Below are 43870 nucleotides of genomic sequence, written 5' to 3' on the forward strand. Positions count from 1 at the left end.
CGGCATCAGGTGCAGGTAGTTCAGGCCGATCTCGCGGAAGTACGGGATCTCGGCGCGCAGCCCCTCGAGGTCGCCCGCGTAGCGGTCGACGTAGCAGACCCCGCCCAGAGCCTTGTTCGAGAGGAACCAGGTCGGGTGCTGCTCGCGGGCGCGGTCGAGCGCGCGGAGCTCCTCGGGCCGCTCCTCCCAGGAGGCGGCGGCGAGCTCGACGATCGCGACGAGCTGGTCCTCGAGGTCGTCGCGGCCGGCGTACACCGTGGCGAGCAGATCGACCAGGCGCGGGAGGTGCTCGTCGAGGCGGCCGGAGAACTCGTCGTCGACGGCGCCGAGGCGCTCGCGAACCGCCAAGAGGAGGTCCGGTCCGGCAGGGGTCGTCTCCGCCTCGGCGCGCTCGGGCGGGGAGAGCTGGGTCGAATCGAACACCGTCGTCCTTTCGGGGGCCCCGGCGGGGGCGGATTCCCCGATGCTAGACGATCGGCGGACGCCCGGCGAACGCCATCCGGAGCACCGTGCGGGCCGAGAGGACGCGCCGGCCGCCCGGATCCGAGCGCCATCCCTCCCGCCAGCCGGCGAACCAGGCGCGCAGGGCGGCCGGGTCGCGACGCCAGCGGAGGCACTGGATCGCGGTCCAGGACCCCACGTAGACGAGCGCCAGAGGTGCGGCGAGGTTGCGGCGGGCGAGCCAGACGCGGTTGCGCGCGTTCAGCCGGTAGTAGTCGGCGTGCCGGGTCGGCTGGATGACCGGGTGCTGGGCGACGAGCTCTCCCGCGTACCAGGCGGTGCGACCCGTGTCCCAGACCCGCCAGGCCAGCTCGATGCCCTCGTGGGCGTAGAAGAACGGACCCGCCCAGCCGCCCGTCCGGGCGAACACGTCGCGCCGCAGCACGACCGCTCCCTCCCAGACCGAGAAGACGGGGCCGGAGCGGCGGGGGTCGCCCTTGAGGATCCGCGGGATCCAGCGCCGCGGGCTCGGCGTGCCGTCCGTGCTGTCGACGCGGGGCTGCACCAGGCCGATGCGGCGGTTCGAGGCGAGCAGCGCGATCGCGTCGACGAGGAAGCGGGGAGACGGGATCCGGGCGTCGTCGTCGAGGAAGAAGAGGTACTCCCCCGCGACGGCGTCGACTCCGGCGTTCCGGCCCGCGGGGATGCCGAGGTTCTCGGGCAGCGCCAGGGCGCGCACTCCCTCGGGCAGGCCGTCGGGCTCCCAGCCGTTGCCGACGCAGACGACGTCCAGCTCGACGCCCTCCTGCGCGAGGACGCCGGCCAGCCCCGCGGCGAGGTCGTCGGGCCGGGTCCCCTGCGTCAGGACGACGACGCCGACCCGCGGCTCAGGAGCGGACACGCTTGGACGCCATGATCGCGACGAAGTGGCCGACCAGGGCGAGGAGGGCGAGCGGCAGCAGCGCCCCGACGAGGACCCGGTCGGCCGTGCCAGCTCCGACGACGAGGCCCACGAGGGCGGTCGCGAAGGCCAGCATCGTCAGCTCGACGGAGTGGTAGAGGCGGTGGAAGGGCAGGAAGCGGGCCGCGCGGCGAAGCCTCGCCAGTCCGGACGAGGACGGCACCGCCTCGCCCTTCGTGTCCGCCAGCTTCGTGAGACCGGCGTTCGCGCGCGCCACGTGCACCATGTCGTTGAGCGCCTTGTTGAGGACGATCACCAGGGCCAGGGCGAAGCCGATCGTGGTCCAGAGGAAGTCCGCCGGCGCCTCGAACGGGACGCCCGCCGCCCGCAGCCCGAGCGCGATCGGGATCAGCGCCTCGGTCGTGTAGTGCCCGACCTTGTCGAGGAACACGCCCGCCGGCGAGGACGTGCGGCGCCAGCGCGCGACCTCGCCGTCGCAGCAGTCCACCAGCATCTGCAGCTGGCCGAGGAGCAGCGCCAGCGCCGCTCCGGCGATCCCCGGGATCAGGAGGGCTGCCGCCGCGCTCCAGCCGACCAGGATCATCAGCCCGGTGACGCCGTTCGCCGAGATCGAGGTCTTCAGCAGCAGCCAGGTCAGGTAGGGCGAGAAGCGGCGCAGGTAGAGCGACGCCGTCCAGTGCTCGGCGTTGCGGCGCCCGCGCACCTCCGGGGGCTGCGCGACGGCGCGCAGCTCGGCGATGGAGCGGGGTCTCGTCGTCGAGGTCATGCGCCCCTCGGCGAGTCGGACCGCGGCTGGTGGCGGTGGGCGGAGATGTTGCTGGTCAGCCCGGCGAAGCCGAGCACGAAGCCGGTCCCCCAGGCCACGTGGACCGCCGGGATGACCACGGCGAACCACAGCATCGCACGCGCGCCGTCCGGCCGCGCGACCACGAGAGTGGCCGCCGCCACCAGGAGGAGGTAGGCGGCGGGCACCGCGAACCCGAGCAGGAGCCAGGGCGCGGCTCCGGCGAGCGCCTGGACGACTCCCGCCAGCCCGACGAGCAGCCCGATCGCGAGCATCGCGACGAGGACGGGCGGAGCGAAGTAGCGCAGCGACCGCGAGGCCGGGAACATCCGGGTGAGCTCGCCCCGCCACATCCCGGTCGAGAGGAACTGCCGGAGCAGCGCGCGCATCGAGGGCCGCGGCCGGTAGGTGACGGTGAGGCGCGGAGTGAACCAGACGACCTCGCCGCGCTCGCGCAGCCGCCGGTTCAGCTCCCAGTCCTGCCCGCGCTTGAAGCGCTCGTCGAACAGGCCGGCGCGCTCGAGGGCGGAGCGGCGGAAGACGCCGAGGTACACCGTGTCGGCCGGGCCCTCCTCGCCTCCCACGTGGTGGGGCGTGCCGCCCAGCCCGATGCGGGAGCCGTAGGCCCGGGCGACCGCGCGCTGGAACGGGGTGAGGCCCTCCGCCGCCATCACTCCGCCGACGTTCGCCGCTCCGGAGCGCTGCAGCGCCTCGACCGCCGTGCGCGCGTACTCGGGCGGCAGGACGGAGTGCGCGTCGACCCGGACGACGACTGGGTGGCGCGAGGCGCGGATCGCGGCGTTGAGGCCCGCAGGAGTGGAGCCGACCTCGTTCGGCACGACGCGGATCCGCGGGTCGGCCGCGCTCAGCTCGGCGACGAGCTGCTCCGTGCCGTCGATGCTCGGGGCGACGGCGAGGACGACGTCGAAGGGGCCGGTGTAGTCCTGGTGCAGCAGCGAGTCGACCGCGGCGCGCACGTGGGCGACCTCGTTGAGGACGGGCATGACGTAGGAGACGCCGGGCAGGTCGGAGAGGTCGTCTTCCGGGATCTCGTGCTGCATGGGTCCAGTTCGTGCGGGAGGAGCGCGGGCGCAGGGATCCACCACCCTACCAGCGGGGAGCGCCGCGCCCCGGGCCGGGCCCGGACGCGGAAAAGCCCCCCGGGGACGGATCCTCGAGGGGCTGTGCGCGGCGGCGGCGCACAGCCCCCCGGGGACGGATCCTCGAGGGGCTGTGCGCGGCGGCGGAGGGTCAGCCGGCGGCCATCTGGCCGAGCGTCGCCTTCGCCTGGTAGCTCTGGCCGTTGCGAACGTAGGTCAGCTCGACCGCGGCGTTCGCGGCCTGCGCGCGGACCTGCGCGGTGAGGTCGGACGCGCTCGTGATCGGAGTGCTGTCGATCGCGGTGATGATGTCGCCCTTGGCGAGACCGGCCGCCTGCGCGGCACCGCCTCCGGAGACCTCCTCGATGCGGGCGCCGAGGACGTCCGCGGTCGAGTCGGAGACGCTCGCGCCGAGCAGGCCGTGCGAGGCGGAGCCGTTCGCGATGATCTCCTTCGCGATGCGCTCGGCGATCGCGCTGGGGATCGCGAATCCGACTCCGATGTTGCCGGACTGGCCGCTCGAGGAGGACTGGCCGGCGCTCGCGATCGCGACGTTCACGCCGATCAGCTCGCCGTCGCTGTCGAGCAGCGCGCCGCCGGAGTTGCCCGGGTTGATCGCCGCGTCGGTCTGGATGACGGGCAGCGAGATGGTGCTCTTCGCCTGGGTCGGCGCCTGCTGGCCCGGGATGTCGAAGTTGAACGGGCTCTCGGTGCCGCCGCTCGAGCTGTCGCCCGAGTCGTCCGGAGCCGCCGAGGAGGCGACCTGGATGCTGCGGTTGAGCGCGCTGACGATGCCGTCGGTCACGGTTCCGGAGAGGCCGAGCGGGGCGCCGATGGCGACCGCCGTGTCGCCGACGTTGATCTTGGTGGAGTCCGCGAACGTCATCGGGCTGAGGTCGGTCGCGCCGGTCAGCTTGATGACGGCGAGGTCGAGGGTCGGGTCGGTGCCGACGACGGTCGCGTCGAAGATCCGGCCGTCGCTGGTCGTGACCGAGACGGTGCCGTTCGCGATCTCGCCGTCGAGGGTGACCACGTGGGTGTTGGTCAGGACGTAGCCGTCCTTCGAGAGCACGATGCCGGAGCCGGTGCCGGCGGACGAGCTGCCGCTCACCGCGATGGTGACGACGCTCGGAGTGGCCTTGGCGGCGACCGCGGTGGCGGTCGTGGCGTCCTCGGCGTTGTTGACCGTGATCGTCTGCGAGCCGCCGGCGGAGACCACGCGGGTCCCGCCGCCGTTGGAGGCGGACCAGAGGCCGAACACGCCCGCTCCCGCGACTCCGCCCACGACCGCGCCGATGGCGAGCGCCGCGACGACGCCCACTCCGGCGCGGCGCTTCGTGGCGGTGGGGGCGGGGGTGTACTCGGCGTCCGGGCCGAAGGGGCTCGAGGAGGGCGGCTCCTCGGAGCCGTGCAGGGTGTTCGCCGCGGGCGGCGCGTACTGCCCGTAGCGGGCCGGCTGGGAGACGGGCTGCGCCTCGTTGCCGGCCGTCGCGTTCGGCGTGTACGGCGGCTGGGTGGCCGAGGAGGAGGGGTAGGGGACGGTCGGGTTCTCGCTCTCGCGGTGCGCTCCGCCCCGGTGGATCGGCTCGGTGGGCCCGGTGGTCGAGGACGACTCTCCGGAGCTCTCGCCGGGGGTGCGCTCGGTCGCCTCTCGGGCGCCGGACTCCGTCGGCGTGGTGGGTTCCTCCGGCTGACGAGGACCCTCGTGACTCTCGGTCATGGGTGCTGCTCCTTCCAAGCGGGGATAGCTTGGCGATCGTACCTGGGGGTTTCTTATGACGGGCCTGCGAGCGGGAAATGAAACCGGCCGGACTGCTCGAGCGGGCACACTGGGCACGTGAGCATTCCCGGATCCTGGTCCCGCGCCGCGGCGGGCGCCGGCCTCCTCGGCCCCGGTGGCGAGGTCGCCGCCACCGTCTTCAGCGAGATGAGCGCGCTCGCCCTGCGCACCGGAGCGGTGAACCTCGGCCAGGGCTTCCCGGACGAGGACGGCCCGCGCGAGATCCTCGACGCCGCGCGCGACGCCATCGCGTCCGGGCTCAACCAGTACCCGCCGGGTCCCGGCTTCCCCGTCCTGCGCGAGGCGATCGCCGCGCACCGGCTGCGCTTCTCCGGGATCTCCCTCGACCCCGACGGCGAGGTCCTCGTCACCACGGGCGCCACCGAGGCCCTGGCCGCGGCTCTGCTGGCCCTGCTCGAGCCGGGCGACGAGGTCGTCACCTTCACTCCCCACTACGACGCCTACGGAGCCCTGATCGCCCTGGCAGGAGGGGTGCATCGCACCGTGCTCCTGCGCGGCCCCTCCTTCGCGGTCGACCACGACGAGCTGACCGCCGCAGTGAGCGACCGCACGCGCGTCATCCTGGTGAACGACCCGCACAACCCGACCGGTGCCGTCCTCCCGGCCGAGACCCGCGAGCTGATCGTGCGGCTCGCCGAGCGGCACGACGCCGTGATCCTGACGGACGAGGTCTACGAGCACCTGCGCTTCGACACCCCGCACGTCCCGCTGGCCTCCCTTCCCGGAGCCTTCGAGCGGACGCTGTCCGTCTCCTCGGCGGGCAAGACCTTCAGCACCACGGGCTGGAAGATCGGCTGGGTGACGGGCCCGCGCGAGCTGATCACGGCCGTCCTCGCCGTGAAGCAGTTCCTCACCTACGTCAGCGGCTCGCCGTTCCAGGGGGCCGTCGCCCTCGGGCTCGGGCTCCCGGACGCCTTCTTCACCGGCGCGGCGCAGACTCTTGCGGCCAAGAAGGACCTGCTGTCGGCGGGCCTGGCTGCTGCGGGCTTCGGCGTCGCGCCCTCCTCGGGCGGCTACTTCGTCGTCGCGGACGCGGCACCGCTCGGCTACGACGACGGGGTCGCGCTCTGCCGGGCGCTCCCGGATCTCGCGGGAGTGGTGGCGGTGCCCGTGTCGGCGTTCTGCCGCCCCGAGGACGCCGCTCCCTACCGCTCGCTCGTCCGCTTCGCCTTCTGCAAGCGGTTCGAGGTGCTGGAGACCGCGGTCGCGGGCCTCGCCCGCATGGCGCGCTGAGGAGCCGGCCTCAGCGGATTCGGTCGGATGCCCGGCGCCGTCGGGCCGGGGGCGGCGGTCAGAGCGGCAGCACCCGGAAGCGCCGCAGCGCCAGAGCGGGGTTCTTCGCGCGCGCCGCGTCGATCCGCTCGCGCGAGACCCAGGCGACGGCGACATCCTCGACCTCGCCGAGGGTGACGGTCTCGACGCCCATCGGATCGACGATCATGCTCGTGCCGACCCCGATCGGCGGGGTCTGGTCGGCTGCGACGAGGTACACCGTGTTCTCGAGCGCGCGGGCGGTGACCAGCGTCCGCCAGTGCGCCTCCTTGAGCGGGCCGCGCACCCACTCGGCCGGTGCCGCGATGACGTCGACCCCGGCGTCGACCAGCCAGCGGCTGACCTCCGGGAAGCGCAGGTCGTAGCAGGTCTGCAGCCCGACGACGAGGCCGCCGACCTCGAACGTCTCGGGTGCGGCGATCTCCCCCGCGGCGACCCACTCCGACTCGGTCTGGCCGAAGGCGTCGTACAGGTGCAGCTTGCGGTAGCGGGCCACGAGCGCGCCCCCGGGGTCGAGCGCGACGAGCGTGTTCGCGATGCGGCGCCCGTCCACCGCCTCGACCATGCCCGCCACGAGGTGGATCCGGAGCTCGCGCGCGAGGGCCGCGAGAGCCGTGACGAACGGGCCGCCGAGCGCCTCGCCCGCCGCGACCAGCTCGGGCCCGAGCGGATCGGTGAAGGCGGAGCTGTACTCCGGCAGCACCACCAGGCTCGCGCCGCGCTCGGCGGCGATCCGGGCCAGGCGCCCGATCGTCGCGATGTTCGCCTCCCGGTCCGTCGAGGGGGCGAACTGCGCCACGGCCATGCCGACGGCGCCGGTCATCAGCTCGGCGGGTAGAGGAAGAGGGCGACCTGGGAGGCCGGGATGGTGCGCTTGTGGTACGCGTGGTCGTTGCCCCAGTTGTACTCCTCGAGCGAGACCGTGCCGTCGGAGTTGACGGCCTGCACGTACGCGACGTGGTTGCCGGTGAACCAGGCGACCGCGCCGGGGACGGGCGTGCTGCTGGTCACCCAGCCGTGGGAGGCCCACTGGCCGGCCCACGCGTAGGCGCTGCCCCCGCCCGGGGTCATGTTGCCCCAGGTCCACTTGAAGGGTGCGCTCGTCGAGCCCTGGTCGCGGTTGATCCGCCAGGCGACGAAGTCGACGCACTCGCGGTAGTAGTACCGCAGCGGCGAGAGGCCGCCGCCCTGGTCGTCGGTGAGCTGGTCGCGCCAGGGGTAGTCGTCGCCCTCCTCGCGGGGCGTGACCGAGGTGCTGGTGCCGCCGCTGCCCGCGGCGGCGCCGTCCGCGCCGGTCGTGCCTGCCGCGGCCTGCGCCTCCTGGGCGAGGCGGGCGGTCTCGGCGTCGCGGGCGGCCTGCTCGGCGGCGGCGAGCGCGCGCGCCTGGGCGGCCGCCTCGTCGAGCTGGGCCTGGGTCGGTGCGGTGAAGGAGTCGCGGACGACCTGCTCCTGGACCGCGGTCGGCGCGACGGTGAGCTTCTGGTTGCCGAGCGCCTGCACGCGGGCGGCGGCCTCGACGGCGGCCTGCGAATCGGGTGCCGGGTCGAAGGAGTAGGCGGGGAGCGCGGAGACCGCCACGAGGCCCGCGATGGCGGCGAGGGCGACCGTGCTGACGGTCGCACGGAAGACACGGCCCCGGCGGCGCCGCACGGGGCGGACGGGCGTGAGGACCGGAGTGGCGACGCGTGCCGCGGGCAGCGCGTGCGGCGCCTGCCGCGGGCTCCGCCGGGTCGGGCGGTCGCCGAGCCCCTCGTTCGAGCCGTCGTCTCCGCGTTCGTCCCTCACAGCAGCACCCCTCGCATCGGGGTCGAGCCTAACGTGCGGGCCGGTCCGGCACACGCGTCGGCGCGGAGCGTCGGGAGGCCGGTCCGCGGATGCGGGTCGCGCGAGACCGGCTCGCGGTCGGCGGCGCCGCGGGCGGATCCGACGGTGACGCGGACGGGCGACCGGAGTAGCGTCCGGAGCGGAGCGGGCGCGACGGTGCGGCCGCGGGACGGAGGACGGCGATGATCCGGAGCGAGAGGGCCTTCAGCGGCTTCAGCGTGGACGACGTGGAGGCGGCGCGGGCCTTCTACGGCGGAGTGCTCGGGCTCGAGGTCGAGCTGAACGCGATGGGGATCCTCGACATCCGGCTGCCGGGCGGAGGCCGCGCGATCGCGTACCCGAAGCCGGACCACGAGCCGGCGTCGTTCACGATCCTGAACTTCTCGGTGGAGGACGTCGACGTGGCGGTCGCCGAGCTGCACGCGGCAGGCGTCACCACGGCGATCTACGACGACCCGTCGCTGCCGACCGATGCGGACGGAGTGATGCGCGGCCACGGGCCGACGATCTGCTGGTTCCGCGATCCGGCGGGCAACGTGCTGAGCGTGATCGAGGGCGACTGAGGTCTCGGCCCGCGCACTGTCAGCCGCGGGAAGCACGTCCGCGACCCGTGTTAACGACGAAAGCCGGCCCTTCTCAGGACCGGCTTTCGCTTTCTTGTTGCGGGGGCAGGATTTGAACCTACGACCTCTGGGTTATGAGCCCAGCGAGCTACCGAACTGCTCCACCCCGCGGCACAAGAAGAGACATTACACGCGTTCCGGCGCCGGTGCAAATCGACGCGGCGGTGGGAGCGGGCTCCGGTCTCAGGCGGGCTTGGCGGCGCGCAGCACGGCGCTCCCGTCCACGCTCAGCCCGACCGCCGTCAGGGCGGCTGCGAGCTCGGACGAGGTGCGCGACCAGGTGCGGACGTCGGCGTCGATGAGAGCGGACGACGACGGGGCGACGAGCACCGCGCCGCCGGGGGCGACGAACCACTCCACCAGCCGCGCCCACTCCTCCAGGTCGGGGAGCCACGAGACGACGCCGGCGCTGCAGAGCACGACGTCGAACGAGTCGGGCTCCGGCAGCATGTGCCGCAGCTCGTAGAGGTTCGCGCAGACGAAGCGGGCGGAGCCGGCGAGGTCCCTGTCCGCGGCGGCGGCGCGTGCTCGGCGCACCGCGGGCATCGAGAAGTCGACGCCCACCACGCGGGCGCCGCGCTCGGCGAGCTCGAGCGCGTCGAGCCCGTCGCCCGAGCCGAGCTGGAGGATCCTCGGCCCGGGGTCGAGGAGCGCCGCGGTGACGAGCTCCGGGTGGAGCGCACCCTCGCCGGTGCGCTCCTCCCAGTACGTGCGGTTCAGCTCGAGCCACTCCCCCGAGCGGAGGTGCTCGCCGCGGTCGACCTGCACCATGCGGGCTACTGGCCGCCCTCGGCCTGCAGCGCCCGCGAGAGCGCCTCGGTCAGCTGCTCGTCCGCCGCCGCGAAGGCGGTGAGGTCGCCCGCCTTGAGGGCGTTCTCGCGAGCCGTGAGTGCGTCCCGCGCGTCGTTCAGCGCCTGCTGCAGCGCTGTCTGGTCGCCCGTGGCCGGCGTGGAGCCGGTACCGCCGGTCGTGCCGCCCGCGTCGCCTCCGGTGTCGCCGCCCGAGGTGCCGGTGCCGGCGTCCGGAGTCGTCGGCGTGCCGGTGTCGCCCGCGTCGGCTCCCGAGTCGCCGCCGAAGAGGCTGTCGAGGGCCGCGTCGAGGGTGTCCTCGAAGGCGATGTCGTCACCGAACGCGACCAGCACCTTCTGCAGGAGCGGGAAGCTCGTGTCTCCGTTGGAGCGCACGTAGATCGGCTGGACGTAGAGCAGGCCGCCGCCGACCGGCAGCGTGAGCAGGTTGCCCCTCGTGACGGTGGTGTCGCCGCGGGAGAGGATGTTCAGCTCGTTCGCGACCGTCGGGTCGGTGGTGAACGCGTTCTGCACCTGGCCGGGGCCGGGCACCGTGTCGTCCTTCGGCAGCTCGAGCAGGCGGAGTGTGCCGTAGCCGTCGGCCACGGAGCCCGCCGTCGAGCCGGCGTCGGAGTCGGCCACGAGGTAGCCGGTCAGCACGTTGCGGCTGGCCTGCGCGCCCTGGACGCTCGCCGGGATGTACGTCGAGTAGAGCGAGTACGACGGCACGTCCTGATCCGGCGTCTGCAGCGTCAGGTAGTACGGAGGCTGCAGGCTGGTGCCGGTCGCGGCGGCCGTGGTCGCGGCTCCGCTCGTCGGGTCGTTCGGCGTCGCCCAGGCGTCCTCGCGGGAGTAGAAGGAGCCCGCGTCGGTGACGTGGTAGGTGCCGAGGACCGCGCGCTGGACCTTGAAGAGGTCCTCCGGGTACCGGACGTGGCTGAGCAGCTCGCCCGACATGTCGCTCACGGGCTTCACCGTGGTCGGGAAGATCTTCTGCCAGGTCTGCAGGATCGGGTCCTCGGTGTCCCACGCGTAGAGCGTGACGCTGCCGTCGTACGCGTCGACGGTCGCCTTCACCGAGTTGCGGATGTAGTTGACGTCGTCGGTCGGGAACTGCTGCTGCGTGTTCGTGTCGGCGATCGCCTGCGAGAGGCTCTGCACCTCCGAGTACGGGTAGTCGGCCGAGGTGGTGTACCCGTCGACGACCCACTTCACGCGGCCGTCGACGACGGTCGGGTAGGCGTCGGAGTCGAGCTTGAGGTACGGCGCGACCTTCTGGACGCGCTGCACGGGATCGCGGTCGTAGAGGATCTGCGAGTCGTCGTTCACGCCGTCCGAGAGGAAGATCTGCTCGGACTGGAACTTGATCGCGTAGACGAGCTTCTTGAAGACGTTGTCGAGAGCGGGGCCGCCCTCGCCGTCGAAGGTCGTGTAGGTCTGCTGCGCGCCGTCGGTGCCCGAGGGGTAGTCGAGCTCGATGTCGCGCGAGTCGTTGCCGCCCACGATCGAGTACGGCGGGGAGTTCTCGCCGAAGTAGATCCGCGGCTCGTAGTCGCCGAGGTCGCCCGTCGTCGGGACACCGGACTCGATGAACACCGGCTCTCCGTCGGCCGAGCGCTGGTTGCCGTACGCGGCGACCAGGCCGTAGCCGTGTGTGTAGACCAGCGTCTGGTTGTACCAGGTCTGGTTGGTGCCGAGGCCGTTGAGGTTCAGCTCGCGGACGCCGACCACGGCGTCCTGCGTCGATCCGTCGATGGAGTAGCGGTCGACGTCGAGCGCGTTCTGCGTGTCGCCGAACTTGTAGTACTGGCGGAACTGCTGCAGCTGCGAGAACGCGTCGGTGACGACGGCGGGGTCGAGGATGCGGATGTTCGCGGTGGTCTCGGCGTCCGAGCGCAGGGCGCCCGGCTCCGCGTCGGTGGTCGCGTCGTAGGGGATGACGTCGACGTCGCTGACGCCGTAGGCCTGGCGCGTCATGTCGATGTTGTTCTGGATGAAGGGCTGCTCGAGCGTGCGCTCGTTGGGCTCGACCTGGAACTTCTGCACGATCCACGGGTAGAGGGAGCCGACGAGCAGGCTCGACACGATCAGCAGCGCGGTGCCGATGACCGGGAAGCGCCAGCGGCCGATGAAGGCGGTGACGACGAAGAGGATCGCGACCAGCGCCGCGATGCCGGCCAGGATCTGCAGGCCCGGGATCGTCGCGTTGACGGTGGAGTAGGTGGCGCCGGTGATGCGGGGCCCCTGCTGCGCGAGCGTCGCGTACTGGTCGAGCCAGAGGCTGACCGCCTGCACGGCGAGGTAGAGGGCGGCGATGACCGCCAGCTGGATGCGCGAGGCCTTCGAGATGCGGATCTCGCGGCCGTTCACCCGGATCGCTCCGTAGAGGTAGCCGGTGGCGAGGGTCGCGAACGCCGAGATCAGCAGGACCGCCGACGCGAAGCCGACGATGCTCTGGTAGAAGGGCAGCTCGAAGAGGTAGAACGACGTGTCGAGGCCGAACTGCGGATCCGTGGTGCCCGAGGGCGTGCGGTTCCAGAAGGTGAGGCTCGTCTGCCAGCGGGTGGCGGAGGAGACGCCGGCGAAGAGGCCGAGCACCGCGGGGATCCCGAAGGTGGCCAGGCGCCGCAGCGGCTCCACGACCTGCTGGTAGCGGTCGATCTGCGAGTTGAGCTTCGCGTAGACCGGCCGGAGGCGGTACGCCAGCATCAGGCTGATGAACACCGGCACCGCCATGGCGACGAAGCCGATGACGAAGAGACCGCCCGCCGCCGCCCACTGCGTCGTGAGCACGGAGAGGAAACCGAGCTGGTCGTACCAGAGGATGTCGGTGTACAGACCGGCGAAGACGAAGAACGCCACCACCAGGACGGCCACCACCACGACAGTGACGGCGAGGACGCTCCGTCTCTTCCGCGGCGGGGTTTCGGTTGCTGTGGAACTCACGTGAGGGCCTCTTGCTGTCGAGATGTGAGGGGAGGCCACCCATGCTATGCGACGGCTGTCCGGCTCACCTGGGCGTCGACCCGGGGTCGGCGGGCGGGATCAGTCGAGGGGAGCGGCGGTGCTGCAGTCCGGCAGCCCGGAGGTGTCGCCCGCGGCGATGCCCTTCAGTGCGGCGAGGGCGTCGTCGAGGGTCGAGACCGCGAGCACGTCGAGCCCGTCGGGGACGTGGCCGACGACCTCGTTGCAGTTGGTCGCGGGGGCGAGGAAGTACTCGGCTCCGGCGCCCTCCGCCCCGTAGAGCTTCTGGCGGATCCCGCCGATGGCGCCGACCTCGCCGGCCGCGTCGATCGTGCCGGTCCCGGCGACGCTCCGCCCGCCGTTGAGCTCGCCCTCGGTGAGCTTGTCGATGATCCCGAGGGCGAACATCATGCCCGCGCTCGGCCCGCCCACGTCGTCCAGCTGGATGTCGACCTCGAACGGGAAGTCGAAGGCCGCTCCGGGGAGGACGCCGATGACGGCGGCGCCGTTCGAGTCGCGCGGCGTGACCTCCACCTCCTGCCGGGCGCCCTCGCGCTCGATGCTGACCTGCACCGGGGAGCCGGTGCCCAGGGTCTGCAGGGTCGCGCGCAGGGCGGTCGCGTCGGCGACGGGGGTGCCCGCGACCGCGAGGATCTCGTCCCCCGCCTCCAGGACGCCCTCGGCCGGGGAGCCCTCGGGCACCTGCACGACCGAGACGCGCTGCTCGACGGGGTAGCCGAGCTCGGTGAGCGCGGCGGCGATCGCCTCCTGCTGGGAGTCGGTCATCTCGGCCTGGTTGGCCTCGTCGCGCTCCTCGACCGTGGAGGAGGGAGGGAAGATCGCGTCGACCGGGACGACCGCCTTGGTCCTGTCGAACCAGGCGCTCGCGACCTCGACCCAGGTGGGCAGGCTCTGCGGGTTGCCGACGACCGACACGGTGAGCATGTCGAGCGTGCCGGCCGTGGGGTAGGTGGTGCGGTCCGGGATCGAGATGAGGGGCACGTCCTTGCTGCTGCCCAGGGTGTCGAACACGGGGCCGGGCTGCTCGATCACGTAGGGGGCGGGCGCGACGCCCAGACCGACCACGACGGCGACACCCGAGAGGAGGACGACCGGTCCGACCCACGGGCGGCGCGGGGAGGAGGAGGGGCGCGGGTCGTCGGAGAACAGCGACACGGGGGCCTTTCTGGCAACGGGTGGAGCGGCTCCGCCGGGATGTTCGCGGCGGGCGGAAGCGGGCTGGGCCCGAGCGGTGCTCTGCACGCCGAGGCCCCGGGCGCTCGGGCTAACGTAGCTTGCACGACTGGGAGTCGCGCCGGAACCGGCGCCCTGTGCAGGGCCGCGGAGGCGGTGCGGCGACCGGATTCAGGTGAGCGACGGAGGGCTGATCCCGATGGCCGATGGCGACAGTGCGGACCGAGCGGGCGGCGGCTCCGAGGACGAGTTCCGGGAGATGCTGCGGCAGTTCCTCTCGGGGAACGGCCCGGTCGACCCCTCGCAGCTCGCCGGAGCGGCAGGCCTGCCGAACGACCCGGTGGCCCTGCAGAACCTGCTCTCGCAGCTGCAGAGCGCGATGCAGCAGAACGGCGACGGCAGCGTCAACTGGACGCTCTCGCTCGAGCAGGCGAAGCAGCTCGCGCGCGCCGAGTCCGCGCCGGTGTCCGACTCCGTGCGGGCTCCGATCGACGCGGCCTTCGGCGTCGCCGCGCTCTGGCTCGACGAGGTCGCGTACGTCTCCGAGCTGAGCCGCACGCCGCGCTCGATCAGCCGCCTCGAGTGGATCTCCCTGACGATGCCGGTCTGGACCCAGCTCGCCGAGCCGGTGGCGCTGAGCATCTCGGACGCGCTGACCCGCGTGCTCCGCGAGCAGGCCCCGGAGGAGATGCAGGCGATGATCGCCGGTGCCGAGGGCATGATGCGCGGGATCGGCGGCACCCTGTTCGCCCTGCAGCTGGGCCAGGTCGTCGGGCAGCTCGCCGCCGAGGTCGTCTCGGGCGGCGACATCGGCATCCCGCTGCTGGAGGAGAACGACGCGGCGATCCTGCCGCAGAACGTCGCCGCGTTCGGCGAGGGCCTCGACATCCCGCTGGACCAGGTGCAGCTGTACCTGGCGGTCCGCGAGCTCGCGCACGCCCGCCTCTTCCGGCACGGCAAGTGGCTCCGTCTCGCTCTCATCTCGCAGATCACCGACTTCGCGCGCGGGATCAGCATCGACACCACCCGCCTCGAGGAGCTGGCCGAGGGCTTCGACCCGTCGAACCCCGAGGAGCTCCGCGACGCGATGACCTCCGGCGCGCTCATCCCGCCGAAGACGGAGGAGCAGCTCGCCGCGCACGGCCGCCTCGAGACCGTCCTCGCCCTCATCGAGGGGTGGGTCGACGTCGTCACCGCGGCGGCGACCACTCGCCTGCCCAGCGCCGGGGCGATCGCCGAGACGGTCCGCCGCCGCCGCGCCTCCGGCGGGCCGGCCGAATCCGCCTTCGCGACCCTCGTCGGCCTGGAGCTGCGCCCGCGCCGCCTCCGCGAGGCCGCCGCGATGTGGCAGGCCGTGACCGACGCCGTCGGGCCCGAGGCCCGCGACTCCCTCTGGTCGCACCCCGACCTGCTCCCCGGCTCGGAGGACCTGGACGACCCGAGCGCGCTCGTCGCCCGGCTCACGGCCGAGGCCCGCGGCGAGACCCCAGAGCCCGACGAGATGGACCGCGCGCTGGAGGACCTGCTGAACGGCACGATGCCGCGCGAGGGCGACGGCGCCTCCGGAGACGCTCCGGACACGACCGACGACGCCGGCTCGCCGGACGACGACGACCGCGGCTCCTCCCCCACGGGCGACCGCCCCGTCTGACCCCCCCCCGTCCGGCGCCCGCCTGTGGACAACTCGCGCGGCGCCGGGCCGGTCTCGGCCATGATCGCCGGATGGTGCTCCGGCTCGATCCCCGACTCCCCCTGCTCTGGCGCTCCGCGACCGCGGTGCAGCTCGGCCTCGACCGGCCGCACGCGGTGCTGGACGGCATCGGCTACCCGGAGGAGCTGCTGCTCGACGCCCTCCGCGTGGGCACCAGCGCCGGCACCGTCCGCCTGATCGCGGCGCGCGCCGGAGCGAGCGAGGCGCGGGTCGACGAGGTGCTCGAGGCGCTCCGGCCGGTCCTGCTGCGCCGCGTCGAGCCCGGCCCTCCCCCGGCACCGCGGGTCGTCGTCGAGGGGACGGGCGCGGCACCGGACGCACTGCGCACGCTGCTCCGGAGCGAGGGCTGCTCGCTGCTCGCCGACGACGGGACGCCGGACCTCGCCGTGCTGATCGCCGACTTCGCGGTCGCCCCCGCCCGCGCCGCGCACTGGCTCGCGGCCGATGTGCCGCACCTGGCGGTGGTGTTCGGCGACGAATCGGTGCGCCTCGGACCCCTGGTGGAGCCCGGGTCCGGACCGTGCCTGCACTGCGCCGAGCGGGACCGGATGGACCTCGACCCGGATCGCGCGCGCCTCGTGATCCAGGTGCTCGGCCGCTCAGCCCCCACCCGCACGCCGCTCGCGAGCGCGGCGATCGCCGTGGCGGCCGCCGACGCCGTGCTGCGGCGGCTCCTCGCGGGCTGGCGAGGGCTCCGCGCGGCCGAGCGGGTCTACAGCGACGCCTCCGGAGCGTTCACCGTGCGGGAGCGGGAGCCGCACCCCGAGTGCGCGTGCCGAGCTCTTCGAGGAAGCGCGACGGCTCCCTCCGCGTGACGCGGCCGACCGTCGAGCGCGCCCACGAGAGGCGCAGGCGCCGGCGGGCCCGGGTGATGCCGACGTAGAGGAGGCGCCGCTCCTCGTCGATCGCCTCGAGGCCGGCGGCGTACGAGATCGGCAGCAGGCCCTCGGCGAGCCCCATCAGGTGCACCGACTCCCACTCGAGGCCCTTCGCCGAGTGCAGCGTGGCGAGGGTGACCGCGCCGCGGTCCGGCTCGTGGTGCACCTGCTGGCGTGCGATCAGGTCGTCGGTGAACTGGCGGAAGGTCCATCCGGCAGGGGCCTCGTCGACGAGGCGGGCCAGCGTGTCCAGCGACTCCCACCGGTCGCGCACCGCACCGGGCGCCGACGGGGGCTCGGCGCTCCAGCCGAGCGAGCGGAGGACGTCGCTCACCGACTTGAACAGCGGCTCGCCGCTGATCGACACGGACGCCGCGCGCAGCTGCATCACGGCCTGCTTCACCTCGGGGAGGTCGAAGAAGCGCTTGCCGCCGCGCATGTGCGCGCTCACTCCCCGCTCGTGCAGGGCGTGCTCGATGACCGCCGACTGGCTGTTGGTGCGGAAGAGGACCGCGATGTCGGAGGGGCGCACCCCTGCCTCGATGTCGGCCGCGACCCGCGCCGCGATCCCGCGCGCCTCCGCGATGTCGTCCGGGTAGGCGTCGATCGCGGGCTCCGGCGCCTCGGCGGCGGCGACGGCGTGGAGCGAGAGGGCGCCGGGCCTGCCCCGCATGAGGCGGTTCGCGGTCTGCACGATCGGCACGGCCGAGCGGTAGTTCTCCTCCAGGCGCACCACGGTGGCGGCCGGCCAGCGGGACGGGAAGTCGAGGAGGTAGTCGGCCCGCGCACCCGCGAAGGAGTAGATGGTCTGGCTGGCGTCGCCGACGACGCAGAGGTCGCTCCGGTCGCCGAGCCAGAGCTCCAGGAGCCGCTGCTGCAGCGGCGAGACGTCCTGGTACTCGTCGACGACGAAGAAGCGGTACTGCTCGCGCACCTGCATCGCCATCGCGGGCTCGGACTCGAGCATCCCGGCGGTCACGAGCAGGACGTCCTCGAAGTCGATCTGGCGGCGCTGGTCCTTCAGCCCCTCGTACTCGTCCACGAGCGCGACCGTCTGCTCCAGGGTGAGCCGTCCGGGCAGGGGGCGCGTGCGGGCGGCGACGGCGTACTGCTCGAGCGAGAGGGCGGACACCTTCCGCCACTCGATCTCGGCCGAGAGGTCGCGGAGCGTCGCCGTGTCGAGCTTCAGGCGGAGCCGCTCGGCCGCGTGCCCGAGCAGGCGCGCCTTGCCGTCGAGCAGCTGGGGCATCGTGCCCCCCACCAGCTGCGGCCAGAAGTAGCCGAGCTGCGAGAGAGCCGCTGCGTGGAACGTGCGGGCCTGGACGCCGCCGGCGCCGAGCACCCGCAGGCGCGAGCGCAGCTCGGCCGCGGCGCGGCTGGTGAAGGTCAGGGCCATGACGCGACCGGGCGTGTAGACGCCGGTCGCCACTCCGTGCGCGATGCGGTGCGTGATCGTCCGGGTCTTGCCCGTGCCCGCTCCCGCGAGGACGCAGACCGGCCCCAGCAGCGCCTCCGCCGCCTCGCGCTGCCCCTCGTCGAGTCCGTCGAGCAGGGTCACGCGATCGGGCCGTTCTCCAGCTCGCCTCCGTACCAGTCCTCGATCATCGCGCGGGCGATCGACGAGCGGCCGGGCAGCAGCACGGACTCGAGCGAGTCGTGCAGCTGCTGCCGGGTGAACCAGCGCAGCTCGACGATCTCCTCGCCGTCCGGGAGCAGATCCTCCGGGGACTGGTCCTCGGCGAGGCGGGCGGTGAAGCCGACCATGAGGGAGGCGGGGAAGGGCCAGGGCTGCGAGCCGAGGTACTGCGGGTCGACGACGCGCATGCCCGACTCCTCGCCGATCTCGCGGATCACGGCGGCCTCGAGCGACTCGCCCGGCTCGACGAAGCCGGCGAGCAGGGAGAAGCGGCCGGTGCCCCACATCGCGTTCGAGCCGAGGAGGAGGCGGTCGTCCGCGTCGAGGACGCAGACGATGATCGCCGGATCCGTGCGCGGGAAGACCTGGCTGCCGTCGGTGGGCGAGCGGCGGACCCAGCCGCCCTGCTCGACGACGGTCGGGTCGCCGTTGCGGGGCGAGTAGCCGTGCGAGGCGTGCCAGTTCGCGATGGCGAGAGCCTCGGTGAACAGGCCCGCGTCGCGGTCGCTCAGGCGCTCGGCGATCGGGCGCAGGCCGCTCCACCGCTCCTCGTCGGGCTCGAGCTCGGCGGCGGCCGCGTCGGTGAGGACGGTCGCGATGACGGGGGTTCCGACCGGCTCGCCGGGGGCCTCGGCGAGCGTGCGGCCGAGGTAGATCCGGAGGGTGCCGGCGGTCACGTCCTCGGGGCGGCGCAGGAGGAGGCGGTCGGCCTCGACCAGGGTCCGGTCGTGGTGCAGGACGAGCACGCGGGTGGCGGGATCGGCGAGCAGCTCGTCGAAGAGCGCGGGCCGCGAGCGTCCGACGCCGTCGCGGTCGGCCGCCTGTCGCGAGAGCGGGAGGCGATCGGCGAAGGGCAGTGACATCCGGGGCTCATTTCGTGACGGGGGCCGCGAGGACCGCTGTCGCGGGCCTTCGACGGCATCGGCGGGACAGCGCGTGGCGGCGGGCCGGCCGGGCACGAGCCGCCTACCCTGGAAACCATGGCCAGATCCCATCTCACTCTAGCCGCGCTGGCCACCTCGGCCGTCGAGGGCCTCGACGTCCGCTCCGCGCGCCCCTTCACGTCCTCGACGCACGGCGACTTCGACTCCGCCCTGCTGACGACGCGCGAGGGCGCCCGCCTCGTCGTGCGCGTGCCCACGTCCGCGCTCGCGGAGCAGGAGCAGCTCGGCGACCTCGTCGCGCTCCGGGCGCTGACCGCCGGCATCCGCAGCCGCCTGCCCTTCGATCTGCAGGAGAGCGTCGGGCAGACGCCGTTCGACGGCACCCGCGCGGTCGTCTACGAGTACCTCGAGGGAGATCGCGTCCTCATCGACGACGTGGCCGCGCAGAGCGGGCTCGCGGACTCGATCGGCCGGGCCGTCGGGGCGATCCACTCGCTCCCGGTGTCGTTCGTCCAGGAGGCGGGCCTGCCGATCGCGACCGCGCGCGACAGCGTGAACGAGACGGTCGCGGTGATCGAGCGCGCGGCCGACACCGGCCACGTCCCGGCGGCGCTCGTCGCGCGCTGGGAGTCGGCCTCCTCCGACGAGGCGCTCTGGCAGTTCGACCCGACCGTGGTGAACGGCTCGATGACCGCCGACTCCTTCCTCCGCTCGGGCGACGTCGTCGCGGCCGTGCTCGGCTGGGCGGCGCTGCGGGTCGGCGACCCGGCGCGCGACCTGCACTGGCTGCTGAGCGCCCCGGGCTCCGAGACGGCGCTCTCCGCCTACTCCCGGATGCGCGCGGGAGCAGTGGACCGCACGATCCGCCAGCGCGCCCAGCTCTACGCCGAACTCGAACTCGCCCGCTGGCTGCTGCACGGCACCGAGACCGACGACTCCGCCATCGTGGACGACGCGGTCGCCATGCTCGACACGCTGGTCGACAGCGTGCTCGGCGACCTCTCCGCGCCCCTCTCGACCGACACCGGCCCGGTGCTGGAGGTCTCGGAGGTCGAGGAGCTGCTCAACCGCACGCCGGGAGCCCGCACGGGCTCTTCCGCTCACGGCCGCGGGCTCGCTCCCGTCGCCGAGGAGAGCGACTCCGCGAGCTCGCGCTCGGAGTAGAACCGCTCGGGCCGCAGCACGAGGTCGTCGGCGACGAAGTAGAACACGGCGTCGACGCTCTCGAGCGGCACCCCCCGCCAGCGCGAGTAGGCGAGCCGGTACAGCGCGAGCTGGAACTGCTTGAGCTCGAGGTCGGCGGGGTCCTTCGGCGCCCGCCCGGTCTTCCAGTCGACGATCTGCACGCCGTCCTCCGTCGGGTACACCGCGTCGAGCTTGCAGACGACGACGTGGCCTGCGAGCTGGAGGTGGATCTCGATCTCGACCGCCTCCGGGCGCCGGTCGGCCCACTCCGAGCGCTCGAAGGTGGCGATCAGGGCGTCGAGCCGCTCCTGCTCGACGCTCGCGGGGCCGGCGTCGTCGAGCTCGTCGGGGAAGGTGTCGACCGCCTCCGCCCCGCCCTGGACGCCGAAGCGGTTCTCGACCCAGGAGTGGAAGGTCGTGCCGAGCCGGGTCTGCCGGTAGGGGCGCTCCGGCATCGGCCGGCGCAGCTGCGCCGCGACCTCGTCCGGCGTGCTGACGATGTCCTTGAACCGGGAGGCGGGGATGCGGGTGGGCAGCGGCGTGCGCTCGCCCCCGGCCAGCCGCACCGCCCGCTCGGCGAGCAGCAGGCGGATGTCGTCGCCGCGCGCCCCGAGCAGAGCGGGCTCGGCGCTGCGGACCCGGGCGGCGGCGGCGCGGACCCGGTCACCGCGGGAGCCGAGCGGATCGTGGGGCCAGCGGAACGTGCGCGGGGCCCGCTCGAGCGGGTTCTCCTCGTTCGCGGGCTCGGTCGGCAGCGGCGGGATCGTGCCGGCCTCCTCGAGGTCGCGGAGGAAGACGCCCGGTCCGCGCGGCTTGGCCTGGCCGGCCCACCACGAGCCGCTGAGCAGGAGGTGGTGACGCGCCCGCGTGACGGCCACGTAGGCGAGACGCCGCTCCTCCGCCTCGTTGCGCTCGCGGAGGGTGTCGCCGAACGCTCCGATCGCGTCGACGACCTCCTTCTGCGTGCTGCAGCCGCGCCAGGCGAGGTCGGGGAGCTCGGCGGCGTCGCCGCGGAACGCGTAGGGCATCGCGCCCAGTCTGACCCACCCGCGGAAGCCCTCGACCGGCGTGCCGGGGAGCTCGCCGTCGACCATCCGCGGGACGGCGACGAGGTCCCACTCCAGACCCTTGGAGCCGTGGATCGTCAGCAGCTGCACCGTCCCCGGCTCCGGGTCCTCCGGTCGCGGGGCCAGGCCGTCGCGCTTGTCCGCGAGAACGAGCCAGCGGAGGAATCCGCGGAGGGAGGAGCCGGTGCCGGCGCCGCGGTCGTCCGTCTGCAGGTACCCGGCCACCGCCTCGCGGAAGGCCTCGAGGTTGGCGCGGCCGTCCCCGCGCGACTCGTTCGCCTCGACCTCGATGTCCAGGCCCAGCTCCTGCTCGACCAGGGTGACGAAGTCGAGGAGGTCGAGCCCGGCCCGGGCGCGCAGCCGGGCGAACAGGGTGCCCGCCTCGTGCAGGCGCCGCAGGCCCTCGGCGCTGAACCCGCCGAGCGCGGAGTGGTCGATCCGCCCGTCGTCGCCGGGGCGGCGCGCCGCGATGAAGTCGAGGGCCTCGACGATCGAGCCGCCCTCTCCCTCGGTGACGGAGGCGCGCATCCGCTCGCGCACATCCTCCGGGAGCAGCCGGTGCGCGTGGTCGCGCGCCGCGAGCCACGAGGCGAGGTCGCGCAGCGCCTTGAGGTCGCGGACGCCCAGACGCCAGCGGGCGCCGGCCAGGAGGCGGACGAGCTCGCTGCCGGCGGCCGGGTCCTCGACGACGGTGAGCGCGGCGACGAGGTCGGCGATCTCGGGCTGCCGCAGCAGGCCCCCGATGCCGAGGATGTGGTACCGGACGCCGTGCTTCGCCAGCGCGGCGGCGAAGCGGTCCATGTGCGCGCGCACCCGGAAGAGCACCGCGGCCGACGGCGGCTCGGCGCTCTGGCGCAGGCGCCCGGCGAACCAGGCGGCGACGTCGTCCGCCTCCTCCTCGATCGTCTCGGGGAAGGTGAGCTCGACCGGGTGCTCGGAGGCCTGAGGACCCGCGCTCAGCGTGTCGACCGCGACCGCGCTCCCCGCCGACAGCGGCTCCACGATCGCGTTCGCGGCGGTCAGCACGCGGCGGCCGTTGCGCCAGCTCGTGCTGAGGGAGAAGCGGCCCGCTCCCCCGAAATCGGTGCCGAAGCGGCCGAGCCCCTCGGCGCTCGCACCGCGCCAGCCGTAGATCGACTGGTGCGGGTCGCCCACGGCCATCACTCCCTGCCCGGCGAAGAGCCGCGAGAGGAGGCGGGTCTGCAGCACGGAGGTGTCCTGGTACTCGTCGAGGAGCACCACCCGGTACCTCGCGCGGTGCTCGTCCACGATCCGCGGCACCCGGTCGACGATCCGCAGCGCGAGGGCCACCTGGTCCGAGAACTCGACGAAGCCGCGCTCGGCCTTCGCCTCCTGGAACCGCTCGGCGAGCGCCGTCAGCACCGGCAGCGCGCCCACGGCCTGCAGCGCCTTCTCGAGCTCGCGGTAGAGCCCCGAGCCGCTGCCTCCGCGCGGCAGCTCGCCCAGGCGGAGGAAGTCCTCGGCGAACGCGGCGACCGCGGCCGGATCGGCGAGGTTGTCGGCGAGGTCGTGCGCGAGCGAGACGACGAGGTCGGTCAGCCGGTCGATCCCCGCCTCCACCTCGAGGATGCGCGGATCGGCCGTGTCGGCCACGACTCCCCGCGCGAGATGCCAGGCGGAGGCCTCGGAGAGCACGGTCGCGTCCCCCTCGCGGCCGATCAGGGCGGCGTTGTCGCGGAAGATCGTGTTCGCGAAGGCGTTGTAGGTCGAGACGGTGGCGGCCTCGAACGGGTCGGGCGCCGACTGCCCGGGCGCGAGCGGGAGCAGGCCCGCCGCGCCGAGCTGGTCGATCCTCCGCCCGATGCGCTCGCCGAGCTCGGCCGCCGCCTTGCGGGTGAAGGTGAGGCCGAGCACCTCCGACGGCGCCGCGTGGCCGTTCGCGAGGAGCCAGAGGACGCGGTTCGCCATCGTCTCGGTCTTGCCGCTGCCGGCACCGGCGACCACGAGGGCAGGCTCGAGCGGCGCCTCGATGACGGCGCGCTGCTCGGCGGTGGGCGGGCGCAGGTCGAGGCGCTCGGCGATGGTCAGGGCGTCGATCACGGCAGCTCCTCCTCGAGGACGGCGGAGGAGTCGGGGTCGGCGGGGCCGGAAGGATCGGCCGGCGCATCGGGACCCGGCTCCTCGGAGTCCTCCAGGTCCTCTGTCTCGTCGACCTCGTCGATCGCCAGGAGTCCGTCCCCCGGGACCTCGGGCACCGCGTGGATGCGATACCGCAGGGCGTCGCCGGGGGAGAACGGGGTCGCGTCGAGCAGGCCCGAGAAGCCCGCCGCCGCCATGCCCAGGGCCGCGGCGCGGACGCGATCGCGCAGCCGCTCCAGCTCCTCCTCGCCGAAGCGCTCCTGGACCACCTCGCGGTACGGCTTCCCGCGCACGCCCGTCGCCACGAAGAGCAGCTTCGCGCCTCCCCCGTCGGCCGGGTCGGCCGCCTCGATCGCCCCTTCGGCGACGGCGAGCTGATAGCTGCCCAGCTGCGCGTGCTCGGCGATGTCGTCCTTGCGGGGGGTGCTGCGGCCCGTCTTGAGATCGACGATCGTGACGGAGCCGTCGGGCGCGCGCTCGACGCGGTCGATCGAGCCCCGCACCCGGGCGGGCGGGACGTCGAGCTCGAACTGCTGCTCGCGGCCGAGCACCACGCCTCCCCCGCGCTCGAAGTCGGCGAGGTAGCCCGCGAGGCCGTCGATCAGCCGCCGTGTGACGCGCTTCTGCCGCTCCCCCAGCCAGGGCGACTCGAAGACCAGCTCGGGCCACCGCGACTCGAGAGCCGCCCACAGCTCCTGCGGATCGGGCCGCTCGGCGTTCTCGAGGACCCAGTGCACGAGGGTGCCGACCCCCATCGCCGTGCTCGTCGTGGAGCCGGAGACGGCGTCGACGAACCAGTCCAGAGGGGACCGCTCGAAGGCCTCGAGGCGGCTCGGCGAGACGGAGACGGGACGCTCGGGGTCGCCGACGTCGAAGAGCGGCTCCGTGGTCGAGGGCTCGAGCACCCCGGACCAGGAGGAGGGGTCGGCGCCGGGGACCTCCGCGAGCGCCAGGGCGCTGAGCCCTCGGATGGCGGCGGGAGCCTCGGTCGAGTCCGGTGTGGTGGCGGTCCGGCGCAGCGCCGCCACCGCCCCGCGCAGCGTGAGCGGCACCGCGGAGGCCGGATCGAGCCGCGGCGCGTCCGGCGGGGTGAGCCGGAAGAAGAGGGAGGGCGTCTCGTCCTCGCCCGCGACGGCGCTGAGCACCAGCTGCCGCCGGGCGCGCGAGGCGGCCAGGGCGAACATCCGGAGCTCGTCGTCGAGAGTGGCCTTGCGGGCGTCGAGCGGCAGTCCGCCCTCGCCGCGGGCGTGCCGCAGCAGGCCGTCCGGATCGAGCAGCGAGCCGCGCTGGCGGAGGTTGGGCCAGACGCCGTCCTGCAGCCGCGCCACCACCACGACGTCGAACTCCAGGCCGACGACCGAGGAGGGCGTGCCGATGAGGACCGCGTCCTCGACGGAGCGCGGAGCGAGAGTGTCCTCGGGGACCTCCGCCTCGAGGATCTCGGTGACGAAGCCGACCGCGGAGTGCCCGGTCGCCCGCTCCACGAACCGGCGCGCGGCGCTGAAGAGGGCGACCACGCCGTCGAGGTTGCGGTTGGCCTCGGCGGCGGTCAGGCCGGTGCCGAGGGCGAGCTCGCGCCAGGAGGACGCGACGCGGCTGGACTCCCACGCCGACCACAGGAGCTCCTCGATCGAGCCCCCCTCCTCGTGCAGGCGGCGGACCCGGTCGATCGTCACGGCCAGCCGCTCGGCCTGCCGGGCGGGAGCGGAGTCGATGGTCGCGAATCGGCCGGGCGCGGCGAGGGCCTCGACCAGCAGCGGGTCGCTCGCGCGGATGCCGCCGCCGGCCAGCTCCTCCGCCCGGAGCGCGAGCCGGAGCCTGCGCAGCCCCAGCCGGTCGACCCCGCCGAACGGGCCGAGCAGCAGCTCCGCCGCGAGCTCCGCGTCGAGGGGCCGCTCGCCGATCGCGACGCCGACCAGCACGAGCAGCGCCCGGGCCGCGTGATCGTCGCGCAGCGCCCGTCCGGCGAGCACGGAGCGGGTCGGCACCTCCGCCACCGCGAGCGCCTTCACCAGCGGCTGGACCGCGGCTCCGGAGCGGACGACGACCGCCATCCGCCGCCACGCCACTCCGTCGCGCAGCCGCCGCTCGCGCAGCAGCCGCGCCACCGTCGCCGCCTCGCGCGCCGCCGTCGGGGCGTGCAGCACCAGGACGGGTGCCGGGCCCGCCTCGGGGGCCGGAGCCGCGACCGCCGCCCGCTGCCGGCCGGCCGCCGCGGTGCCGATCCGCTCGGTGGCCGCCGACACGACCGCCCGCAGCGCGGCCGAGTGGCGGTGCACGCGCGCGAGCACCAGCGTCTCGACGTCGGACGCGCCGATGCTCGTGGCGAACCGGCCGAGCGTGTCGGAGGCCGCGCCGCGGTAGGCGCTGGTCGCCACGTCCGGGTCGCCCAGCGCGATCACGGTCACCCCGCGCTCCGTCAGCGCCCGCAGCAGCACGAGCGTCGACTCGCTCGCCTCCTGGAGGTCGTCGACGACGACGAGGCGCAGCGCGTCGATCCGCTCGCCGCCCTCGCCGGCGCGGATCGCCTCGGCCGCGTAGGCCGCGAACTCCGCCGCGTCCAGACGGGTGCCCGCCTGGGGCGCCATCCACTCGACCACCTCGCGCAGCTCGTCGAGCACGTCGGCCGCCGCGCTCCACTCCCCTCGCTCGGCGTCGACCCCGAGGGCGCGGATCGCGTCCGAGTCGAGCCCGTGCTCGGTCGCACGCATCCCGAACTCGCGGAGCTCGGTCCGGAAGGTCCGCAGCCGCAGCACCTCGGGGCTGAACTCCTCCGGCCACCGCGGGCCGGTCCCCTCCTCGAGGTGGCCCTCGACGAGCTCCGAGAGGAGGGCGTCCTGCTCGCCGCCGGTCAGGAGGGTCGGCCGCTCGAGGCCGCGCTCCTTAGCGGAGGAGGTGACCGCCTCGAACGCGAGCGAGGTCGCGGTCCGGGCGAGCGGGCCCCGGGTCGGCACTCCCAGCCGCAGGGCGAGCACGTCGCGCAGGGCGGTGGCGGCGGTGCGGCTGGCCGCGAGCACCACGACCGACTCGGGCGGGTACCCCCGCTCGAGGACGCGCTCGGCGACCAGCTCGACGACCGTCGTGGTCTTGCCCGTCCCCGGCGCCCCGAGCACGGCGGCGCTGCGGCCCTCGGGCAGCGCGAGCACCGCGCGCTGGGAGTCGTCCAGCACGACCGCGGGCTCGCCCGGGAGCGCCTCGCCGACGGAGGCTGCGGTGGAGGGAGCGGGGGTCGCGGGAGCGGTCACACGACCACGGTAGCCACCGGGTCCGACACTCCCGCCCGTCCCCGCCGGGAGCCCCGGCCGCCCGCTCCGCTCACCGCGAAACCGGCGCGGTCGTCCGAGCGCGGTCCCGTATCCTGACACCCTCGTCCCCTCCCGAAAGGCACTGCTGGTGGAAATCCGTATTGGAATGGTCAACACCCCGCGCGAGCTCAACTTCGAGTCGTCGATGTCCGTGACCGAGGTCGAGAAGACGGTGACCACCGCTCTCGAGGCCGGCACCGCCGTCCTCCGCCTCCGCGACGAGAAGGGCAAGATCTACATCGTCCCGACCGCCACCATCGCCTTCGTCGAGGTCGGCTCCGAGGAGTCGCGCCGCGTCGGCTTCGTCGCCTAGAGCGTCCCGGGCGGACACGTCGTGGAGCTCCTCTTCATCACCCTGTTCGGGGTCCTGATCGGTCTCGCCGCGCGCTACGGGCTGCCGCACCGGCACCTGCACGGCTCCGTGCTGGTCCCGGCGATCGGCGGCCTCGTCGCCGCAGTCGTCTGGGTCGCACTGACCTGGGCGGGCCTGCCGTGGGACGGCGGCCTGATCTGGGTCCTGTCCCTCGTCGCGACCGCCGTGGTCGTCGTCCCGGTCGGCCTCTCGCTCGGGCGCAGCCGCGCCCGCCGCGACGAGGCCTCCCTGCAGGCGATGCTCTCGGGACGCGTCGCCCCCTGATCCGAGCCGGAGGCGCGGGAGTCCTCGGACTTCCGCGCCTCCGTCGTTCCGGATTCCGGGGCAGTGCGACGCCGGGAACCGTCAGGCCGTGAGCCCCAGCGCGTCCATCCGGCGCGTGTGCGAGGCGATGAGCTCGGTGAACACCGGCTCGATCCGCGACTCGTCGGAGTCGTGGTTGCCCGAGCCCATCAGCGCGGAGCGCGCCACGAGGAGGGTGTCGCCCACCAGGCGGCGGCCCCAGACGGCCAGGCGCGAGCCCAGGCGCCCGTCCGCGGCGATCTCGCGGCGGAGGATCGCGATCACGCCGTCGACGCCCGTGTCCGCGCCGAGCGTCTGCGCGATGCGCGGCCCCACGTCGGTGGGCAGCCCGCCGGTGAGGCGGATGAAGAAGTCGTCGAGCAGGCCCGCCGTGATGTACGCCGAGAGCAGCGTCTCGTGGAGGTCCGCGCCGCGGGTGAGCCGCTCGAAGGTGTCGATCGCTGGGCGGAACGGCGCCATGGCCTCGCCGGGCTCCACGTCGCGGCGGCGCAGCTCGGCGACGACGGCGTGGTGCTTCGCGAGCGCCGTGCCGGCGGCGGAGGAGATGGCCTCCTTGTCCGCGAGGTCGTCGGTCTCGGCGACGGCGCGCGCCAGCACCTCGAACACCGCGAGCTGGAGGTAGGCGACCTGGCCGAGGTAGGGCAGCACCTCGGGGGTGAGGTCGGCGAGGTCGACGCGGTCGCGCTTCTGGCTCGACTCCCCGCGGGGCGTCAGGCGGGGCACCTCGAGCAGGGGACGTCGACGTCGGAACCAGGCAGCCATTTCCTCAGCATAGGGCGCCGGAGGAGCGGGGTTCCGGGGCCGGCGGGGCCGGGAGCAGTAGACTCGCCGGGATGTCACCGGCGCTGGATCGGTGACCCTGCGCCCGGAGTCGTACAGGGGCGTAGACCGTTCGACACGACAGGCGCTTCACTCCGTGACTTTCTCCGATCTGAACATCGACGACGACATCGTCGCCGCACTCGCCGCCAAGGGCATCCTCGAGCCGTTCCCCATCCAGGAGCAGACGATCCCCCTGGCCCTGCAGAAGCAGGACATCATCGGCCAGGCCAAGACCGGCACCGGCAAGACCTTCGGCTTCGGCCTCCCCCTCATCCAGGCCCTCGGCACCGACCCGGAGCCGGGCGTCAAGGCGCTCATCGTCGTCCCGACCCGCGAGCTCGCCGTGCAGGTCACCGAGGACATCGAGCTGGCCGCCTCCAACCGGCCGACCAAGATCGTCTCGATCTACGGCGGCAAGGCCTACGAGGGCCAGATCGAGCAGCTGAAGGCCGGCGCGCAGATCGTCGTCGGCACGCCCGGCCGGCTCCTCGACCTCGCCGGGCAGCGCCTGCTCTCGCTCGCCAACGTGCAGGTGATGGTCCTCGACGAGGCCGACAAGATGCTCGACCTGGGCTTCCTCTCGGACATCGAGAAGCTGTTCGCGCAGACGCCGCCCACCCGCCACACCATGCTCTTCTCGGCGACGATGCCGGGCGCGATCGTCGCGCTCGCGCGCCGCTTCATGAACAAGCCCATCCACATCCGCGCGACCGACCCCGACGAGGGCATCACGCAGGCGAACATCAAGCACATCGTCTACCGGGCGCACTCGCTCGACAAGGACGAGGTCATCGCGCGCATCCTGCAGTCCGAGGGCCGCGGCAAGACCGTCATCTTCACCCGCACGAAGCGCGCCGCCGCCCGCATCGTCGAGGAGCTCAACGACCGCGGCTTCAACGCGGCGGCTGTGCACGGAGACCTCAACCAGGAGCAGCGCGAGCGCGCGATGGCGGCGTTCAAGGCCGGCAAGAAGGACATCCTGATCGCCACCGACGTCGCCGCGCGCGGCATCGACGTGAACGACGTCACCCACGTGATCAACCACACGATCCCGGACGACGACCAGACCTACCTGCACCGCGTCGGCCGCACCGGGCGCGCGGGCAAGACCGGCATCGCGGTGACCTTCGTCGACTGGGAGGACCTGCACAAATGGGCCCTCATCAACCGGGCGCTGGAGTTCGGCCAGCCCGACCCGGTCGAGACCTACTCGTCGTCGCCGCACCTCTACACCGACCTCGACATCCCCGCGGGGACAAAGGGACGGCTGAAGCCGACCCCGATCCCCGCCGAGGCGAAGGCCGACGCGCGCCCGGACCGGGGCGAGCGCTCCGACCGCGGCGAGCGCTCCGAGCGGGGCGACCGGCCGCCGCGTCGCCGCACCCGCTCCGACTCCGCCGACTCGACCGCTCCGCAGCAGACCGGCCCCGCTCCCTCGAGCGAGAGCAAGGAGCACCACGACGGCAACAGCGAGCCGCGCCGCCGCACCCGGTCGCGCCGCCGCTCGCCGCGCCCCGACGCGCAGGCCTGAGCCTCCGCGCCCCGAGCCCGTCCCCCCGCGATCCGTCGCGGGAGGGCGGGCTCCCGGCGTCTCAGCGGCTCTCCCGCGACTCAGCGGTGTCCCCACGCGACTCAGCGGCTCTCCGCCCCTCAGCGGTCACGGTGATCCGGCGGCTCTCCGCCTGTCAGCGGCTCTCCGCGACTCAGCGGGCGGAGGAGCGGATCGCGTCGACGGTCGCGCGCGCGGTCGTGTTCTCGCCCAGGCGGTTGGGCTTGCCCGTGCCGTGGTAGTCGCTCGAGCCCGTGGTGACGAGCGAGTACTGCTCGGCGAGCTCGCGCAGGCGGCGCTTGCCGTCGGCCGTGTTCTCGCGGTGCTCGACCTCGAGGCCGAACAGGCCGGCGTCGACGAGCTGCGGGAGGATCGACTCGACCGCGATCCCGCGGGCGCTCGCGGCCGGGTGCGCGATGACCGGGACCCCGCCCGCCGCGCGGACCAGGCGCACGGCGTCGACCGGGTCGGGCGCGTAGTGCGGGCGGTAGTAGCCGCCGCGCCAGTCGAGGATCCCCGCGAAGGCCGCGGAGCGGTCGGTGGCCAGGCCGCGGGCGACGAGCGCGTCGGCGATGTGCGGACGCCCGATGGTCGTGCCCGGGCTGGTCTGGGCGAGGACGTCGTCCCAGGTGAGGTCGTAGTCGGCCGCGATCGCGGTGACGATCGCCTCCGCGCGGTGCGTGCGGGCCGAGCGGATGCGCGCGGTCTCGGCCACGAGCCCCGGATCCGCCGGATCGACGAGGTACGCGAGGACGTGGACGCTGGCCCAGCCGACGCGGGAGGAGAGCTCCATGCCGGGCAGCAGGTCGATGCCCGCCTCCTCGGCCGCGGCGAGCGCCTCGGCCCAGCCGCCGGTCGTGTCGTGGTCGGTGAGCGCCACTCCGGCGAGCCCGGCCGCGGCCGCGGCCCGCACCAGGACGGCCGGAGCCTCGGTGCCGTCGGAGACGACGGAGTGGGTGTGGAGGTCGTAACGGCCCCCGTCGACATGCATGCGCTCATCGTAGACGCGCCGCCTGCGAGCCCTCCGATGCCCTAGTAGCCTGGGCGGCGATGGGGACGAGACTGGTGAAGACCGCGGTGGCGGTGATCGTGGCGATCGCTCTACTGGTGGTCGCGGCGCCCGGCTTCTTCGGGATCGCCCGGGAGGCCCCCTTCGCCCAGCTGGTGCCGTTCCGGCTCGCGACGGGCGCGGCGGCCGTCGGGCTCGCCGCTGTCCTGGTCGTGATCGCGGTCCTCGTCGCTCCGGTCAGGCGCCTCGCGCTGGCCCTCGCGGCGCTCGGCGTCGTCTTCGCGCTCGTGCTCGCGGGAGTGCAGGGAGCGCGGGGCTACGACTCCGCCGCTCCGCGCGCCCACCGCCTCGCCGACGTGCGCCTCGCGACCTGGAACGTGCTGCACGACGGCGTGCCCGTTGACACGATCGCCTCGCTCGCCCGGGAGAGCGCGGTCGACGGCATCGCCCTCCTCGAGGTCTCGCAGGCGCACGCGCAGGACGTCGTGAACGCGCTCAGCGCCCAGGGGATGTCGATGACCCTCCACTACGCCGGGTCGGGCGCCGACGACGGGGCGGCCCTGCTGCTCTCCCCCTCGCTCGGCGGCTACAGCGTCGACACCGCCGCGGTCGTCACCGGATCGACACCGTCCCTCGTCGCACGCCCCGACACTCCCGAGCGCCCCGTCCTCGCCGCGGTGCACACCATGGCGCCGATCCCCTCGCGCCTCGCGGAGTGGCGGAGCGATCTGCTCTCGGTCTCCGCGCTCTGCTCCGCGGAGGAGGACGTCGTGGTCCTCGGCGATCTGAACTCCACGGTCGACCACTGGACCGGGCTGCCGGGCTCGGCCGCGCTGGGCGGCTGCCGCGACGCGGGGACCGTCGCGGGCGGCGCCGCCCTGGGCACCTGGCCGTCCTCGGTCCCGCCCGCGCTCGGCGCCCCGATCGACCACGTCCTCTTCTCCGGACGCTGGGAGGTCTCGGGCTACCAGGTCGTCGACGACCGCGACGACGCCGGGAGCGACCACCGGCCGCTGGTCGTCCAGCTCTCGGTCCGCGGGATGGTGAAGGACGCGTCCTGACGCTCCTCCCCGGCGCCGACTCCCCGTCCTCCTCCCCCGCCCGGCCCGTGCGGCCCCCGCGGCCGTGCGGAGGAGGACAATGGGAGTCATGACGAACACGGAGGAGCGGACCGCCGCTCAGACGCCCGACCCCGCCGCCGCCCCGCGCCCCCGCGCCACCGCGAACCGCTCGACGACCCCTGCCTCCGACCGCTTCCGCGACTTCATCGCGTCCGGCTGGGCCGAGCGGGAGGAGCCGCTGCCTGCTCCGCGCGAGCAGGCGTCCTTCGCCGCCTCCCGCCGCGAGCGCCTCTCCGCGCTGCACACCGGCGTGCGCATCGTCGTCCCGGCGGGCCGCCTCAAGCAGCGCGCGAACGACACCGACTACCCGTTCCGTGCGCACTCGGCCTTCACCTGGCTCACCGGCTGGGGCTCCGACTCCGAGCCCGGCGCGGTCCTCGTCCTCGAGCCCGCCGGGTCCGGCCACAGCGCGACGCTCTACTTCCGCGAGCGCGCGGGCCGCGACTCCGACGAGTTCTACGCCAACCCCGAGATCGGCGAGTTCTGGATCGGGCCGCGTCCGTCGCTCGCGCAGGTCGCGAGCGATCTCGGCCTCGCCACCCGCGGGATCGCCGAGCTCGACGCGGTCCTCGACGCGCACGACGGCGTCCCCCTCGCCGTGCTGCGCGAGGCCGACCCGGCGGTGACCGGCCGTCTCGACGCGGTCGAGGCCGACGAGCGGGCGGACCGCGACGCGGCGCTCGAGCGCGACATCGCCGAGCTCCGCCTGGTCAAGGACGCCTACGAGATCGCCGAGCTGCGCGCCGCCGTCGACGCGACGGGCCGCGGCTTCGAGGACGTCCTGTCCGACCTGCCGCGCATCATCGCCCACGAGAAGGGCGAGCGCCTGATCGAGGGCGTCTTCAACGGACGCGCGCGCGCCGACGGCAACGCGGTCGGCTACGACACCATCGCCGCGGCGGGCCCCCACGCCTGCATCCTGCACTGGACGCGCAACGACGGGCCGGTGCGCCCCGGCCAGCTGGTGCTGCTGGACGCCGGCGTCGAACAGGACAGCTACTACACCGCCGACATCACGCGCACCTTCCCGGTGGACGGCCGCTACACGGACGCCCAGCGCCAGGTTCACGAGACGGTGCGGGAGGCGGCCGACGCCGCGTTCGCGATCGTCCGACCCGGCATCCGCTTCCGCGAGGTTCACGCCGCGGCGATGGCCGTCATCGCGCGGCGCACCGCCGAGTGGGGCCTGCTGCCGGTCAGCGCCGAGGAGGCGCTCGAGGCCGACAACCAGCAGCACCGCCGCTACATGGTCCACGGCACCAGCCACCACCTCGGGCTCGACGTGCACGACTGCGCCCGGGCACGGCGCGAGATGTACCTCGACGGACTGGTCGAGGAGGGCATGGTCTTCACGATCGAGCCCGGCCTCTACTTCCAGCCCGACGACCTCACGGTCCCGGAGGAGCTGCGCGGCATCGGCGTCCGGATCGAGGACGACGTGCTCGTCACCGCCGACGGCGCCGAGAACCTCTCGGCCGGCATCCCGCGCTCGGCCGACGACATCGAGGCGTGGATGGCCCGACTGGCACGCTGAGCCCGGTCGCCCGCGGGGAGCCCCGGCCGCTCAGGCGGCGAGGGGCAGCGCGAACTCCCCGCGAGCGGCGGCGAGCGCCAGCCCGTCGAGCAGCGTCGCCAGCTGACCGGCGGGAGCGTCCGGGTCCTCGGGGTGCCACTGCACGCCCACGAGGGGGGCCGCGACGTGCTCGACGGCCTCGATCACGCCGTCCTCCGCCCGGGCGACGACCCGCAGCCCCGGAGCGAGCAGGTCGACCGCCTGGTGGTGCGCGCTCTGCACCGCGAGCGCCTCGGACCCGAAGAGCCCGCCGAGCACGGAGCCCGCCGCGAGCCCGACCTCGTGCCGGTGCATGCGCTGGTGAGCGGGGGCCGCCGCGTTGACGTGCTCCGCCTCCGGACCCAGGTCCTGCACCAGCGTGCCGCCGAGCGCGACGTTGACGATCTGCAGGCCGCGGCAGATGCCCAGCAGCGGGGTCCGGCGGGCCAGTGCCCGGTGCACCAGCGCGATCTGGGCGGCATCCGCGCGCTCCGCGTGGGGGCCCTCGGCCGGGTAGCCGCGGTCGGCGCCGTACTGCTCGGGAGCGATGTCCTCGCCGCCCGCGAGGACGAGGGCGTCCGCCCCCGCCGTGCGCGCCAGCAGCTCCTCCGCGCCCAGCTCCTCGGCGGCGAAGCGCTCCGCCCGCCAGCCGCGCTCGTGCGCGAGGGCGAGGATGCGGCCGTTCAGGATCTGCACGTAGGCGTGGTACTCCTCGCGGCCCGGTCGCACGCGGGCGACCTCGACGATGGCGAGCGAGCGGGTCATGACTCCATCCTGGGCACGCCGCCGCCGCCGGTCGAACCGCCGTGTCACGCGGTGTCACACTCCGGCCGTACGATCACGGAGTGACCTCGCCGAGCCCGTCCCTCCCGGAGCGCGTGCAGCAGGCGCGCTCCGAGGTCTCCGTCCTCGCCGGGACCACTCCCGAGCGCCGGGTCCGACCGCTGCGCGAGGCCGTCGAGCACGTCGCCGCCGGCGGCTCCCCCGATCCCGACGCCCTGCTCGACGCGGTCGACTCGCTGGTCGGGCTCGTGACCCGCGCCGAGGTGCAGCTGAGCGGCGTCGAGCGCTCCGTGCGGGACGACCTGGAGCGGGCCGCCACCCTCTCGGACCTGCGCACCTCGGCGCAGCTCGCCTCCGCCGCCGACGTGGCCGTCGCGTGCGCCGCGGCACGGTCGCTCCTCCTCGACGCCGACGACGCCCGGTCGGCCGGCGCCCGCCACGATCCTGCCGCGCTGCTGGTCCTGCTGCTCGACGCCGACTCCGCTCTGGACGCCGTCGTCTCCGGATACCGCGAGCCGCGCGCCCAGGCCGAGCGCCAGCTCCTGCTGTTCGAGGCGGCGCGCACCGCGGCCCGGCTCGGTGCCGAGTCGGTGCTGCTCCTGGCCGCCGTGCACGGCGAGCGCATCACCGCGGCACCCCGGATCCTCGCCGAGGAGACGCTCGGGCAGCTGGACACCGCGGTGCGCCGTGCGGCAGGCGATCCGGCCGGCGCTCTGGACGAGGCCCGCGCTGCCGCCGACCGCGCCCGCTCCGCACTCGACGAGGCCCTGGTCGACCTCGACGGCGCACCCCCGTCGCTCCGCCCCGCGGCCGTCCCCGGAGGCCTGCCCGCGGCCTGAGGACGCAGGCACCCGGCAGCGGCGCGCGTGCCATAGTGAGGGACATGGCCTCCTTCCTCGTCGTCCCCCAGTGGCAGGGCTCGGCGTCGACGCGCGCGATGCGCCTCGTCGACGGAGCCGAGGCGATCCGGGGCGATCTGCCCTCCTCCGCCACCACGACCCTCGACATCCCCGCCGAGGCGGGCGACGCCCAGGACACCGGCATCCGCCGCTACGCCTCGGTCGCCACCGTCGCCGAGCGGGTGCGCGAGGCCCTCTCGGGCCGCACCGGTCCCGTGATCACGATCGGCGGCGACTGCGGCGTCGAGTTCGCGGCGATCGGGCACGCCGTGCGCTCGGCACCGGGCCCGGTCGCGCTGGTCTGGCTCGACGCCCACCCGGACGCGCACACTCCCGAGTCCTCCCCCAGCGGCGCCTTCTGCGGCATGGTCCTCTCGGCCGCGCTGGGCCGCGGCGTCGGCCTCCTGAGCGCGGGCGCCGAGGAGCGGGTGGCCGACGAGCGCGTCGTCCTCGCCGGTGTCCGCTCCGCCGACGACGGCGAGCTCGAGCCGCTGGTCGAGCGGGGGGCCGCGGTGCTGACCGCGGAAGCCCTCGACCCGGAGTCGCTCGTCGCGGCGGTCGAGGCGACCGGTGCCGCCTCCGTCTACGTGCACCTCGACCTGGACGTGCTCGACCCCGCCGATCTCGCCGGGCTGTTCGACCCGGTGCCCTTCGGCGTGCCCGCGTCGCGCCTCGTCGCGAGCCTCGACGCCCTCCGGTCCCGCTTCCCGCTCGCGGGCGCCGGCGTCACCTCGTTCGCCCCGTCGTCGCCGACCGCGGCCGAGGACGACCTGCCCACGATCCTCCGCCTCCTCGGCGCTCTGTCCCGCGGGGCCTGAGAGAGCCCTGCCATCGGCGCGCAAGCCCGAGCGCGTGTCGGCGGCACCCGGCAAGATGGTCGGACGCGACCGAGCGGAGGAACGATGAGCGACGAGAGACCGCGCGTGCGCACCGAGCGGCGCGGAACCGTGCTCGCGATCGTGCTGGACCGGCCCGAGAAGCGCAACGCCGCCGATCTGCGGCTGCTCGCGGAGCTGGCGTCCGCGTACGGCGAGCTCGACCGCGACCCGGAGCTGCGCGCCGGCGTCGTCCTCGCCGAGGGCGGGCACTTCACGGCCGGGCTCGACCTCGCCGACATCGGGCCCCGCCTGGGCTCCGGCGGACTCGACTTCGTGCCCGAGGGCGGTCTCGACCCGTGGGGCCTGCGCACCCGCCCCGTGAGCAAGCCGGTGGTCATCGGCCTCCAGGGCACCTGCCTCACGCTCGGCATCGAGCTCGCGCTCGCGAGCGACGTCGTCCTCGCCGAGCGGTCCACCCGCTTCGGCCAGATCGAGGTCGCCCGCGGCATCCTGCCCTTCGGCGGAGCGACGCTGCGCTTCCCCCGCGCCGTCGGCTGGGGCGACGCGATGCGCTGGATCCTCACCGGCGACCTCTTCGACGCCGAGGAGGCCCACCGCATCGGCCTCGTGCAGCAGGTCGTCCCCGACGGGACGGTCGCCGAGGCGGCCTGGGCTCTGGCCGCCCGGATCGCCGCGCAGGCGCCGCTCGCCGTGCAGGCCGCCCTGGCCAGTGCCCGGCTCGCGGTCGCCGCGTCCGACGCCGAGGCCGCGGCCGCGCTCCCCGGGGCGCTCGCGCGTCTCGCGGTGTCCGAGGACGCGCGCATCGGCACCGAGGCCTTCCTCCAGCGCACGACGGCGGAGTTCACCGGACGATGAGCGACGAGAGCACCACCGTCACGGCGCCCGGCGGCTCCTCCCTCGAGGCGCAGCAGGAGCGGGCCGCGCAGCAGCTCGAGATCCGGCTCCGCTACGGCGACCAGGTGTGGGAGCTGCGCGAGGTCGACCACTTCGCCGTCTTCTCCCGCCGCAGCACCGCACGACGGGCCGGGCGCGTCCTCGTGGCCTCCGGCTTCCAGATCGCGATCTCGCGGCTGAGGCTGAGGCAGGTCCTCGTGGCGAGCCACCACGCCGCGGTCGACGAGGAGTCGACCACCGCGTTCCTCCGCCAGGTGATCGAGGCGGTCGAGAGCCACGGCGGCCGCTACGACGGCTGGCGGGCCGAGATCGTGCCGGCGCATTGAGCGCCGGGCACCCACCGACGACGGGGCTCGACGCCTCCGAGAACCCCAGGGAGACAGCATGAGCAGCACGACGGACGAGTTCGACGTCATCGTCATCGGAGCAGGACCGGTGGGCGAGAATCTCGCGGACCGCGCGGTCCAGGGCGGCCTCACCGCGGCCGTCGTCGAGAGCGAGCTCGTCGGGGGCGAGTGCTCCTACTGGGCGTGCATGCCCTCGAAGGCGCTGCTGCGGCCGCCGATGGCGCTCCGCGCCGCCCGTGATCTCCCCGGCGCGGCGCAGGCGGTGAGCGGAGGAGTCGACGTGCCCGCGCTCCTGGCTCGCCGCGACTCCTTCACCAGCCACTTCGACGACCACGGCCAGGTGCAGTGGCTCGAGGGCGCCGGCATCGAGCTCGTCCGCGGGCACGGCCGCCTGAGCGGCGAGCGCGAGGTGACCGTGACCGGACCCGACGGCGAGGTGCGCGTGCTCCGCGCCCGCTCCGCCGTCGCCGTCGCGACCGGCACCACCGCCGTCGTCCCCGACATCCCTGGCCTGCGCGCGGCATCCCCCTGGACGAGCCGCGAGGCCACCTCGGCCGAGGAGGTGCCGCCGCGCCTCGTCGTCATCGGCGGCGGAGTCGTCGCGACCGAGATGGCGACCGCCTACGCCGGCATGGGCTCCTCCGTCACGCTCGTCGCCCGCAGCGGACTCCTCGCGCCGTTCGAGCCCTTCGCCGGCGAGCTCGTCGGCTCGGCGCTCCAGGAGCTCGGCGTCGACCTGCGCCTCGGCGACTCGCCCGTCTCGGTCGAGCGCCGGTCCGACGGCACCGTGGCCGTGACGCTCGAGGGCGGCGACGTCATCGAGGCCGACCAGGTGCTCGCCGCGACCGGCCGCGCCCCGCACACCCGCGACGTCGGCCTCGAGACGGTGGGCCTCGAGCCCGGCTCCTCGCTGACGGTCGACGACACGATGCTCGTGCTGGGCGGCGACGGTGCTCCCCTCGGCGGCGGGCGTCCGTGGCTCTACGGGGTCGGCGACGTGAACCACCGCGCACTGCTCACGCACCAGGGCAAGTACCAGGCCCGTGCGGCCGGCGACGTGATCGTCGCGCGCGCCACCGGTGCCGAGGTCCACGACGCCCCCTGGGGAGCGCACGTCGCGACCGCGGACCACGAGGCCGTGCCGCAGGTCGTCTTCACCGACCCCGAGGTCGCGTCGGTCGGCCTCACCGCCGCGGCCGCCGAGAAGGCCGGCTACCGAACCCGCGTCGTCGACTACGAGATCGGCTCGGTCGCCGGCGCCGCCCTCGCCGCCGACGGCTACACGGGCACCGCGAGGATGGTCGTGGACGAGGACCGGAAGGTCGTCCTCGGCGTCACCTTCGTCGGCAAGGAGGTCGGCGAGCTGATCCACTCCGCGACGATCGCCGTCGTCGGCGAGGTGCCTCTCTCGCGCCTCTGGCACGCGGTCCCCTCCTATCCGACGATCAGCGAGGTCTGGCTGCGGCTGCTCGAGACCTACGGACGCGACAGCGCGTGAGCGCGCTCCGTCGAGCCGTCGCGACGGTGGCCCTGGATCCGGCGATCACCCGGCCGGGCTACCTCTTCGCGTGCGCGGTCGGACTCGCCTGGGGCGCGCTGTGGAGCACGGGCCCGATCCGGCGCAGCCACGGCCTCGTCGTCTTCACCGGTCTGCCCTCCTGGGCGTTCGGCCGCGGAGGGTCCTGCGTCGGCACGAGCTACCTCACGGGCACCAACGTCTCCGACAGCGTCCTCGAGCACGAGGCCGTGCACAAGGAGCAGTGGCGGCTCTACGGGATGTGGTTCCCGTTCGCGTACACGGTGGCGGGTCGCGATCCGCTGCGCAATCGATTCGAGATCGAAGCCGGTCTCGAGAAGGGCGGATATCTCCGTGGTCACTGACATGACGGGGCGCGTCGTCGTCCTCACCGGAGCGAGCTCCGGCATCGGCCGGGTCGCGGCGGGAGCGCTGGCGTCCGCCGGTGCCCGCGTGGCCGTGGTCGGGCGGAACCCCGAGCGCACCCGCGCGGTCGCCGCCGACGTGGGAGGGGACGCGTTCCTGGCCGACTTCGACCGGCTCGACGACGTCCGCGCCCTGGCCGACGGCCTCCTCGAGCGCTACGAGCGGATCGACGTGCTGGCGAACAACGCGGGCGGGCTCGTCTCCCACCGCGCCGAGACGGTCGACGGCCACGAGCGGACGATCCAGAGCAACCATCTCGCGCCGTTCCTGCTCACGCGGCTCCTGCTCCCGCGGATGATCGAGACCTCGAGGGAGCGGGCCGGCGTCCGCGTCGTCTCCACGGCGAGCCTCGCGAACCGCTTCGGTCGCCTGAGGCTCGACGACCTCGACAACCGCCGCGGTCCGTGGCTCGGCGGCTGGCGGGCGTACGGCACGTCGAAGCTGGTGACGATCCTCTTCATCCGCGAGCTGGCGGAGCGGCTGCTGACGACGTCGGTCGACGCGTACTCGTTCCACCCGGGCGTCGTCTCGACGAGCTTCGGCGCCGACAGCACGATGATGAAGCTGATGACGAGCCTCTCGGTCGGCTCCTTCGGCATCTCCGCCGAGGCGGGTGCGGTGCCGCTGATCACCCTCGCCTCCGAGCCCGACGTCGGCGCCGCCAGCGGCACCTACTTCGACCAGCTGACGCCGCACGGCTCCCTGAACCCCCAGGCCCGAGACCGCGCTCTCGCCCACGACCTCTGGACCCTCTCCAGCCGCCTCGTGGGCGTCTCGCCCACCCTGTAGCCCGCTGCCGCTCCCCGCCGCCGCCGACTCGACGCCGGGGCGGTGCGGAGTACCCGACCCGCTCGCCGGGAGGATCTCGACACGCCCTCTCCGAGGGCTGCCCGATCAGCAGGTCTGCGCGCGGTCGCCCGACTCGGTCTGTGCCCGCGAGCTGCTCGATCAGCCGCGAGATCGGTCGGGGTGGATCTCGATACTCCCTCTCCGAGGGCTGCTCGATCAGCATGTCCGGGCGCGATCGCCCGACTCGCCGGGCACCCGAGGACCGCTCGATCACGCGCGAAATCCGTCGGCAATGACTCTCGAGGCGCCCTCTGCGAGGTCCACTCGATCAGCATCGTCCTCCGCGGCCGCGCCCCTGGCGCGCCGTCCCCCGCGGTCGCCCCCTCGGCGCGCCGTCCCCCGCGGTCGCGCCCCCGGCGCGCCGCACCCCTACGAGCAGCGCCCGGAGCGTCGCAGGGCGACGTTCTGCAAGGCGGAGGAGGAAGCGATACCGGCGGTATCGCGCCCGACGACAACGCCGCAGAACGTCGCCCTGCGGCGCTCCGGGTCAGTTGGACTCTTGGCGGCCGAGGCGCCAGTACCCCATGAACGCCACGCGCTTCCGGTCGAGTCCGAGCTCGGTGACGAGGCAGCGGCGGATCAGCTTCACGGCGCCGGCTTCTCCGGCGATCCAGGCGTAGAGGCCGGGGTCGGTGCTCTCGTCGGGGACCTCCCAGAGCATCTCGTGGTCGACGTCGATGTCGCTGACGTCGACGCCGCGGTGGTGGGCGGTGAGGAAGCGGGTGGCCCAGGCGCGGACCGCGTCGCCGAGGGCCGCTCCGGAGGCTGCCGCGTCGGCGCGGACGATCCAGGTGACGTGGACGCCGGCGGGGTGGCGGAGCGGGAGGCGGTCGTGGGCGGTGGGGACCTCGAGGAACGCGGCTCCGGTGGCGTCGTCGTCGAGGCTCTCGAGGATCGCGGCGATGGCGGGGACGGCCGTCTCGTCGCCGGCGAGGAGGAGGGAGGTGGCGGCGCCGGGGTGGAACTCGACTCCGCCGCCGGGGAGGTCGGAGCGCGTGTCGGGCGCGATGATGACGATCTGGTCGCCGGCGCGGGCGCTCTCGACCCAGGCGGAGGCCGGTCCGGTGTCGCCGTGGGCGGCGAAGTCGATGTCGACCTCGGCGTCCTCGGGGCGGACGGCGCGGATGGTGTAGGTGCGGAGCGGGTTCCGGAGCTCGTCGGGGAGCTGTCGCCAGCGGCCGTACCAGTCGGGGTCGAGTCCGTCGGGTCCGTCGGGGTCCGAGACGGAGGCGAGGAAGGCGGGGGCGTCGGAGGCGGCGGTGGGGACGACGAGCTTGATGCGCTGGTCGGGGCCGGTGCAGCCGACGTGGTCGAGGCCGGTGCCGGTGAGGGTCACGCGGATGAAGTGCGGGGCGATCCGGGTCGCTGCGGCGACGGTCGCGAGGTACGGCCGGTAGGCCGGTCGGGCGGGGGCGGCGGTCGTCGGGGGCATCGCCTCAGTCTCGCACAGAAGGTAAGCCTTGCCTAACACTCAGCCGGGACGCCCGGCGGACGGTCAGCGCGCGGCGTGCTCGGCGGAGGTGCGCAGGCGCGCCTCCACGTCGGCGGCGAGCTCGGCGACGACGGGGCCGGCCCCGCCGATCCAGGCGCAGAAGTCGTGGCGGCCGTCGGCCCACGGGTAGTCGCCGTCGACGACCGACATCTCGCCGACCCAGGCCCGGACCGCGCGGTCGAGCGCGACTCCGCGGGAGCAGCGCTCACCGGTGCCGGGGGCGCCCGAGCGCTCGGAGCGGCCGAGCCAGGTGACGCAGACCCGTCCGGGGGCGGCGAGCGGCGGCAGTCCGCGCGCGTCGTCGACCTCGACGAAGACCTGGCCGCGGGCGTTCGCGGGGAGGGCGTCGAGGATGCTCTGGATCCACGGCACGACGGTCTCGTCGCCCGCGATCAGGAACTGCTTCACGTCGACTGGCGCGGAGCCGTCGCGGTCCTCGAACATGCACATCGTGTTCGAGTATAGGCAAGGCTTACCTCAGTGACCAGAGCCGGACCCTGACCATCCGCCGTGCGGCCGCGCCCGGCCCCGTCACGACTGCGGCCTGCCCCGTCACCACTGCGGCGGGTGCCGCCTCTGCCAGCGCGCCCGCCGCTCGAGCTGCGCGCCGATCGCCAGCAGTGTCGCCTCGCCGCCGGGTCGCCCGATCAGCTGGACTCCCATCGGCAGGCCCTCCTCCGTGGTGCTCAGCGGAAGGGTGATCGCGGGGAGGCCGCTCACGTTCACGAAGGACGTGTACGGCGTGTAGAGGCACTGCTGCTCGAAATTGCGCTCGGGATCCTCGAGGTCGTACCAGCCGACGGGGCGCGGCGTCATCGCCAGCGACGGCGTCAGGACCGCGTCGACGCCGGAGAACGCCGCGATCACCGCGCGCTCGTAGCCCGAGAGCCAGGACGCCGCCTCGACGATCTCGCGGGCGGAGCGCCGGCGTCCCTCCTCCACCAGCCAGCGGGTCAGCGGCTCCAGCAGATCGAGGTCCGCGCCCTCGACGGGCAGGGTCGCCGCGCCGCTCTGCCACAGCGTCCGGAACGCGGCGGGGTACGCGGCGCTCGGGGGCAGCAACGCCTCCTCGAGCCCGTGGCCGAGCGCGGCCAGCGCGGCGATCCCCTCGTCCAGCGCGGCGCGCGCCTCCGGAGCGAGAGCGATCTCGTACTCCTCGTCCCAGGGCGAGTCCGTGAGCACGCCGATCTGGAAGCGCCCCTCTCCGCGCACCGCGGCGCCGAGGAACGAGCCGTCGCCGTCACCGGGCGCGCCGAGCGACCAGCGCTGCGGGAGGCGGCCGTTCGTCCGCTCCAGCATGCCCTCGAGCAGGAGGCCCGCGTCGGCGACCGAGCGGGTGATCGGCCCGGCGACCGTCAGGCCGCCGACCCCGCCGATGCCGGAGAGCGCGGCGACGCGTCCGCGGGAGGGCTTCAGTCCTACGAGGCCGCAGGCCGCGGCGGGGATGCGGATGGACCCGCCGCCGTCCGAGGCGGGGGCGAACGGCAGCAGTCCCGCGGCGACGGCGACCGCCGCTCCTCCGCTGGATCCGCCGGCCCCGAGGCGGGTGTCCCAGGGCGTGACGGCGGGCGGGCCGATCAGCGTCTCGGTGTAGGAGGGCATCCCGAACTCGGGCGCCGCGGTCTTGCCGAGGCTGACCGCTCCCGCCGCATCGAGCACCTCGACGATCTCGTCGGAGGCGGTGGGCACGTGGTGCTCGCGCAGCCGCGATCCGGATGCGGTCCGCACGCCCGCGCGCCGCCAGAGGTCCTTGTCGCCGCTCGGCAGGCCCCAGAGCGGAGCGGTGCCGGGCCCGGTGCCGAGCGATGACGCCCGCTCCCGCGCCCGATCGGCGGTCACCGTGGCGAAGGCGCCCAGCTCCCCGTTCCACCGCTCGATCCGGGCGAGGTAGTGATCGGCGAGCTCGAGAGGCGTGACCTCTCCGCGCTGCAGCCAGTCCCACTGCTCCTGGGCGCTGAGGTGGTGGAGTTCGAACATGGAACGACCCTATTCCGCCGCTCCGGGGAGCCGGCGGAACAGGGTCGTGGGGGTCAGGCCGCGCGGCGGCCGCTCTCGCTCGCCTCGTCGATGCCCTTCCGGGCGCCGTCGGGCACCACGGTGTCGCGGTCGATGCGGGCGCCGGTCGCGATCACGGCCGAGCGTCCGATGCGGGAGTAGCTCCCGATCCGCGCCCCCGGCCCGATGATCGCCTCGGGCCCGACGTGCACGTTCGCGCCGATGAAGGCGCTGTGCCCGATCATGGCGTCGCGGTCGACCCAGCTGCCCGCGCCGATCCAGGCGCGCTCGCCCACGGTCGCGCCGGGCTCCACGTAGGCGCCGGTCTCCACGTACGCGGTCGCCGAGACGCGCGATCCGGGAGCGACCATGCCGCGTCCGTTCGCGTGGCGGCGGTAGACGATCTCGTCGTCACTGCCGCGCGCCCCTCGACCCTTGTTCATCCCTGTTCCTGCCATCTGCCTCTGGCTCCTTCGAGCTGTCCGGTGGGCGGGGCGCCGAGCCCCGTCCCGTCATCGGTAGACAACAGCGGCGAGCGCCCCCCGGACAGAGGGTGCGCCGGCGCTCGCCGCGCGTGCGTCCCGAAGACCGGACGGGGCTCCCCCCCCCGCCCACCGGACCG

Annotated in this window: 38 protein-coding genes and 1 tRNA gene (1 of these 39 cut by a window edge); 17 read left to right on the top strand and 22 right to left on the bottom strand. The window is 74.2% G+C overall.

Annotated features, from left to right (window positions below; all coding sequences use genetic code 11):
- The 5 genes from C5C29_RS06685 to C5C29_RS06705 form a co-directional block, all read right to left on the bottom strand.
- Positions 1 to 423, bottom strand: partial view of an amylosucrase gene (locus C5C29_RS06685; protein WP_374953990.1) — the 5' end (the start) only. It extends 1500 nt beyond the left edge of the window; 423 of the gene's 1923 nt are visible here — the first part of the coding sequence; its start codon is at positions 421 to 423; the stop codon falls past the left edge of the window.
- Between the two features lie 43 nt (positions 424 to 466).
- Positions 467 to 1342 (bottom strand): glycosyltransferase family 2 protein, encoded by an 876-nt coding sequence (locus tag C5C29_RS06690; RefSeq protein ID WP_104308142.1) that lies wholly within the window; start codon positions 1340 to 1342, stop codon positions 467 to 469.
- The gene (locus tag C5C29_RS06695; RefSeq protein ID WP_104308143.1) at positions 1329 to 2129 is read right to left on the bottom strand and encodes a CDP-alcohol phosphatidyltransferase family protein; all 801 of its coding nucleotides are present in this window, start codon (positions 2127 to 2129) and stop codon (positions 1329 to 1331) included. Before C5C29_RS06695 ends, C5C29_RS06690 begins: the two co-directional genes overlap by 14 nt.
- Complete coding sequence (locus C5C29_RS06700; protein WP_181027226.1) at positions 2126 to 3208, bottom strand: glycosyltransferase family 2 protein; 1083 nt, start codon at positions 3206 to 3208, stop codon at positions 2126 to 2128. Before C5C29_RS06700 ends, C5C29_RS06695 begins: the two co-directional genes overlap by 4 nt.
- A gap of 190 nt (positions 3209 to 3398) precedes the next feature.
- Positions 3399 to 4967 (bottom strand): S1C family serine protease, encoded by a 1569-nt coding sequence (locus C5C29_RS06705; protein ID WP_104308144.1) that lies wholly within the window; start codon positions 4965 to 4967, stop codon positions 3399 to 3401.
- A gap of 117 nt (positions 4968 to 5084) precedes the next feature.
- On the opposite strand from C5C29_RS06705, the gene C5C29_RS06710 reads away from it, so the two are divergent.
- A complete protein-coding gene (locus C5C29_RS06710; protein WP_104308145.1) occupies positions 5085 to 6281 on the top strand; it encodes an aminotransferase class I/II-fold pyridoxal phosphate-dependent enzyme in 1197 nt (398 codons plus the stop codon).
- Between the two features lie 58 nt (positions 6282 to 6339).
- Here the strand turns inward: C5C29_RS06710 and C5C29_RS06715 are convergent, their stop codons facing one another.
- Positions 6340 to 7143: a carbon-nitrogen hydrolase family protein gene (locus C5C29_RS06715; RefSeq protein ID WP_104308146.1), complete on the bottom strand. Its 804-nt coding sequence runs from the start codon at positions 7141 to 7143 to the stop codon at positions 6340 to 6342.
- Positions 7143 to 8105 (bottom strand): CHAP domain-containing protein, encoded by a 963-nt coding sequence (locus C5C29_RS06720; protein ID WP_104308147.1) that lies wholly within the window; start codon positions 8103 to 8105, stop codon positions 7143 to 7145. The genes C5C29_RS06715 and C5C29_RS06720 overlap by 1 nt, the downstream gene beginning before the upstream one ends.
- Positions 8106 to 8326: 221 nt before the next feature.
- Between C5C29_RS06720 and C5C29_RS06725 the strand changes: the two genes are divergently transcribed.
- Positions 8327 to 8707: a VOC family protein gene (locus C5C29_RS06725; RefSeq protein WP_104308148.1), complete on the top strand. Its 381-nt coding sequence runs from the start codon at positions 8327 to 8329 to the stop codon at positions 8705 to 8707.
- Between the two features lie 97 nt (positions 8708 to 8804).
- Here C5C29_RS06725 and C5C29_RS06730 read toward each other — a convergent pair.
- The 4 genes from C5C29_RS06730 to C5C29_RS06745 all read right to left on the bottom strand — a co-directional run bounded on the left by C5C29_RS06730 (position 8805) and on the right by C5C29_RS06745 (position 13695).
- Positions 8805 to 8878 (bottom strand) — tRNA-Met (locus C5C29_RS06730).
- 72 nt (positions 8879 to 8950) lie between these two features.
- Complete coding sequence (locus C5C29_RS06735; RefSeq protein WP_104308149.1) at positions 8951 to 9538, bottom strand: bifunctional 2-polyprenyl-6-hydroxyphenol methylase/3-demethylubiquinol 3-O-methyltransferase UbiG; 588 nt, start codon at positions 9536 to 9538, stop codon at positions 8951 to 8953.
- A 5-nt stretch (positions 9539 to 9543) separates the two neighbouring features.
- Complete coding sequence (locus C5C29_RS06740; protein ID WP_181027225.1) at positions 9544 to 12501, bottom strand: UPF0182 family protein; 2958 nt, start codon at positions 12499 to 12501, stop codon at positions 9544 to 9546.
- 99 nt (positions 12502 to 12600) lie between these two features.
- Entirely contained in the window at positions 12601 to 13695 is a 1095-nt protein-coding gene (locus C5C29_RS06745; RefSeq protein WP_104283838.1) for a PDZ domain-containing protein, read from the bottom strand.
- A gap of 217 nt (positions 13696 to 13912) precedes the next feature.
- Here C5C29_RS06745 and C5C29_RS06750 point away from each other — a divergent pair, with 217 nt between their 5' ends.
- Complete coding sequence (locus C5C29_RS06750) at positions 13913 to 15364, top strand: zinc-dependent metalloprotease (protein ID WP_104308163.1); 1452 nt, start codon at positions 13913 to 13915, stop codon at positions 15362 to 15364.
- A gap of 71 nt (positions 15365 to 15435) precedes the next feature.
- Complete coding sequence (locus C5C29_RS06755) at positions 15436 to 16239, top strand: hypothetical protein (protein WP_104308150.1); 804 nt, start codon at positions 15436 to 15438, stop codon at positions 16237 to 16239.
- Here the strand turns inward: C5C29_RS06755 and C5C29_RS06760 are convergent.
- Together C5C29_RS06760 and nudC are read right to left on the bottom strand one after the other, a co-directional pair.
- On the bottom strand, positions 16160 to 17896 hold the full coding sequence (locus C5C29_RS06760) for an ATP-dependent helicase (RefSeq protein ID WP_374953597.1): 1737 nt from the start codon (positions 17894 to 17896) through the stop codon (positions 16160 to 16162). The genes C5C29_RS06755 and C5C29_RS06760 overlap by 80 nt on opposite strands.
- A complete protein-coding gene (gene nudC / locus C5C29_RS06765; protein WP_104233180.1) occupies positions 17857 to 18801 on the bottom strand; it encodes an NAD(+) diphosphatase in 945 nt (314 codons plus the stop codon). Before nudC ends, C5C29_RS06760 begins: the two co-directional genes overlap by 40 nt.
- 117 nt (positions 18802 to 18918) lie before the next feature.
- On the opposite strand from nudC, the gene C5C29_RS06770 reads away from it, so the two are divergent.
- The gene (locus tag C5C29_RS06770; RefSeq protein ID WP_104224838.1) at positions 18919 to 19986 is read left to right on the top strand and encodes a phosphotransferase; all 1068 of its coding nucleotides are present in this window, start codon (positions 18919 to 18921) and stop codon (positions 19984 to 19986) included.
- Here C5C29_RS06770 and C5C29_RS06775 read toward each other — a convergent pair.
- Positions 19923 to 23135 (bottom strand): ATP-dependent DNA helicase, encoded by a 3213-nt coding sequence (locus tag C5C29_RS06775; RefSeq protein ID WP_104308151.1) that lies wholly within the window; start codon positions 23133 to 23135, stop codon positions 19923 to 19925. The genes C5C29_RS06770 and C5C29_RS06775 overlap by 64 nt on opposite strands.
- Complete coding sequence (locus C5C29_RS06780) at positions 23132 to 26419, bottom strand: ATP-dependent DNA helicase (RefSeq protein ID WP_104308152.1); 3288 nt, start codon at positions 26417 to 26419, stop codon at positions 23132 to 23134. Before C5C29_RS06780 ends, C5C29_RS06775 begins: the two co-directional genes overlap by 4 nt.
- Positions 26420 to 26567: 148 nt before the next feature.
- On the opposite strand from C5C29_RS06780, the gene C5C29_RS06785 reads away from it, so the two are divergent.
- Both C5C29_RS06785 and C5C29_RS06790 read left to right on the top strand, forming a co-directional pair.
- On the top strand, positions 26568 to 26792 hold the full coding sequence (locus tag C5C29_RS06785; protein WP_104224841.1) for a DUF3107 domain-containing protein: 225 nt from the start codon (positions 26568 to 26570) through the stop codon (positions 26790 to 26792).
- 21 nt (positions 26793 to 26813) lie between these two features.
- Positions 26814 to 27116: a hypothetical protein gene (locus C5C29_RS06790; protein ID WP_104226942.1), complete on the top strand. Its 303-nt coding sequence runs from the start codon at positions 26814 to 26816 to the stop codon at positions 27114 to 27116.
- A gap of 81 nt (positions 27117 to 27197) precedes the next feature.
- On the opposite strand, the gene C5C29_RS06795 is transcribed toward C5C29_RS06790, so the two are convergent.
- Positions 27198 to 27917 (bottom strand): ferritin-like fold-containing protein, encoded by a 720-nt coding sequence (locus tag C5C29_RS06795; protein WP_104261755.1) that lies wholly within the window; start codon positions 27915 to 27917, stop codon positions 27198 to 27200.
- A gap of 154 nt (positions 27918 to 28071) precedes the next feature.
- Here C5C29_RS06795 and C5C29_RS06800 point away from each other — a divergent pair, with 154 nt between their 5' ends.
- Entirely contained in the window at positions 28072 to 29508 is a 1437-nt protein-coding gene (locus C5C29_RS06800) for a DEAD/DEAH box helicase (protein WP_104224844.1), read from the top strand.
- 172 nt (positions 29509 to 29680) lie between these two features.
- On the opposite strand, the gene C5C29_RS06805 is transcribed toward C5C29_RS06800, so the two are convergent.
- Complete coding sequence (locus C5C29_RS06805) at positions 29681 to 30517, bottom strand: PHP domain-containing protein (protein ID WP_104224845.1); 837 nt, start codon at positions 30515 to 30517, stop codon at positions 29681 to 29683.
- A gap of 59 nt (positions 30518 to 30576) precedes the next feature.
- On the opposite strand from C5C29_RS06805, the gene C5C29_RS06810 reads away from it, so the two are divergent.
- Together C5C29_RS06810 and C5C29_RS06815 are read left to right on the top strand one after the other, a co-directional pair.
- Entirely contained in the window at positions 30577 to 31596 is a 1020-nt protein-coding gene (locus C5C29_RS06810; protein ID WP_104308153.1) for an endonuclease/exonuclease/phosphatase family protein, read from the top strand.
- Between the two features lie 88 nt (positions 31597 to 31684).
- A complete protein-coding gene (locus C5C29_RS06815) occupies positions 31685 to 33190 on the top strand; it encodes an aminopeptidase P family protein (protein WP_258063451.1) in 1506 nt (501 codons plus the stop codon).
- 30 nt (positions 33191 to 33220) lie between these two features.
- Here the strand turns inward: C5C29_RS06815 and C5C29_RS06820 are convergent, their stop codons facing one another.
- A complete protein-coding gene (locus tag C5C29_RS06820; protein ID WP_104308154.1) occupies positions 33221 to 33973 on the bottom strand; it encodes a gamma-glutamyl-gamma-aminobutyrate hydrolase family protein in 753 nt (250 codons plus the stop codon).
- Between the two features lie 80 nt (positions 33974 to 34053).
- Between C5C29_RS06820 and C5C29_RS06825 the strand changes: the two genes are divergently transcribed.
- From C5C29_RS06825 to C5C29_RS06855, 7 genes are all read left to right on the top strand, one after another.
- Entirely contained in the window at positions 34054 to 34830 is a 777-nt protein-coding gene (locus C5C29_RS06825; RefSeq protein WP_104225035.1) for a hypothetical protein, read from the top strand.
- Positions 34831 to 34874: 44 nt separating this feature from the next.
- Positions 34875 to 35708, top strand: a complete 834-nt coding sequence (locus C5C29_RS06830; protein ID WP_104308155.1) for an arginase family protein — start codon at positions 34875 to 34877, stop codon at positions 35706 to 35708.
- 84 nt (positions 35709 to 35792) lie between these two features.
- On the top strand, positions 35793 to 36584 hold the full coding sequence (locus tag C5C29_RS06835) for a crotonase/enoyl-CoA hydratase family protein (protein ID WP_104308156.1): 792 nt from the start codon (positions 35793 to 35795) through the stop codon (positions 36582 to 36584).
- A complete protein-coding gene (locus tag C5C29_RS06840) occupies positions 36581 to 36949 on the top strand; it encodes a ribonuclease E inhibitor RraB (RefSeq protein WP_104225032.1) in 369 nt (122 codons plus the stop codon). Before C5C29_RS06835 ends, C5C29_RS06840 begins: the two co-directional genes overlap by 4 nt.
- Positions 36950 to 37007: 58 nt before the next feature.
- Positions 37008 to 38468: an NAD(P)/FAD-dependent oxidoreductase gene (locus C5C29_RS06845; RefSeq protein WP_104225031.1), complete on the top strand. Its 1461-nt coding sequence runs from the start codon at positions 37008 to 37010 to the stop codon at positions 38466 to 38468.
- Positions 38465 to 38851, top strand: a complete 387-nt coding sequence (locus C5C29_RS06850) for a Fe-S oxidoreductase (RefSeq protein ID WP_104227423.1) — start codon at positions 38465 to 38467, stop codon at positions 38849 to 38851. The genes C5C29_RS06845 and C5C29_RS06850 overlap by 4 nt, the downstream gene beginning before the upstream one ends.
- Positions 38841 to 39701 carry an SDR family NAD(P)-dependent oxidoreductase gene (locus C5C29_RS06855; RefSeq protein ID WP_244230659.1) on the top strand — a complete coding sequence of 287 codons (861 nt, stop codon included), beginning with the start codon at positions 38841 to 38843 and terminating at the stop codon, positions 39699 to 39701. The genes C5C29_RS06850 and C5C29_RS06855 overlap by 11 nt, the downstream gene beginning before the upstream one ends.
- Before the next feature lie 547 nt (positions 39702 to 40248).
- Here the strand turns inward: C5C29_RS06855 and C5C29_RS06860 are convergent.
- The 4 genes from C5C29_RS06860 to C5C29_RS06875 form a co-directional block, all read right to left on the bottom strand.
- On the bottom strand, positions 40249 to 41193 hold the full coding sequence (locus C5C29_RS06860; RefSeq protein WP_104308157.1) for a siderophore-interacting protein: 945 nt from the start codon (positions 41191 to 41193) through the stop codon (positions 40249 to 40251).
- Positions 41194 to 41256: 63 nt separating this feature from the next.
- Entirely contained in the window at positions 41257 to 41703 is a 447-nt protein-coding gene (locus tag C5C29_RS06865; RefSeq protein ID WP_104227425.1) for an SIP domain-containing protein, read from the bottom strand.
- A gap of 102 nt (positions 41704 to 41805) precedes the next feature.
- Entirely contained in the window at positions 41806 to 43230 is a 1425-nt protein-coding gene (locus C5C29_RS06870; RefSeq protein WP_104308158.1) for an amidase, read from the bottom strand.
- A 53-nt stretch (positions 43231 to 43283) separates the two neighbouring features.
- Complete coding sequence (locus tag C5C29_RS06875) at positions 43284 to 43691, bottom strand: transferase (protein ID WP_104334124.1); 408 nt, start codon at positions 43689 to 43691, stop codon at positions 43284 to 43286.
- Between the last annotated feature and the right edge of the window lie 179 nt (positions 43692 to 43870).

The sequence above is a fragment of the Rathayibacter sp. AY1H2 genome (genome assembly GCF_002931985.1).
GTDB lineage: Bacteria > Actinomycetota > Actinomycetes > Actinomycetales > Microbacteriaceae > Rathayibacter.

What these genes read in the sequence shown, in the direction of transcription:
- C5C29_RS06820 (WP_104308154.1), bottom strand. Translation starts at nt 33,973, where the DNA reads ATGACCCGCTCGCTCGCCATCGTCGAGGTCGCCCGCGTGCGACCGGGC.
- C5C29_RS06715 (WP_104308146.1), bottom strand. Translation starts at nt 7,143, where the DNA reads ATGACCGGCGCCGTCGGCATGGCCGTGGCGCAGTTCGCCCCCTCGACG.
- C5C29_RS06835 (WP_104308156.1), top strand. Translation starts at nt 35,793, where the DNA reads ATGAGCGACGAGAGACCGCGCGTGCGCACCGAGCGGCGCGGAACCGTG.
- C5C29_RS06805 (WP_104224845.1), bottom strand. Translation starts at nt 30,517, where the DNA reads ATGCATGTCGACGGGGGCCGTTACGACCTCCACACCCACTCCGTCGTC.
- C5C29_RS06875 (WP_104334124.1), bottom strand. Translation starts at nt 43,691, where the DNA reads ATGAACAAGGGTCGAGGGGCGCGCGGCAGTGACGACGAGATCGTCTAC.
- C5C29_RS06755 (WP_104308150.1), top strand. Translation starts at nt 15,436, where the DNA reads ATGGTGCTCCGGCTCGATCCCCGACTCCCCCTGCTCTGGCGCTCCGCG.
- C5C29_RS06830 (WP_104308155.1), top strand. Translation starts at nt 34,875, where the DNA reads ATGGCCTCCTTCCTCGTCGTCCCCCAGTGGCAGGGCTCGGCGTCGACG.
- C5C29_RS06695 (WP_104308143.1), bottom strand. Translation starts at nt 2,129, where the DNA reads ATGACCTCGACGACGAGACCCCGCTCCATCGCCGAGCTGCGCGCCGTC.
- C5C29_RS06725 (WP_104308148.1), top strand. Translation starts at nt 8,327, where the DNA reads ATGATCCGGAGCGAGAGGGCCTTCAGCGGCTTCAGCGTGGACGACGTG.
- C5C29_RS06810 (WP_104308153.1), top strand. Translation starts at nt 30,577, where the DNA reads ATGGGGACGAGACTGGTGAAGACCGCGGTGGCGGTGATCGTGGCGATC.
- C5C29_RS06750 (WP_104308163.1), top strand. Translation starts at nt 13,913, where the DNA reads ATGGCCGATGGCGACAGTGCGGACCGAGCGGGCGGCGGCTCCGAGGAC.
- C5C29_RS06865 (WP_104227425.1), bottom strand. Translation starts at nt 41,703, where the DNA reads ATGTGCATGTTCGAGGACCGCGACGGCTCCGCGCCAGTCGACGTGAAG.
- C5C29_RS06770 (WP_104224838.1), top strand. Translation starts at nt 18,919, where the DNA reads ATGGCCAGATCCCATCTCACTCTAGCCGCGCTGGCCACCTCGGCCGTC.
- nudC (WP_104233180.1), bottom strand. Translation starts at nt 18,801, where the DNA reads ATGTCACTGCCCTTCGCCGATCGCCTCCCGCTCTCGCGACAGGCGGCC.
- C5C29_RS06860 (WP_104308157.1), bottom strand. Translation starts at nt 41,193, where the DNA reads ATGCCCCCGACGACCGCCGCCCCCGCCCGACCGGCCTACCGGCCGTAC.
- C5C29_RS06735 (WP_104308149.1), bottom strand. Translation starts at nt 9,538, where the DNA reads ATGGTGCAGGTCGACCGCGGCGAGCACCTCCGCTCGGGGGAGTGGCTC.
- C5C29_RS06870 (WP_104308158.1), bottom strand. Translation starts at nt 43,230, where the DNA reads ATGTTCGAACTCCACCACCTCAGCGCCCAGGAGCAGTGGGACTGGCTG.
- C5C29_RS06795 (WP_104261755.1), bottom strand. Translation starts at nt 27,917, where the DNA reads ATGGCTGCCTGGTTCCGACGTCGACGTCCCCTGCTCGAGGTGCCCCGC.
- C5C29_RS06840 (WP_104225032.1), top strand. Translation starts at nt 36,581, where the DNA reads ATGAGCGACGAGAGCACCACCGTCACGGCGCCCGGCGGCTCCTCCCTC.
- C5C29_RS06815 (WP_258063451.1), top strand. Translation starts at nt 31,685, where the DNA reads ATGACGAACACGGAGGAGCGGACCGCCGCTCAGACGCCCGACCCCGCC.
- C5C29_RS06845 (WP_104225031.1), top strand. Translation starts at nt 37,008, where the DNA reads ATGAGCAGCACGACGGACGAGTTCGACGTCATCGTCATCGGAGCAGGA.
- C5C29_RS06705 (WP_104308144.1), bottom strand. Translation starts at nt 4,967, where the DNA reads ATGACCGAGAGTCACGAGGGTCCTCGTCAGCCGGAGGAACCCACCACG.
- C5C29_RS06700 (WP_181027226.1), bottom strand. Translation starts at nt 3,208, where the DNA reads ATGCAGCACGAGATCCCGGAAGACGACCTCTCCGACCTGCCCGGCGTC.